A 57,490-nucleotide genomic window follows, 5' to 3' on the forward strand; every position below is an offset into this window, starting at 1 on the left:
CAATCAGCTTCTGCACGTTAATCGTGTCGCGTCGGGCAAAGATACTTAGACGAACACTGTTACCGATCACCAGGAACACCGCCACGATCATCAGCACACCAATCATCGACGCGATTTGCCCCACCAGTCCGGTCAGTGCGGCCAGCCGCGCAAACCAGCTGTCATCCATCCGCACTTCATCCACGCCCTGCACTTTGGTGACCCGATCGCGCAGGCTCTGCATGGTGTCAGAGTTCTGGAAATTGAGTTTCGGCGTAATGATGGCTACCGCAGGCAGCGGATTCTGCTCCAGCATATCCATTGCGCCGCCAAAGCCTGACCAGTTGCGGAACTCATTCAGCGCCTCTTCCCGTGTCAGGTAGTTAACGTTATCCACGCCTTCGACCTGCTTGAGCTGCGCCACGACGTTTTCTGCTGCCGTGTCATCAAGCGTTTTGGAGAGATAAACGGTTAACTGCGGCGCCGGATACCATTGCGTGGCCGCCTGGCTAACGTTTTTCCACACCATGTAGCAGACGCTGGGCAGCGTCAGGGAGATGGCAATAACCATCACCGTCAGCAGCGTGGCCAGCGGCTGACGCCACATGTCTGAGAGCGTACCACGCAGTGCATAGCGCCACTGCTCCTGCCAGCCGCCCTTCAGCGCTTTACTCTTCGATGGCTGCTTCGCTTTCGGTGCAGCCGGACGTTTAATGCGTTTATTGACCATCGTGGCCTCCGTGCAGACGTCCCTGATTCAGCGTCATCATCCGGTAATTACGCCGGGCGATCAGGCCGCTGTCATGCGTTGCCATCAGAACGGTGACGCCAACGCGGTTAAACTCTTCGAACAGGCGCAGAATGTCTTCTGACAGCGCGTCATCAAGGTTACCGGTCGGTTCATCTGCCAGCAGCACGGCTGGCTTGTTCACCACCGCCCGGGCGATGCCCACACGCTGCTGTTCACCACCCGAAAGCTGAATCGGATAACTTTTCGCTTTGTCGAGCAGGCCGACTTTATCCAGCGCCGCCGAGACGCGACGACGGATATCTTCGCCGCTGGCACCGGAAATAATCAGTGGGATGGCCACATTGTCGTAAACAGAGCGATCCATCAGCAGGTGGTGATCCTGGAAGATCATGCCAATCTGACGACGCAGGAAAGGCACCTCACTGTTGCGCAGGCGGGAAATGTCATGGCCGCTGAACCAGATTTTTCCGGCACTCGGGCGCTCAATGCCACAAATCAGCTTCAGCAAGGTACTTTTACCGGCACCGGAGTGGCCGGTCAGAAACGCCATTTCGCCAGGACGCAGACGGAAATCTACTCCCTGTAGCGCCTGACGTCCGCCGAGATATGCCTTACTGACCTCTTCAAAGCGAATCATCCTAATTAGTCCTCTCGGGCAAACAATGCCTCAATAAAATCTTCCGCCTTAAACGGCCGTAAATCTTCAATGCCTTCACCGACGCCGATGTAGCGAATCGGAATACCGAACTGATCGGCCACCGAGAAGATGACGCCGCCTTTAGCGGTGCCATCCAGCTTGGTGAGCGCGATACCGGTCACGCCAACCGCTTCGTTAAACAGTCGGGCCTGGCTGACCGCATTCTGTCCGGTGCTGGCATCCAGCGTCAGCATTACTTCGTGTGGCGCTGAATCATCCAGTTTTTTCATCACGCGGGTGATTTTCTTCAGCTCTTCCATCAGGTGCGATTTGTTCTGCAGACGACCGGCCGTATCAGCAATCAGCACGTCAACGCCGCGCGATTTCGCTGCCTGAATGGCATCGAAGATCACCGACGCCGAATCTGCACCCGTGTGCTGAGCAATCACAGGAATGTTATTACGCTGGCCCCACACCTGCAGCTGCTCAACCGCCGCTGCACGGAAGGTATCACCAGCCGCTAACATCACCGTTTTGCCTTCGGCCTGATACTGGCGCGCCAGCTTACCGATGGTCGTGGTTTTACCCACACCATTGACGCCAACCATCAGGATGACAAACGGCGTTTTGCCTGAGACTTCCAGTGGCGCATCCACTTTTGCCAGAATCGAGGCCATTTCCGCTTTCAGCAGGCCGTAGAGCGCTTCGGCGTCACGTAGCTGCTTGCGGTTTGCCTGCTGAGTAAGATGGGTAATGATGCGGCGCGTGGTATCCACACCGACATCCGCAATCAGCAGCTGCTCTTCCAGCTCATCAAACAGGTCATCATCAATCTTTTTGCCACGGAACAGACTGATAAAACCGGAACCGAGGTTCTGACGGGTTTTGACCAGGCTGCGCTTCAGGCGGGCAAAGAAGCCCTCTTTGCTGGGACGTTCCTGCTCCTGCACGATGAGTGGCGCGGCGGCCAGCGGAAGATCGCTGACGGTGTCGGATAATGTGTCTGCCGGTTCCGCGTCAGTGACGTCGGCTTCGCCCAGTGCCAGCGCGGTCAGCGGTGATTCCGCTTCACTGTGAGAGATTTCAGCGGTGGGTGCGTCATCCCGTGCCAGCGCGGCCAGCCCTTCGTCGTTTAATGGCGCGTCTGCTTCACTGTGTGGCGTTTCAACGATCGGGGCGTCGCCCAGTGCCAGCGCAGTCAGCTCTTCGTCGCTTAATGGCGCGTCTGCTTCACTGTCCGGAATTTCAACGATAGAAGCATCGCCCAGCGCCAGCGCGGTCAGCTCTTCTTCGCTTAACGGCGCGTCTGCTGATGCCTCGTCCGCGATCGGCGTGACCACGTCGTCGGCATCAATAACCGGCGTCGCGTCATGTTCAGGTGCGGAGACGTCCAGTAATGCTTCAGGATCGGCCTCAATTGGCTCAGCCTCATCGAGCACCGCCGGTGCTGATTCGTGCGGCGCTGCCGCGGTGACGTCTGCCTCACGCTGCTGTTCGGCCACCGTTTCGGTGATAGCGACAGTCTCTTCCGCTTGCGCTTCAGCCTGGCTTAATGCCGGCGCTTCCTGTTCAGTCTGCTGTACGGGTTCTGCGACCTCGTGTGTCTGCTCCTCCGCTACAGGTTGTTTCTCTTCCTCTTTGCCAAATCCCAGCCAGGAAAAAAAGCCACGTTTTTTCTCTTTTGCCATTGTGTGACGACACTCCTCGATGGCTTTGTCCCGGTCGCGCGTGGTTTCCAGGGGTAAATCAATGAAAGTCGGTCAGCGCCAGACCGGCGTAAACCGCAGAATAATGCATGACTTCAGCAACTCAGTAGTCTAACACTTTCCAGCCAGCTCACCACAGCACCCTTTTTTAACGTTTCTTCTCACCGATTCGCCCGTTAAACTACGCAACAAATTATGACGAGTTGTGAGCAAGATGAATAAAAACCCCCGCAGTACAGGCGGTGCCGGGCAGATTCGCATCATTGGCGGCCAGTGGCGCGGACGTAAATTGCCGGTGCCGGACAGTGCCGGACTCCGCCCGACCACCGATCGGGTGCGTGAGACACTGTTTAACTGGCTGGCCCCGGTGCTGCCAGAGGCGCGCTGCCTCGACTGCTTTGCCGGTAGCGGCGCATTAGGGCTGGAGGCGCTATCGCGTTACGCGGGTTCGGCTACGCTACTGGAGCTGGAACGGCCTGTGGCACAACAGCTGACAAAAAATCTGCAGACGCTGCGCGCGAGCAATGGCACTGTGATTCAGACCAATGCGTTAAACTGGCTGGCACAGCCGGGTACCCCGTTCGATGTGGTGTTTATTGATCCGCCGTTTCGTCAGGGATTGCTGGAGCAGACGTTGCAGTTGCTGGAACAGAATCACTGGCTGGCCGACCAGGCACTGATTTACGTCGAAAGTGAAGTGGAAAATGGCGCACCGCCGGTGCCGCCCGAGTGGGATCTTTATCGCGAGAAAATAGCCGGACAAGTGGCTTATCGTTTGTATCAACGTCAACAGGAGACGCAGGATGTTACTTAATTTGGGGCGTCTGTTGATGCTATGCGTGTGGGGATTTTTACTGGCTAATCTGGTTCATCCCTACCCGAAACCGCTGACGTATTTTATCAACGTTGCGCTGATTTTCATGATCCTGATGCATGGCCTGCAGCTGGTTTTACTGCGCACCACGCAAACCAAAGATGCGCCGCCAATTGACCGCGTCACCCAGGCCAAAGTGTTTCTGTTCGGGGTGTTCGAACTGGTCGCCTGGCAGAAGAAAAACTTTCCACGCAAGAAATAGTGCCGTGCGGGCGCCATGCCCGCCGGTTACTGCAGGGCCGTGAAGCTGATAAAGCGCGTGCCCTGCATCTTCAACTCGCCTCTCGCGCCTTTATCCAGCTGATGATATTCCGCCTCTTTCAACTGCACTTTGATGTCGCTGGCCCCGTTCAGTGGATGAAACAGCACCTCATACCGCATCTCTTCTCCGGCGACCACCTCACGCTGCCGTGAACGGCGATTGGGAGAAGGAAATTCACGTTTAGTTTTGACCTCGACCTGCAGAGAACGCACCGGTGAGGCATCATTGACCGCCACTTCACGGCGTTGCTTAATGAACTGACGGGTCGCCAGCACGGCGATTATCGCCAGGACAATGATAAAGATTAGCGGCGGTTTGCTCATAGTGCTCTTGTGCCTGCGGGGAAAATTAATCAGGCGGTAAAGCATACAACCAGAGTTGACCGATTGTCACATCTCAGGGGCTTAACCTAAACTGGAAGGGATATTTTGGGATCTTTCACCACTTTGAGTAAAAAAGGGAGAAACAATGCTCTGGTCTTTCCTCGCTGTACTTTTCTCCGGCTGGCTCTATGTCGACGCCACCTATCGCGGCCCTCAGTGGCAACGCTGGCTGTTTAAACCGGTCACACTGCTGCTGCTTGTCGGGCTGGCCTGGCAGGCGCCCGTGCTGCAGACCACGGACTACCTGATTCTGGCCGGTCTGGTCGCGACACTGGTCGGTGATGCGTTAACGCTGCTGCCGCGTCAGCAGATGCTCTATGCCGTCGGGGCTTTCTTCCTGTCGCACCTGCTTTATACGCTCTGCTTCGCCGCCAGCATGACCATGACCTTCTTCTGGCCGATTCCGCTAACGTTGCTCATTATCGGTGCCGCCCTGACTGGCATCATCTGGAGCCGACTGGAAGATCTTCGCTGGCCTGTCTGTACGTTTATCGGCATGACGCTGGTGATGACCTGGATAGCGACCGAGCAGTACTTCTTCCGTCCAACTGATTACAGCTTCTCTATCATGGTCGGTGCCGGCCTGCTGCTGCTGGCAAACGCCGTCTGGTTTATCTCGCACTATCGCCGTCGCTTCACCGCTGACAGCGCGATCGTCGCCGCCTGCTACTTTGCCGGTCATTTTATGATCGTGCGCTCATTGTGGGTCGTCTGAGAAAATAGCCTTGACTCTGGAGTTCACTCCAGAGTGTAGGATAGCGGGATGAGCCGGGTTGCTCATCCCGCTTTTTTTTACACTCTGGAGGTCATATGCATCAACATCACGCCTGTGGCTGCGGCAAACCGCGTGCCAGCCACGCCGCAGCGAAACCGCTGTGCCAGGTTCGTCAGGCCCGTCCCCTCTCCCTTTCTATTCATGCTGCTACACCCGTAACGGCGGATACAGCGGGCTGTTGCTGTGACAGTAACAGCAGCCCTGGCAATGACGCCGACGCCGCTGAGGAAAGTGACCGGCGAGGCTCCTCGCCCTTTAGCTGGCAGGTCAGCGGGATGGATTGCCCGAGCTGCGCCCGCACCATTGAAACCGCCGTCCGTCAGGTAAAAGGCGTGACCGACGCCCGCGTGCTGTTCAGCAGCGAAAAGCTGGTCGTCAACGCCGATCAGGATGTGCAAAACGCCGTTGAACAGGCGGTGAAAAAAGCCGGTTTTCAGCTCGCCATTCCATCAGCCTCGTCACCCGCCACGGCAGCCACTCCGGGCTGGCAACAGAACCGGATGCTGATTTTGCTGGCATTGCTGGTACTCGTCAGCAGCGTCGTCAGCCAGTTCGCGCCCGCCTGGGGCGATCGGCTGTTTGTGCTGACCACGCTGGTCGGCCTGATCCCGGTCGCGCGCGGTGCATGGCAGCGCATTCGCAGCGGATCGCCTTTTACCATTGAGACATTAATGACACTGGCGTCAGCCGGTGCGCTGATTATCGGCGCGCACGCTGAAGCCGCGATGGTGCTGGTGCTGTTTCAACTGGGCGAACAGCTGGAAAGCTATGCCGCTTCCAGGGCGCGCAGCGGCGTCACCAGCCTGATGGCGTTGCGGCCTGAGTCGGCTATTCGCCTTGAACAGGGCAAACGTCGTGAAGTACCGCTGGCAGCGCTGCAACCCGGCAATGTGATTGAAGTGGCGGCGGGCAGCCGCCTGCCGGTCGACGGCCGTTTAATCAGCCCGCTTGCCAGTTTCGATGAGAGCGCGCTGACCGGAGAATCATTACCGGTCACGCGGGCCAGCGGCGAAAAGATTCTCGCCGGCGCCACCAGCGTGGATCGGCAGGTAATGCTGGAAGTGGTGTCGAAGCCGGGTGAAAGCGCGATTGACCGTATCCTGCAGCTGATTGAGGAGGCGGAAACGCACCGTGCGCCGGTAGAACGCTTTATCGATCAGTTCAGTCGCATCTATACGCCACTGGTGATGCTGCTGTCGCTGCTGGTGATGGTGGTGCCGCCCCTGCTTTTCGCAGGCGACTGGCAGCCGTGGATCTACAAAGGTCTGACGCTGCTGCTGATTGGCTGCCCCTGTGCGCTGGTGATCTCCACGCCCGCCGCGATTACCTCCGGGCTGGCGGCGGCGGCGCGACAGGGCGCGCTGATTAAAGGCGGTGCGGCGCTGGAGCGGCTGAGTTCGCTGCGCAGAATGGCGTTTGATAAAACCGGCACGCTGACGCTGGGCAAGCCACAACTGACGCAGATCCTGCGATTTGGCGAGGCCAGCGAATCAGAGATGCTGGCGCTGAGTGCCGCTGCGGAACAGGGTGCGACCCATCCACTGGCCAGCGCTATCGTGGCGGCCGCGCAGGCGCGTGAGCTGGTGATTCCTGACGCGCTGGATCAGCAGGTGCAGGCCGGACGCGGTATCCGTGCGCAGGTCTCAGGCCAGCAGATTCAGCTGCTGACGCCAGGCCATGCTCCCGGTCTGACGCCGCAGCAAAATGCGCAGATAGCGCAACAGGAAGCCGAAGGTGAAACGCTGGTAGTGCTGATGCGCGATGGCGACGCGCTGGGTGCGCTGGCCCTGCGCGATCAGCTGCGCGACGACGCCGTGGAGGCGTTAAAGGCGCTGAAAAAGCTGGGCATTGAGAGCCTGATGCTGACGGGTGACAATCCTCGCGCCGCAGCAACCATTGCCCGTCAGCTCGATATCGATTATCGCGCCAGCCTGCTGCCCGCCGATAAGGTGGCGGCCATCCGTGAACTGAGTCAGCAGCAGCCGCTGGCGATGGTCGGAGATGGTATTAACGACGCCCCGGCGATGAAAGCGGCGACGCTGGGCATTGCCATGGGTAGCGGCACTGATGTCGCGCTGGAAGCGGCCGATGCGGCCCTGACGCGAAATCAGCTCAGCAATCTGGCCCCGATGATTGCGCTGGCACGCCGGACACGGCGCATCATCCGCCAGAATATCGGTATTGCGCTGGGTCTGAAGGCGATTTTCCTGGTCACTACCCTGATGGGCCTGACCGGACTGTGGCTGGCGGTGCTGGCAGATTCCGGTGCGACCGCGCTGGTCACTGCCAACGCCTTGCGGTTACTGCGTCGTCGCGCCTGAGTGTGAGGCTTCTGATCGATGAGTAAAGTTAACGACGGCCCGAACGGCTGTCGTTAACCCGCCATGCCTTTACGAATCAGAAACTGATAAGGCAGCGTGTCGGTCTGCTGCGCCAGCAGGCCATGTTCCATAAAGCGGCAGAAGCCGGGAATGTCGCGCGTCGTCGCCGGATCGTCGGCGATAATCAGCAACGTCTCGCCATCCTGCAGGCCGCGTACGGTTTTGCGCACCATCATCACCGGCTCCGGGCAACGCAGGCCACGGGCATCCAGCTGATGATCGGCAGAGGAAAAAGCATCGCTCATAATCAACTCAGTTCAGCAAAAGGGCGCCTATTCTAGCGCGTGCTGGCGGTGAAGCAAGGCGATAACGATTGCGTTAAAATTAACCATTGCATAAAAAGCACAACGCGGTAAGATGCCGCCGCTTTTTGCTCATAAAACTGCCAGGCGCTGCCCGAACGGCGTCCCGCAATGGGTTCCCTCACCCCAACATTAAAAAGGTTGAATATGCTCGCATTTTCTTCACGTCAGCGCATGCATGCGCTTTTCTGGTTGTCGCTGTTTCACCTGCTGGTGATCACATCAAGTAACTATCTGGTACAGCTGCCAATTTCTGTCTTTGGCTTCCACACCACCTGGGGTGCATTCAGCTTTCCCTTTATCTTCCTGGCGACCGATCTCACCGTGCGTATTTTTGGCGCACCGCTGGCCCGACGCATTATTCTGGCTGTGATGATCCCGGCGCTGTTTATCTCTTACGGCGTTTCGGCACTGTTTTATCAGGGTGAATGGCAGGGCTGGCAGGCACTGGAAGTCATGAATCTCTTTGTTGCCCGTATCGCCTGCGCCAGCTTCATGGCTTACGCGCTGGGTCAGATCCTCGACGTTCATGTATTCAACCGTCTGCGTCGTCTGCCGCAGTGGTGGATAGCACCAGGCTGTGCCATGTTCCTGGGAAATATCAGCGATACGCTGGCCTTCTTCTTCATCGCCTTCTACAAAAGTCCTGATGCCTTTATGGCGCAGCACTGGGTTGAGATTGCACTGGTGGATTACAGCTTCAAAGTGCTTATCTGCATGGTCTTCTTCCTGCCCGCCTACGGCGTACTCCTCAACGCCGCGCTGAAGCGTCTGGCGGAACGCCAGACCGCCCGCCAGGTCAATTTCGGCTGAGCCGGGTTTATCAGACGTTATTGTTGCAGGCAGTCTGGACACGGACAGCGCGGAACAATCCGTAGTACACGTAGTTCGTGAGGATTACTCGCTGCGCTCGCCCCTTCAGGGCCGCCCTGACGGGCGTTCAGGTTGCTAAAGCAGCCTGTGTGAGCACTGCCCAGGTTCAGAATGACAAAAAAATAGTCTGATTGGCCAGGCGCTAAGAGCCCATACCATTTCCGCCATTACCCGCTAAGATCTTCTGACAATCATCAGGTTGCGTTTGCAGCCTGATTCCTGTTGTATTACTGCCTGACTGGAAACTTAAAAAGGGATTCTGATGCGCAATCTGGTGAAATATGTAGGAATGGGTTTACTGGTATTGGGCTTAGCCGCCTGTGACCAGAAGAAAGATGAAGCGGCGAATGACAACGGCGTCAGCGCCAGTCAGTCGGCACAGACTGTCACGCTGATGGATGGCAAACTGAGCTTCTCACTGCCACCAGGCATGTCAGATAAAAGCGGTAAACTGGGTTCGCAGACTACGAACATGCACGTTTACGCAGATGAAACCGGTGCCCGCGCCATTATTGTGATTGCCGGCGACCCGACCAGTGATGGGCTGGATGTGCTGTCGAAGCGCATGGAACAGCAGCAGCGTAACCGCGACCCGCAGCTGCAGGTGGTGTCGAACAAATCTGTGACGCTGAAAGATCAGCCCGCACAGCAGCTGGATACGGTGATTTCTGCCAACAATCAGACCTCATGGTCTTCCGTGGTGCTGGCTAAAGTCGATGGCAAGCTGGTGACACTGCAGATTACGCTGCCAGGCGATAATCAGCAGCAGGCGCAGAGCGATGCAGACAACATTGTGAAAAGCATTACGCTGAAGTAAAACAAAAGGCTGGCTTCCCACGGGGAAGCCAGCCTTTATTCAGAGCAGATTATAAACCTGTATTTTCCCGGATATATTTCCGCGCTTTCACGGCATATTCAAAAGGATTGGCCAGCGCCGGATCCTGCTCCGCTTCCACCACCATCCAGCCTTTGTAGCCGTAATCATCCAGAATTTTAAACACCGGTTTGAAGTCGATCACGCCATCGCCAGGCACGGTAAAGGTGCCCTTTTTCACGCCTTCCAGGAATGAGAGATGATTCTCCCGCACCTCAGCGACCACCTCATCACGCACATCCTTGAGATGAACGTGGAAGATGCGCGGCAGATATTTTTCCAGTACCGCCAGCATCTTCTGCTGAGAGCCTTCGGAGTAGTAAACGTGGCCAGTGTCATAGAGCAAACCCACCTGCTCGTCAGTCATCGCCATAAACCGGTCAATCTCTTCCGTGGTCTGAATGCCAGTGCCCATGTGGTGATGCAGCGTCACGCGCATCCCTTTATCCGCTGCGATGCGGGCGAGTTCGTTGTAGCCTTCTGCCGTTAACTGCCACTCTTCATCGCTGAAAATCGCTTTCTCTTCAAACACCGCAAGCCCGGTGCCCTGAATACTTTTACTCTGCTCAGAACAGCCAATTACCCGTGCGCCCATCGCATGCAGGAAGTTCATGTGCTCGATGAACTGTTCGATGGTTTTCTCTTTGTCACCGTTGGCGAAAAAGGTGCTGAACCAGGCGTTGCAGATCTGGATGCCGCGAATGTCGAGCATCGGTTTCAGAATCGCCGGATCGCGCGGGTATTTGCTGCCCACTTCGCTGCCGGTAAAGCCAGCCAGCGCCATCTCGCTCACGGTCTGCTGGAAAGTATTTTCACTGCCGAGATCCGGCATGTCATCATTGGTCCAGCCGATCGGCGCGATAGCCAGTTTTACGTTCTCTTTGTTCATTTTCTCATTCCCAGGCGGAGAGCGGCCAGGCCGCATAGACAGCTGAATCAGTTATAGAAAGCAGGACGCGGCGGCATCTCTACCGGCTCAATCGCACCACTGTTCTGCGCTTTGATACAGGCATCGGCGGCCACGGAGGCGGCAAAGCCATCCCAGGCAGAAGGTCCGGTTAGCTGGCCCGCTTTGATGTCGTTGATAAACGCCTGCAGCTCAACGTCATACGCTTCGATAAAGCGATCTTTCCAGTCCACCAGAATGGTGTTCGACAGACGCGCATCTTTGCGCAGCTGTACTGATGAAGGCTCCGGCAGACGAGCAATCCCCTCTTCACCGACCACTTCACACTGAATGTCATAGCCGTAAGCGCAGTTAACAAAAATCTCAACGTCGATACGCACCCCTTTGTGGGTTTCGAACAGGACGATCTGCGGATCTTTCAGCTGACCATGCGACTTCGACGTCACGCACGGGAAGATGACCTGCACGGTTTTATAGTCGTCGTTTGTCAGCCAGCGCAGCACATCCAGCTCGTGGATGAGGGTGTTGGTGATCGCCATCGGCGTGGTGTAGTTCTCTGGCACGGTCGGGTTGCGGTGCGCGCAGTGCAGCATCAGCGGCTCACCGATATCGCCATCGGTAATCACTTTTTTCAGGGCGCGATAGCCCGCATCGTAAGGACGCATAAAGCCGACCTGCACCAGGCGTTTACCGGCCTGAATCTCTGCATCCACCACCCGGCGGCAGCCCTCGGCGCTCATCGCCAGCGGCTTCTCACAGAACACCGGTTTACCGGCGGCAATCGCCGCTAAGGTGAACTCTTCATGGGTTGGATCCCATGAGGTGACCAGCACCGCATCAACATTCGGTGACTGAATCACATCGTGGCCATTTTCGAACACCTCCGCCTCAATGTTCAGGCGCTGCAGTGCAGCACGCGCGCCTTCGACATTGATGTCAGAGACGGCAACCACCTGGGCACCCTGCAGCACATGGCTGCAGCGGCGAATATGTTCCTGACCAATTGCACCTGTACCGATGACACCAAGTTTCAAAGTCATAATTACACCTGTGTAGGGTTCGTACGGAGAAGAGGAAAACGGGCCGCAGCACGGCCCGGAAATTAATATTTGCGCGCCTGATCCAGATGGCTGTTGAGCTTGTCCGCCACCGCCTGAGCGCGTTCGGTCTTCGACGCCTGCGCCACACCGACATGCCACCAGCTGAAATATTTGTGGATCATGGTTTTAGGCAGCACTTTGATGTCGATAAGGGTGGAAACCGTCTGGGTGCGGGCATCTTCCAGCGCCGCTTTGAGCTGCTCCAGCGTGGTGACACGATAGGTTTTGCAGCCATAACCGGCAGCAATCGCGGCGAAATCGACCGGGATAAAACCGCCGTCCAGCTTGCCGCCTTCCGGGTTACGGAAGCGGAACTCGGTGGTGAAGCTGTCCATGCCGTGTTCCATCTGCAGGTTATTGATGCAGCCGTTGGTCATGTTATCCAGCAGCACCACGTTAATTTTCGCCCCTTCCTGAATCGAGGTGACCAGCTCTGAGTGCAGCATCATAAAGGAGCCATCACCGACCAGCGCATAGACCTCGCGCTGCGGTTGCGCCAGCTTCACACCCAGCGCGGCATTCACTTCATAGCCCATGCAGGAGTAGCCATATTCAACGTGGTAGGCGTTGTAATCTTTGGTGCGCCAGACGCGCTGCAGGTCACCCGGCAGACTGCCTGCCGCTGCCACGACCACCGCATCTTTTGGCAGTTGCTCGTTCAGCGTGCCGAGTACGCTGCTTTGCGTCAGCAGCGACTGGGTCAGGCGGTTAAATTCAGCGAACACCGCTTCGCGGTCGAGATGGTCAGCAATCTCCGGCACAAAGTCGCCATCGTGATATTCCACCTGGTAGACGCGCTGCGTCTCTTTCAACAGCTGACTCTGCGCCTGCTCAATCTGGTTGCCCCAGTCGTTGCTGTAGTGCTGTGAGGCCAGCGCGGCAGTGAGCGCGGTCAGCCCTTCGCGGGCATCGGCCAGCAGCTGCACGCCATCCAGCTTGTAGCTGTCGAAGTTGCTGACATTGATGTTCAGGAAGCTGACATCGGGATGCTGGAAAATCCATTTCGATGCAGTCGTGAAATCGGTGTAGCGGGTGCCGATGCCGATCACTAAATCGGCCTCTTTTGCCAGCAGGTTAGCGGCCAGACAGCCGGTTTCACCCACGCCGCCGACGTTCAGCGGATGGTCAGAAACCAGCGTGCCTTTGCCCGCCTGCGTCTCGGCAAAGGGAATCTGATAACGCTCAGCAAACTGGCGCAGCGCCTCGCCCGCTTCGGAGTATTTCACACCGCCGCCGCAGATAATCATCGGCTTGCGCTTACGATTAATCAGCGTCAGGGCATCTGCCAGCTGCGCCGCCACCGGCAGACGGCGATCCAGACGGTGCACACGTTTCTGGAAGAAGTAGTCCGGATAATCCCAGGCTTCGCCCTGCACATCCTGCGGAAGAGAGAGCGTGACCGCGCCGGTTTCAGCCGGATCGGTGAGTACGCGCATGGCATTGATACAGGCGGACATCAGTTGCTCCGGGCGGCTGACGCGATCCCAGTATTTGCTGACGGCGCGGAAGGCGTCGTTGGTGCTGATGCTGAGGTCGTAGCTCTGCTCAATCTGTTGCAGTACGGGATCGGGCTGGCGGGTAGCGAAGACGTCGCCGGGCAGCAGCAGCAGCGGAATGCGGTTAGCCGTCGCCGTCGCGGCGGCAGTGATCATATTCGCCGCACCAGGCCCCACGGATGAACTGCAGGCGATAATCTGACGGCGCAGTGACTGGCGGGCAAAGCCGGTGGCAGCATGGGCCATGCCCTGCTCATTACGGCCCTGATAAACCATCAGATCGCCGCTATCCTGTTCCAGCGCCTGGCCCAGCCCCAGCACGTTGCCATGGCCGAAGATCGCGAAGATACCTTTGACGAACTTCGTTTCAACGCCATCGACATCAATGAATTGATTATCCAGAAATTTAACCAGCGCCTGTGCCGTGGTCAGTCTGATAGTGCTCATATTCTTCCTTACATGCTGGTGGACCCCGACTTCCGCGACAGCACGCCAGGCGTTGTCTTGGGCGGAAAAGGCGACCGGAATAACTGAAACGTGAGGCGATTATAAACAAATATTTTTTTCATAAAACACGATTACAGAAGAAACATTTCATTTTGCGAGTGAGATCAAATTTAATGGCGGCTTCAGGTCTGACGGGGGATTGCAGAGGGGAAATCTGGAACGTTTAACAGAGAGTGTCACATGATGAAAAAATTTATTTCAATGCAGCAGCTTGCCTGACTGGCGTGCGGATTCCTGCGATCCCCTTCACAACCCTGACATACCGGACATCGTGCAGACGAAGACTGCGCAGACGGAAGAGAATCAGGAGTTTTACCTGGTTCACAAAATTGCGATGGATATTTCATTTCGTGTTGAATATGGAATTTTTATTCCTCATAATTCTCCCATTGTCAGTCAGACACCCACAGACCCGGATGCAGAGCGAATATAGCGTCGACCTTTTCGCCCGCCAGCCCTGCTAATCACAAGAGGAAACCACAGGTATGAGTACACAACAGAAGCCGCTTGATGTGATTTGTATCGGGCGAATTGCCGTTGATTTTTATGGCCAGCAAATTGGAGCGCGGCTGGAAGATGTCACCTCCTTTGCGAAATATCTGGGCGGTTCCTCAGGCAACGTCGCCTATGGCACCGCGATTCAGGGGCTGAAATCAGCGATGCTGGCGCGGGTGGGAGATGAGCATAATGGTCGCTTTCTGCGTGAAGCGTTGCAGCGCGTCGGCTGTAATACCGATGCGTTGATCACCGATCCGCGGCGTCTGACGGCACTGGTGATCCTGGGCATCAAAGACGAAGAGACTTTTCCGCTGATTTTCTACCGTGATAACTGCGCTGACATGGGGCTGGTGCCGGAAGATATTGATGAAACCTTTATTACCTCTTCCCGCGCGGTAGCGGTAACCGGCACTCACTTATCGCATCCACAAACCCGTGAAGCTGTGCTGAAAGCGCTGGATATCGCCCGCCGCAACGGTCTGCGCACGGCGCTGGATATTGATTACCGCCCGGTATTGTGGGGGCTGACCTCGCTGGGTGACGGTGAAACGCGTTTCATTGAGTCTTCCCAGGTTACGCAGCAGTTGCAGGAAGTGGTGCACTATTTCGATTTGATCGTCGGCACCGAAGAGGAGTTTCACATCGCCGGTGGCAGCACCGACACCCTGACTGCTCTGAAGAACGTTCGCAAGGCGAGCCAGGCAACGCTGGTCTGCAAACGCGGTCCGCTGGGTTGCGTGGTGTTTGAAGGGGATATACCGGATAGCTGGGAAGAGACTCAGCTGCACACCGGCGTGCGCGTTGACGTGCTCAACGTGCTGGGCGCGGGTGATGCCTTTATGTCTGGCCTGCTGCGCGGCTGGCTGAATGATGAAGGCTGGGAGCAGGCGTGCCGTTACGCCAACGCCTGTGGGGCGCTGGTGGTTTCACGCCACGGCTGTGCCCCGGCCATGCCAACCAAAGCGGAACTGGATGATTTCCTGAGCCGCGACAAAGAGGTGAAACGTCCCGATCTCGACAGTCGTCTCAACCACCTGCACCGCGTGACCACCCGCAAGCAGGCGTGGCCGGAGCTGAACGTTTTCGCTTTTGATCATCGCAAACAACTGGCGGACATGGCGGAGGAAGCGGGCGTGGATGAAAGCCGTATTCCACAGCTGAAACTGCTGCTGCTGGAAGCCGCTCAGGAGGCCGCCAGAGAGGCGGGATTAGAGAATAGGAGCGGCATTCTGGCGGATACCACCTATGGTCAGAAAGCGCTGAATGCCATCACCGGGAAGAACTGGTGGATTGGCCGTCCGATTGAGCTGCCGAGCTCACGTCCGCTGCGCCTGGAGCATGGCAACATTGGCTCGCAGCTGATCGACTGGCCCGCCGAGCACGTCGTGAAATGTCTGGTGTTTTATCATCCTCACGACAGTGCTGAACTGCGCAAAGAGCAGGATGACGTGGTGCTCGATGTCTGGAATGGCTGTAATAAAAGCGGGCATGAGCTGCTGCTGGAAGTGATTCTCCCGGAGAGCAACCCGGATAAAAATGAAGCCTATTACCTTGATATGCTGACGCATTTCTACAGTCTGGGCATCCAGCCTGACTGGTGGAAACTGCCACCGCTGTCCGCAGAAAGCTGGCAGGCGATCAGCACGCTGATTGAGCAGCAGGATCCCCACTGTCGCGGCATTCTGTTGCTCGGTCTGGATGCGCCTGAAGAGAAGCTTAAAGCGGGCTTTGCCGCGGCGGCCAACGCGCCCTGGGTGAAAGGCTTTGCGGTGGGTCGCACCATCTTTGGTCAGCCTTCGCGCCAGTGGCTGCAGGGTGAACTGGACGATCAGGCGCTGATTGAGACCGTTAAAGGCAATTATCTGCGGCTGATTGAGTACTGGCGTGCTGCCCGCGCCTGATTTCATGCTCTGCTATAGACTGTCTCAACCGCGATGGCCTCAGACGGCTGACTTACTCAAGGCAGGGTGAAGGTTACAGCAACAAATAAGCTCAACGCGCAGGTAACATGGTCAGAGGAGGAAAGCGTCCCGCCGCCCGGAAAAAAACGCCAGGAGCGTTTTTGAACAACGCGAAGCGTTGGCCCGGTAACGGGCGCACCTCATGGATGAGGTGTGTAATCGGGCGGGCCGAGCGGCCATGGATGGCTTAAGCGACTTTCCGATCTGACCATGTTACCTGAGCCTGCGCGAACTCATAGCAGGCAGAGACAGACTCTTTCATCACGCTATCCCAACCGGGATGGCGTTTTTTACTGGTTACCCTCCCAGCCTGCTGTCATTTCATCCCGGTTTTCACCCTGACATTGCCCGCGAAGAGTCACGCCTCGGGCGCTAAAGCTAATCTGTGAACCATTTCATAAAGCCATGAAATAAACTGCGCCGTTAACGCAAAGAAATGAAATTTTCCATCCATCTGGTAATATAGCGCTCATTATGCAGCCATTATTCTAATTATACGGGCAGAAGTGATGAACAATAATCCCACCCAACTTTCTCTCTTGCAGGACGATATTCGTCGCCGCTACGAAACGCTGAGCAAGCGTCTTAAACAGGTTGCGCGCTACATCCTTGATAACAGTAACAGTATTGCTTTCGATACCGTCGCCTCGATTGCCCAGCAGGCCGATGTGCCGCCGTCGACGCTAATCCGTTTTGCGAATGCGTTTGGCTTCAGCGGTTTCAACGAAATGAAACAGGTTTTTCGTCAGCACCTGATGGAGGAGACGGTCAACTATACCGAGCGCGCTCGCCTGTTTCGTCAGACCTCAACGGACGACAGCGCCAGTGCCCCTGAAAGCCCAGCGGAGATCCTCAACGTCTTTACGATGGTGAACAGCCAGGCGTTGCAGCAACTGGCGATGCAGGTTAATCCTGAGCAGCTGAACAAGGCAGTGAAACTGCTGAATGAGGCTGAGAACATCTATGTCATCGGCCTGCGTCGCTCCTTTAGCGTCGCCTCCTATCTGGTTTACGCGCTGCGTCACCTGGAGCGTCGCGCGTTTCTGATTGATGGCCTGGGCGGGATGTTTACTGAGCAGCTCAGCCTGGTAAACCCGAAAGATGTGGTGATTGCGATCAGCTATTCGCCTTATGCGCGTGAAGCGGTCGAAGTGGTCGAAATGGGTGCTAAACGTGGCGCGCATCAGATTGCTATTACCGACAGTCAGGTTAGCCCGCTGGCCGCCTTTAGTGATGTCTGCTTTGTGGTGCGTGAAGCGCAGGTCGACGGCTTCCGTTCGCAGGTCGCCTCGCTCTGCCTGGCGCAGACGCTGGCGGTGTCACTGGCTTTGAACAACGCCGAGAGTTCCGCTCAGTAACCTGCGTTCCACACAGTAACCTGCGTTCCACACAGTAAAAAGGGCAGCCCAATTGGCTGCCCTTTTTGTGGCTATCCACGCACTATGCACGCCTGATAAAACCGCCGTGATTTACGGGTTGCGCGGATAGCTGTCGCTGTTCACCCAAGCGTGATCTTTCTCCCAGCTGAATTTCCACAACCGCACCGGCCCCGCCATCACGTTAAGATAGTAGTTGTTGTAACCCGCCAGCGTCGCCACCGGATGATAGCCGCGCGGCACCATCACCACGTCGCGATTATAGGGTGCCATGCAGACATCCAGTGAGCGGTCGTCGGTGTAGACGCGTTGCATGGCAAAGCCAGGCTCCGGATCGAAACGGTGATAGTAGGTCTCTTCCAGGTAGGTTTCGTTTTCACTCTCCTCCTGGTCGTGCTTGTGGCTGGGATAAGAGCTGGTATCGCCCTCGTTGGTATAAACCTCAACCACCAGCAGGCTGTCAGCCGGTTCAGTGTCAGGCAGGATATTATGCACCAGGCGCTGATTGCGCCCTTTTCCGCGATGCTCAACACCCACATCCGCTGGTGCAATCAGTCGTGCAGGCAGATTTCCCTGACCGGGCGCGTTACAGACCGCCAGTTCAAGATCGCTGTCTGCATACACTTCCACTTCATCATCATGCGGCACATAAACGGAATAAGGCGGCACGCGTTCGAAAGGCGACATGCGCTTACCGATACCGGGAAACTCAGCATGGCGGGTTTTCACCGAGGCCAGCCCGGCCACCAGCACCAGACACAGCTCTTTATCACCACTGTTGAGGCGCAGGGTTTCCCCTTTCTTCAGCAGATAAGCATCAAACCCTACATAACGCCAGCCAGCACGCTCAGGTGTGACATGCTGAATACGGCCCTGTGCGTCAGGGGCCTGTGCTTTCGACAGTAAAGACATCCCGATCCTCCTCTCTGTCACGATTAACACGGCGAGAGTCACGCGGACGCAATGCCAGCGAACAAAGCGACCGGCAGACTATCCTGCCGGTCGCACACCGTGATCCGTGATCGACGTTGAAATAAATTAGCCTAAGGTTGGCATACTGAATTCAGACACGGTCTGCTGACCGGATGGCCAGCGCACGGTGGCGGTTTTCATGCGCGTATAGAAGCGCACGCCGTCCGGCCCGTGGACATTAAGCGCGCCAAACACGGAACGCTTCCAGCCACCGAAGCTGTGAAATGCCATCGGCACCGGAATCGGCACGTTGACACCCACCATGCCCGCTTCAACGTTCTGCACAAACTCACGCGCGGTGTGACCGTTGCTGGTGAAAATCGCACTGCCGTTGCCAAACTCATGGCTGTTAACCAGTTGCAGTGCGCTGTCGTAATCCGGTGCGCGCATGATGCTCAGCACCGGCCCAAAAATCTCTTCACGCCAGATCACCATCTCAGAGGTGACGTTATCAAACAGCGTGCCGCCAACGTAGTAACCTTCTGCGTGACCCGCAACCTGCACGTTACGGCCATCCACCACCAGCTTCGCACCTTCCTGCTCGCCTTTATCGATGTAACCCAGCACCTTCTTCTGGTGCGCAGCGGAGACCACCGGACCCATCTCATTTTCTTCGGCACCCTGACTCATTCCCGGGCCGATACGCAGTGCTTTCACCAGCGGTGTCAGGCGGGCAATCAACTTGTCAGCGGTGTCGTCACCCACGGCGACAACAACAGGCAGAGCCATACAGCGTTCACCGGCAGAACCAAACGCACCGCCCATGATGGCGTTGACGGTGGCATCCAGATCGGCATCCGGCATAACGATAGCGTGGTTTTTCGCCGCGCCAAATGCCTGTACTCGCTTGCCGTGGGCGCTGGCGGTCTTATAGATATGCTCAGCTACGCCTGAAGAGCCGACAAAGCTCACCGCGGCAATGCGCGGATCCTTATAGAGCTGCTCAGCATCTTCATTAGAGCTGTGCACCACGTTGAATACGCCATCCGGCAGGCCCGCTTCGGTCAGGAGCTCGGCCATACGCACGGCCGCAGACGGATCCAGCGCCGGTGGCTTCAGGACAAAGGTGTTACCGCAGGCCAGTGCGATCGGGAACATCCACAATGGCACCATCGCCGGGAAGTTGAACGGCGTAATGCCCGCCACGACGCCAACCGGCTGCATCAGCGAGAAGCTGTCAACGCCGCCGCCGACGTTCGGGGAATATTCGCCTTTGAGCAAATGAGGGATCCCGCAGGCAAACTCAATCACTTCAATGCCACGCGTCAGTTCACCCAGTGCATCGGACCAGACTTTGCCATGCTCAGAGACAATCAGCGCCGCCAGCTCATCACGATGCTGCTCCATCAGGGCTTTGAAGTTAAACAGAACGCGGGCGCGACGCAGCGGCGAAGTTTTAGACCAGGCTGAAAATGCGTCATGCGCGACACCAATCGCCTGAGCCACTTCATCAGCGGTACTTTGCGTCAGTTCACGAACCACTTTGCCGGTTGCCGGATCGTAAACAGGAATGGTTTCGTTGCTGGCGCTGAACGTGATTTTACCGCCAATAAAGTTACCTATGGTTGTCATGATGTTGCCTCTTAAGATGGTTAAGTTCCCTGCAGACGGGCCCTGTGGCCTGCCACACTGCCTGACCAGGCAAACCTGAAAGCGTGCTATGAAGCTATTACAGTGGAATAAATTTTTCAAATAGTTATTTTTGGAAAATTTGATTTTAGCGGCACAGATCGCATTTTTATTGTCCACTTCTGTCTGACCGCGTGATGAGAGCAGCAGAGCAATATTACCGGTCAGCCTTAGCGTAACAGGGGAATTGCTGCGGCGTGGATCACTTCTGTTTCTGCGAAGTCGATCCGGCGTTGACGCATCAGCGTGAAACGAAATATGAAATTAATGCGAGGCTGATCTAATAAAATACATTTCATAATTCACTAATTATGAAATAAATGTTTTCTTTAATCGCAACATTCTCCTGTTCCGGAGTTAACGCATGGCCATCGACCCAACCCGTTTCTGTATCAATCGCAAAATTGCGCCCCGGCTCTCGCTGGAAGCCTTCTTTCAGCTGGTTCAGCGTCTGGGCCTGAGCAAGGTTGAACTGCGTAATGATATGCCCGGCGGCAGCGTCACTGACGATCTCAGCACCGATCAACTGCGCGCCCTGGCCGACAGATACCACATTGATATCATCAGCATTAATGCGCTCTATCCGTTTAACCATATTGATGACGCGCTGCTGAGCCGGGCCGAGGCGCTGTTACAGACAGCACAACAGATTGGTGCAAAAGCGCTGGTGATGTGTCCGCTGAATGAGGGGATTACCGTGTCGCCTCAGCAGACACAGGCGGCGATGCAGGCACTGGCGCCGCGCTTTGCCCACTATGGCATTCTGGGGCTGGTGGAGCCACTGGGTTTCCCGGTCAGCTCACTGCGTTCGATCGTGCAGGCGCAGGCGTTAATTGCTGCGGCAGGCGTGCCTTTTAAACTGTTGCTGGATACGTTTCATCATCATCTCTATGAGAAGGCTGAACAGGAATTCCCGGTGGGTATCGATATTGACCAGATTGGACTGGTGCACCTTTCAGGCGTGGAAGATCAACGTCCGACCGCCGAACTGACCGACGAAGAACGCATCATGCTGAATGACAATGATGTGCTGAAGAGCGTGGTGCAGGTTAAACGGCTGGAGATGCTTGGCTATAAGGGCGTCTACGCCTTTGAGCCGTTCTCCGGTCAGCTCAACAGCTGGACCCCGGCGGAGATTGAACGCCAGATCCGCCACAGTATTGAACTGCTGCAGGCCTGAATCCTGCTGCATCCCGCATTTATCCGTTTATCTGTGTCTGAAAAGACGTTATGGCCCGCTGCTGGGCCATTTTTTTTATTCTGAAGAACCGTCTGCTGCTGACTGCGATGCCTGACGCTTCAACAGCCGCAGCGTGCAGAAAAACGCGACACAGACCAGCAGCGCCGTAAGCAGATAGACGCGTGAGACATCCGCATAATTCATGATGAATCCGGCCAGTGGCCCGGTTATCCCCAGCGACAGATCCATAAAGGCGGTATAGGTTGCCAGGGCGCTGCCCTGATTCTGCTGCGGCACCACTTTTACCGCCACCACGCCCAGCGCCGGGAACACCAGAGAAAACCCGGCCCCGGTCAGAAAAGCACCCGCGTTTGCCATCCAGGGATTACCCGCGGCGGCGACCAGAAACAGTCCGGCCGCTTCAACCGCCAGACAAACGCTGGCGACCCGCAGACCGCCGTGGCGGTTAATCGCATTGGGAAACAGCAGGCGTGCGCCAACAAAAGCCATGCTGAACAGGGAAAGCGCAAAAGCGGCTCCCTGCCAGCCTTTATCCTGATAGAACAGCGTGATAAAGGTGGCGATAACGCCAAAACCCGCCGATCCCATCGCCAGAATCGCACCAAAACCGGCGATTTTTCCCAGCACAGCCCGAAACGGCAGCGGTCTGGCGCGGCTGGCTTTTACGGCCGGACGCGGCACGGCACAGACGATGCCCACGACACAGATGGCAACAATGACCAGTGACAGCCACAGCAAACCGCCTGCCTGAAAAATCACTACGCCGAGCGGTGCGCCAATGGCCATCGCGCCATAGGTGACGATCCCGTTCCAGGATATTACCCGACCAATGTGCAGTGAACCCACCCTTGCCACTCCCCACAACGAGGTGCCGGTGCCGGTAAAACTCTGGCCCACGCCCAGAATCAACCGGCCCACGCAGAGCAGGATCAGGCTCCACATCGGTGATGCGATCAGGGCCGCCAGCAGAATACACAATCCGCTGATCAGACAGCCTACCAGGCCCGTGACCACCACTTTTTTGGGTCCCCAGAGATCGGCATAGCGCCCAGCATGTGGCCGGCTCAGCAGCGTCGCAACATATTGCAGGCTGATCACCAGGCCGGCCCAGAACGCGCTGAAGCCCAGCTGGTCATGCACCCAGCCTGGCAATACCGCCAGCGGCAGACCAATGGTGAGATAGCTGGCAAAGTTGTAGGCCACAATAGAGAGGATCAGCAGAGAGATATTCAGGTTGCCATGTGGGGTAGTCGGTTCCGCTGCAGGCTGTTCAGGCATGCGTCCTCACGATCGTATTTGGCTGAATGATAAGGTTTATCCCTTAACTATACCCGCTTTCGCCTCCTGCGCATCACAATGGCACGGTTATCTGGCAAACACGACTGCCCAAACGTGCTGCAGATAACCGGATGAAAACAGCCACAAGGGAGAGTGGCTGTTCTGTTGCTATAGCTGAGTGCTGTGGCGCTAATACTCTCGCCACTTTGCCGCCGCGCTTTACCGTTTCTCTGATAAATCAGATTGTTAATTTTCTTTCAGCTACACTTTCAACAGCCAATTTACGTTATGAGAGAGAGAATGAGCGAGCTGCAACGGGAAAAGATCGGACAAAATATTCTGATAAAACTGGCGATGCTGGTCATCATCCTCGCCGGGGTTCGGGCAGCGTCCGATATTCTGGTTCCGCTTTTGCTGGCGGCGTTCTTTGCAATTGTACTCAACCCACTGGTGACGATGCTGATGCGCCGGGGCTTTCGCCGTGGACTGGCCATTGGCCTGGTTATCACGGTGATCTTCTGCGCACTTGTGCTGCTGGGCGCCATCATCGCCAGCTCAATGAGCGAGTTTTCCGACCTCTACCCGCAACTACGTGCCACGATGGAGCAGAAGATGACGGTGCTGCAACATCTGGCGGCAGGCTTTCATATCAATATCTCAACAGATGCGCTGGTACAGCGTTTCGATCCTAACACTATGATGAACCTGGCAAGCGTGGCGCTGAGCGGCTTTTCCGGTGCGATGACCAATACTGTGCTGCTGGTGCTGACCGTGGTCTTTATGCTGTTTGAGGTTCATCACCTGCCCTATAAAATGCGTAACGCGCTGGTGAATCCTAAAATCCGCATCGCCGGGCTGCATAAAGCGTTGAAAGGGGTCACGCACTATCTGGCGCTGAAAACGCTGGTGAGTCTGATTACCGGCATCGCGGTCTGGCTGAGTCTTTATCTGCTGGATGTGAAGTTCGCGCTGCTCTGGGGTGTCGTGGCATTTATCCTCAATTTCATTCCCAATATTGGTCCGATTATCGCCGGTATCCCGCCCTTACTTCAGGCGCTGTTACTGAACAGTCTGTTTGATGCCGCGATGGTGGCGGCGCTGTTTACCGCGATTCACATGGTGTTCGGCAATATGCTGGAACCGCGACTGATGGGTCGCGGTCTGGGCTTATCAACGCTGGTGGTGTTCCTGTCGCTGGTGTTCTGGGGCTGGCTGCTCGGGCCGGTCGGCATGCTGCTCTCGGTGCCGCTGACCAGCATTACCAAAATCCTGATGGAAACTACGCCAGGCGGCAGTCGTCTGGCGATTATGCTGGGCACCGGACGACCTAAGCGGGCGCGGGGATTAACCAAGTAGCTGCTGCTGCACGTGCTGCAGATGGTTCTCCATCGCCTGACGGGCAGCCGCTTCATCGCCCGCCACGATGGCCTCGGCGATCTGCTGATGGTCAGCATTCATCTCGCGTGCGAAGTTATTATCAGCATAATGGCGCTCCAGTCGCTGCACATGCGGACTGTGCCGCCGGTTCCATAACTGCTCCAGCAGGTCGCGTAACACATCATTGCCGCTCATCTCGCTGATGAGCAGGTGAAAGCGTTTGTCCTGCTCCAGGAAAGCCGCATCGTTTGCATTGTACTGCTGCAGTTCAGCGGTCAGCGCCAGCAGTGCCGCGCGCTGAACGGCGGTGCCGTTACGTGCGGCAAATCCCGCCAGCATCCCTTCAAAGGCTTCCCGCGCCTGCAGCAGGTCCTGCAGACTGCAACTCTCCTGCGGAACGGCGGCCTGCGGCAGTGGCTGCGCGACGTAGACGCCGTTGCCCGTGCGGATATCGACCCAGCCGGTCATTTCCAGCGCAATCAATGCTTCACGCACTGACGAGCGGCTGACACCCAGCTGTTTTGCCAGCTCGCGCTCTGGCGGCAGTAAGCCTCCTGCCGCAAAGTCACCGCGCGTAATGCCGGCCATAATGACGTTGGCGATCTGACGATACAGGCGCTCAGTTTTAATAACGGGTAGCGTCATCACCCTCTCCTCTTCGTCCGCTTAAAACCGATCACATCGCTGATGCAGTTTGTGATGCTGCGATCCGGATCACGGCCCTGTTTTGTCCACTATCATACTCTTGGCCCAGCGGCCTGACCACTGGGCCACATCACACTAAGGAGTAATAATGGAACATACATGGCGATGGTACGGCCCAAGCGACCCGGTATCCCTGGATGATGCGCGTCAGGCGGGTGCGACCGGCATTGTAACGGCGCTGCACCATATCCCTAACGGCGAGGTGTGGCCGGTTGAAGAGATTAAAGCACGCCAGGCCCTGCTGGCTGAAAAAGGTCTGGTCTGGTCGGTGGTCGAAAGTATCCCGGTCCATGAGGCGATCAAAACTCAGCGGGGTGACTACCTTCGCTACATTGCCAATTACCAGCAGTCGATACGCAATCTGGCTGCCTGCGGCATTGATACCGTCTGCTACAACTTCATGCCGGTGCTGGACTGGACGCGCACCGACCTCGCCTGGACGCTGCCAGATGGCGCAAAAGCGCTGCGCTTTGACGCTGATGCGTTTGCCGCCTTTGAGCTTTATCTGCTACAGCGCCCGGGCGCGGAGAAGGATTACAGCGCTGCCGAGCAGCAGGCCGCAGCGCAGCGCTTTTCCGCCATGAGCGCAGAAGAGAAAAACACCCTGGTGCGCAATATTATCGCCGGTCTGCCAGGTGCTGAAGAGGGTTACACCCTGGCGCAGTTTCAGGCGCAACTGGCACAGTATGACGGTATTGATAAAGCGAAACTGCGCGAGCATATGGCAGCGTTTCTGCGCGCCATCGTGCCGGTTGCGGAAGAGACGGGCGTTAAACTAGCGGTGCATCCGGACGATCCACCGCGTCCTATTCTGGGTCTGCCACGCATTATCTCCACGCAGGAAGATATGCAGTGGCTGAAAGAAACCGTGGACAGTCTGCACAACGGATTCTGCTTCTGTACCGGCTCTTATGGTGTGCGTGCCGATAATGCGCTGGTTGAGATGGCGGAAACCTATGCCGACCGCATCAACTTTGTCCATCTGCGCGCCACGAAGCGCGAAGCTAATCCCGCCAGCTTCCATGAAGCGGCGCATCTGGCGGGCGATGTCGATATGGTCGGCGTGATCAAAGTCATTCTGGCGGAAGAGCAGCGCCGTCGCCGTGCAGGCAACCTGCGCGCGATACCTATGCGTCCCGATCACGGTCATCAGATGCTGGACGACCTGCATAAACGCACGAATCCGGGTTACTCAGCCATTGGACGTCTTAAAGGTCTTGCTGAACTGCGCGGCGTTGAAGTCGCCTTGAAACAGATCTATTTTGCTCATTAAGTCAACGGCTACCCTGTGCCCGATTCTGACGGGCCAGGGTCTCTGCTGGCCGCAATGAGATGTTTTCCTCCGCGTTACTTATCCCTGCCTGATTTCTGCCGAATTCAAATGAAAGCAAAACAACCCCCTCAATTAAGGCTGTGTCGGGTCGATAATTGACCTGAGTCAGTTCTGTTGCTCGCAAAAACGCTAATCTGCCTGGCCCGGAGAAATGCTATGCTGCGCAACTGTTCAGCCCCTGCATAAAACGAATAATACTCAGAGGATTCAGCGGTGCCGCTACTGAAACGAAAACGCGACTATGCCAGGCTGGTGATTATTTTCTCCGGTGTGCTGCCTCTGCTTATTGGCCTTTTTTTTACTGCTCTGGATGCGCGCCACACCGTCCAGCAGCATCAGGTGAATGCAGCCAATACCCTGCTCTCTCAGGCTGAAAGAATGAGTGACAGCGCCTGGGATATGATTAATACGCTGCGCCAGTTTCAGTATCAGCCCTGCAGTCAGATTCAGAATCAGTTACAGCGCATCGGCTCACTGAATCCCTATTTCCGCGCAATCGGTAAAATTGAAGAAAACAGAATTGGCTGTTCGTCAGCATATGGAACCATGCCGGGTTTACTGAAAGATATGATCATGCGCGATGCGCCGGTCACCGGAAAAGCCTGGTGGAGCCTGTCAATTGCCGGCACCTCCGGTGTGCCGGATCGCCCGGCCGTGATTTTTATGCGTGACCTGCCTGATGGCGTGGGATTCTGGGCAGTGGTTGATGGCCAGTATCTGCTTGATCTGATGCGCGCTATCAGCAGCACTCACCGCTATCATTTCAGCATGGCATTCAGCGACGGCGCCCCCATCTCGTTTGGTGACCCACAAATTGCTGCATCCGGCTGGTTTGAGCCTCTGATTTATGAGGCCCGTTCAAACCGCTACCCGCTCTCTGTCACTCTGATTGCCTCGCCCACTGAGCTGATCTCTGCCTGGCGCCAGGTGATTTTTATTATCATGCCGATGGCGGCGATCTTTTCTGTTCTGCTGATGATGCTGACGGCGAACTGGCTGCGACGGCGTATTTCATGGCGCGATGAGATTCGCCGGGCCATCATCTGCGGCCAGTTCAGGGCGCACTATCAGCCAGTCTATGATAACCGGCTGCAACGCTGTAGCGGTGCAGAGGTGCTTCTGCGCTGGACAACGTCCGACGGTAACGGCGTTCGGCCTGATATTTTTATTGGTGCAGCAGAAGCGGAAGGGATGATTGTGCCGCTGACCCGCCACCTGCTCGATTTGATTGCAGAGGATGTGCAGAGCTGGCAGGTGGATCCCCATTTTCACCTTGCGATTAACGTGGCGGCGGAGCATCTGCAGCATCCTGATTTTGTTCGCGATATGCTGCAATTCGCCGACAAAATAAAAGATAAGCAGTTTGTCATTACGCTTGAGCTGACTGAGCGCAGTCTGATTAAAGAGGGTGAAGCGGTGGCGCGTAAGCTGGAGCAGTTACGCCATGCGGGTATGAAGGTTGCGATTGATGATTTTGGTACCGGCCACTGCTCACTGAGTTACTTACAGACCTTCACGCTGGATTATCTGAAAATCGATCGTGGATTCATTAACGCTATCGAATCGCTGGAAGGCGAAACGCCAGTGCTGGATGCGATCATCAATCTCAGTCACAGTCTGGCGCTGGAGGTGCTGGGTGAAGGTGTGGAAACGGAGCTGCAATTTTGCTATCTCCAACAGCGCGGCGTCGTGTTTATTCAGGGTTTTTATTACGCCCGCCCGATGGATAACACATCGCTGGCAGAGTGGCTGGCGCGTCAGGGGGATCAGCGTGTGCTGGCTGACCCGTGTCACGTTTGAACCTCCGCAGCACATCGAAAACCGGACGACACCGAAACCGGGATTGCCACCCGCGGCTCTTGCGCCAGCCCGTTCACCGACGAATAATGTCCAGCCCCCGACCCTTCGCACTGAACCGTCGGACAGGGATCCCTCCCGTTAAGCGCAAATAAACATCACTTGCGCAGACAATCTGCTGAAAAAAACGGCTGTCGTCACGCAGCGTGATAATTTTTTTGCGGTGCTAAACAGTCATAAAGATTGCCGGAACAGGTCAGCATTAGCTCAAACATGACAGATATCACACAAAAACGGTATACTCTGTCGCTGTTTGCAATAATCACAACAGTAATTATTGTGTTCGCTGGCGCGTAATGAGCGCTTAATTACGGCTATGCTTAAATTTCTCAACGCAGCGGTCTGAACGATTTACCACGGCTCGCGCCGTTGAGGACTTTCGTGTTCCATTACAGGGTAATTCTATGAAATTGCGTAGGAAGCGTGTAAAACCAATTGGGATCAATGATGTCACCATCATTGATGATGCTCGTTTACGTAAAGCCATCACTGCGGCCTCTCTGGGTAACGCGATGGAATGGTTTGACTTCGGTGTGTATGGCTTCGTGGCCTATGCGCTGGGTAAAGTCTTCTTCCCGGACGTGTCACCCGGCATTCAGATGATTGCTGCACTGGCAACCTTCTCTGTGCCCTTCCTGATCCGTCCGCTGGGTGGCCTCTTCTTCGGTATGCTGGGCGACAAATATGGTCGTCAGAAAATCCTCTCCATTACCATTATCATCATGTCGGTCAGTACCTTCTGTATCGGCCTGATACCGTCCTATGCGTCTATCGGCATCTGGGCACCGATTCTGCTGCTGCTTGCGAAGATGGCGCAGGGCTTCTCCGTGGGCGGTGAATATACCGGCGCCTCAATCTTCGTGGCGGAATATTCGCCTGACCGCAAACGCGGCTTTATGGGAAGCTGGCTCGACTTTGGCTCAATTGCGGGCTTTGTACTGGGTGCGGGCCTGGTCGTGCTGATCTCTTCTGTTATCGGAGAAGCACGTTTCCTTGAGTGGGGCTGGCGTCTGCCGTTCTTCGTGGCGCTGCCGCTGGGCATTATCGGCCTTTATCTGCGTCATGCGCTGGAGGAGACCCCGGCATTCCAGCAGCATGTGGACAAACTGGAACAGGGTGATCGCGAAGGCCTGCAGGATGGTCCGAAAGTCTCGTTTAAGGAGATTGCAACCAAACACTGGCGCAGCCTGCTTTCCTGTATCGGTCTGGTTATCGCCACCAACGTCACCTACTACATGTTACTGACGTATATGCCGAGTTACCTGTCGCATAACCTGCACTACAGCGAAGACCATGGTGTGATGATTATCATCGCTATCATGATCGGTATGCTGTTTGTTCAGCCTGTGATCGGCATGATGAGTGACCGCTTTGGCCGTCGTCCCTTTGTTATCATCGGCAGTATTGCTCTGCTGGTCTTCGCCATTCCCGCCTTTATGATGATTAACAGTGGCGTGCTGGGACTGATTTTTGGTGGCCTGCTGCTGATGGCCGTTATTCTTAACTCGTTTACCGGTGTCATGGCCTCGTCGCTGCCTGCGATGTTCCCGACCCATATCCGTTACAGTGCGCTGGCCAGTGCGTTTAACATCTCTGTACTGGTTGCGGGTCTGACGCCAACGCTGGCCGCCTGGCTGGTTGAAACCACCAACAATCTTTACATGCCAGCCTACTACCTGATGGTGGTGGCGATCATTGGTCTGATTACCGGTCTTTCCATGAAAGAGACGGCAAACAAGCCACTGAAAGGTGCAACGCCAGCCGCGTCCGATATGGAAGAAGCGCGCGAAATCCTGCAGGAACATCACGATAACATCGAGAACAAAATCGAAGATATCGATGCAGAGATCGCCCGCCTGGAAGCGAAACGTAAAAACCTGGTGCAGCAGCATCCGGATATCAACGAGTAATCGTTCTGCTCTCCCGCCGCCCGGTGGGAGAGCGCTTTTCCCTCTCTGTTACCGCACACAAACCTTCATCCCTCGCGGTCAAAGGGAGTAAACTGTTGTTACTTTTTTCACCTGCGTAAGAATGAAAATGTCTGATTATTCCCTTATCCAGCGCCCAAGAAGATTGCGCGCCAGCGCCTCAATGCGTGAAATGTTCCAGGAGTCATCCCTGAGCCTGAACGATCTGGCTCTGCCTATTTTTGTTGAAGAAGAAGTCGACGATTACAAAGCGATTCAGGCGATGCCTGGCGTGATGCGAATTCCGGAAAAGCGTCTCGCCTATGAGATTGAGCGCATCGCCAAAGCGGGCATCCGCTCGGTGATGACCTTCGGTATTTCTCACCACACCGACGCCACCGGCAGCGATGCCTGGAACGAAAACGGTCTGGTGGCGCGCATGTCGCGCATCTGCAAAGATACCGTACCGGAAATGATTGTGATGTCTGACACCTGCTTCTGTGAATACACCAGCCACGGCCACTGTGGTGTGCTCTGTGATCACGGCGTCGATAACGATGCAACCCTGGCAAACCTGGGCAAGCAGGCCGTTGTTGCCGCCGCAGCCGGTGCAGACTTTATCGCCCCGTCAGCGGCGATGGATGGTCAGGTTGAGGCGATTCGCCGCGCACTTGATGCGGCAGGCTTCACCCAGACCGCCATCATGTCTTATTCCACCAAATTCGCTTCATCGTTTTACGGCCCGTTCCGTGAAGCGGCCGGAACGGCGCTGAAAGGCGACCGTAAAACCTACCAGATGAACCCGATGAACCGTCGGGAAGCGATCCGTGAATCGTTGCTTGATGCGGCGCAGGGCGCGGATTCATTGATGGTGAAACCGGCAGGCGCTTATCTGGATATTCTGCGCGATATCCGCGAACGCACCGAACTGCCGCTGGCGGCTTATCAGGTGAGTGGCGAATACGCGATGATTAAATTTGCCGCACAGGCCGGTGCCATTGATGAGCGCAATGTGGTGCTGGAAAGCCTCGGTGCGATTAAACGCGCCGGAGCCGACCTCATTTTCAGCTATTTCGCCCTTGATCTCGCCGAACAAAAAGTGCTCTGATCCCCTCCTCATAAAGAGCGTGGTCGCTGTATCACGCTCTTCTTCGCTGTTAGGCACACACCAGAACCTGGCTTCAGCTAAAAACCAAAGGGCTCTGTGATGAAAGCACCTGAAATCGCCGCCGACGAGGCACAACGTTTATCGCAGTTGCGTGCGCTGAACATAATGAATACGCCAGCGGAAGAACGATTTGATCGTTTAACTCGCCTGGCGCGCCGCCTGTATGACGTGCCTATCGCGTTAGTCAGCCTGCTGGAAGAAGATCACCAGTGGTTTAAATCTGCACAGGGTTATGCGCCTACCGGATCGCCACGGAATATCTCGTTTTGCGGCCACGCTATCCTGCAGGATGAAATCATGATCGTTGAAGATGCGTTACAGGATGAACGTTTTCACGATAATCCGCTGGTGACTGGCGAACCACACATTCGCTTTTATGCGGGCTGTCCGCTGCGTGCGCCGGGCGGTGCCAAAATGGGTACGTTCTGTATTATTGGTCGTGGGCCGCGTCAGTTTAATGAAGAGGATCAGGCCACCATGCGCGATCTCGCCGCCATGGCTGAAGCGGAATTGATCGCCTTTCAGACGGCTACCTGTGATGAACTGACGCAGATTACCAATCGCCGCGGTTTTATGACGCTGGGACAGATGGTGCTTAATGAGTGCCAGAGGAAAAACCGTCCCGCCTGTCTGACTTTTCTCGATCTCGATAAGTTTAAGCAGATTAATGACACACTGGGCCATCGCGAAGGCGATCGCGCGCTGATGGACTTTGCCAATGCGATGAAAGTGGCGTTCAAACATTCCGACCTGTTTGCCCGCCTGGGCGGCGATGAGTTTGTGGTGCTGTTTGATGGCCTGCAGCAGCAGCAGAGTGAAGCGCTGCTCATGCAGTTCGACCGTTATCTGCACCAGCAGTCAGTCAGCCTGAACCGACGTTACCGCCTGCAGTTCTCTTCCGGCGTGGTAGAGTTTGACCCGGCCAATCCGCAATCGCTGGAACAGTTACTGCACGACAGCGATAAACAGATGTATCTGACTAAAAATCAGAAACGCATTGCCGTGTAAGGTCAGGCGCCGCAGCGCCTGAGGGGTCAGGGACGGGCCAGATCGTCGAGCAGCGTCTGATTAAACTTAGCCGGATCTTCCATTTGTGGTGCGTGCCCCATGCCAGGAAATTCAATTAAGCGCGCGCCCGGGATACGTTTAGCCGCCTCTTTTCCCAGCACCGCATAATCACCCAACCGGGCTTTCACCTCCGCCGGTGCGATATCACTGCCAATGGCCGTGGTATCTGACGTACCGATTATCAGAGTGGTCGGCACCCTGAGATCGCCGAACTCATAAAACACCGGTTGAGTGAAGATCATGTCGTAGATTAAGGCGGAGTTCCACGCCACCTTCTGATGGCCCGGCCCACTGTTTAGTCCGGCCAGCATATCGACCCACTTATCATATTCGGGTTTCCAGCGCCCGACATAGTAAGTCTGCTGTTCATACTTCTTAATACCCGCCGCGCTGAGTTTGAGTTCGCGCTGATACCACTGATCCACCGAACGCCACGGTGCACCTTTGGCTTTCCAGTCCTCCAGCCCTATCGGGTTAACCAGTACCAGCTTCTGCGTCTGCGCCGGGTACATCAACGCATAACGCGTTGCCAGCATCCCGCCGGTTGAATGACCGACAATGACCGCCTTCTCCACTCCCAGCCGTGCAAGCAGCTGATGGGTGTTCTCTGCCAGTTGCTGAAAACTGTATTGATAGATGGCGGGCTTGGTCGAGCTGCAGAAGCCAATCTGGTCGGGCGCGATAACGCGATATCCCTGCTGACTCAGTGCGCGAATCGTCTCTTCCCAGGTCGCGCCACAGAAGTTTTTACCGTGCATCAGCACCACGGTTTTGCCGTTGGCACGTTGCACCGGTTTGACATCCATAAAGCCCATGCTCAGCGGTTGCTGCTGAGACTGAAAGTCAAAATGCTGCAGAGGATAGGGATATTGAAACCCCTCCAGCTGTTCGCCATATACAGACGCAGCATGGGCAGGTGCATGAGCCAATAAGGCCAGCGAGGTGAGCAAGGCGGCAAGCGGTTTTTTCAGCGCGTATGTCGGGCTCATCCGGGGGTACTCCATGTTAAAGGTGAGTCGTAAGCCTGGCATGTCATTGTGAAAAATCTATTGCCAGGCGGTGCTATCACGTTAATAACACGGCGGCTGCCAGGATTCATCAGGAGGTGGTCAGCGGCATAGCGTCTGATTTAATTTTTATCTGCCAGATATCAATCATCTATATTTCCCAACAGATTTATCACAATTCATCTAATTTAATAAAAAACGGCTGTTCGGATGAATAATATCAGGAGATAAAAACTCAAAACCTGAAAAATGTTTACGCAAAGAATAAGAACATTAAGGTAGATTTTTCACATTCGTGATGAATTTAACCGTGGAGTCGCTATGAGCGAAAATAAATATAATGAAAGCGTAATCATCTCTGTCACTGAATGGATTAATAATAATCCTGGCCAGCGCCTGAGTGTTGATGATATTGCCATAAAGGCAGGTTATTCCAGATGGTATTTACAGAAACTCTTTGCCCGTTACCATAATGAAACACTGGCGCGTTATATTCGTAAGAGAAAACTTAACGCCAGCATTCATGATTTAAAAAACAGCCAGACACCTATTATCACTCTGGCACTGAAATACCATTTTGAAAGCCAGCAATCTTTTACCCGCTCTTTTAAACAGATTATGGGTTGCACGCCGAGCACCTGTCGCAAACGTCAGATGAACCACAAGGCGAAACAGCAGCTGGCTGAGGTAGCGCATCCCTGTACCTTATGCAGCTTTGTGCGTGAGGAAAGTATAAAGCCGGATGCTGGGGTAACAGTCCGGCCTGTTACGCACTTCACGCACGAATATACGCAGGCAGAGCCATTCCGCGACAGGGGTTAATCAGGCTTCATCCGGCTGATAATATTGCACGCCAATCTGAATGCGCTCACGCCCCTGGGCGACGCGATGACGATTGGTGTCGCGCAGTGAATAGACGCAGCCACAATATTCCTGCTGATAAAAACTCTCGCGCTTACTGATTTCAATCATGCGCGAAGACCCACCGCCTTTACGCCAGTTAAAATCCCAGTACATCAGATCCGGATATGCTGACGCGGCGCGGACACCACAGCTGTTAATCTGCTTCATATCTTTCCAGCGTGAGATCCCCAGGCAACTGGTCATCACCGGGAAGCCGTTCTCATGGGCATAGAGTGCCGTACGCTCAAAACGCATATCAAAGCACATGGTGCAGCGCTCACCCCGTTCCGGTGACCACTCCAGCCCGCGCGCGCGCTCAAACCAGTTATCCCGGTCATAGTCCGCATCCACAAACGGCACACCAAATTTTTCGGCAAAGCGAATATTCTCCTCTTTTCGCAGCTCATACTCTTTGAGCGGGTGAATATTCGGGTTGTAAAAATAGATGGTGTATTCAATACCGGATGCCAGCATCGCTTCCATCACTTCACCCGAACAGGGCGCGCAACAGGAGTGCAGCAGGACTTTTTTATGACCGCCCGGCAGCGGCAGCGGCTGGCGCTGGAAAGGTTCAGACATAAGCACCTTCAATCAATGGCTGAAAAGCAGCAGTGTAATGCTGCAAGCAGTCAGTTGCAAAACGGGTCTGATATGCCTCGTTTGGTGTAATCGTGCTTCATCCGCCCTTATTCCCTGTAGTGCCAACCCGCTGATCTTCGATGTTTTCTTTTTAGCGTAATGCTGTGCAGCACGGGTTATAGCCAGAAGTGTGATCGTCACCACACTGGCATCAACTATGTTTACATAACATTAACAATATTGACATTGAATCGCCTCAAGGAGACTCGCATGGTCGCGACAAAAAAATCGGGAAGTCAGCAGAACCGTTTTACGTGGTTCGTCTGTTTTATGGCTGCGCTGTCAGGCCTGCTGTTTGGTCTGGATATCGGTGTCATTGCCGGTGCCTTACCGTTTCTGGCAAAGGATTTGCAGATAACTAACCATCAGCAGGAGTGGGTGGTGAGTTCAATGATGTTCGGCGCGGCGCTGGGTGCGCTGGCGGCGGGCTGGATGTCATCAAAGCTGGGACGCAAGAAAAGTATGCTGGCAGGCGCAACGTTGTTTGTAATTGGCTCGCTGTGGTCAGCGTTCTCCCCGGATGTCGAGTCACTGGTCTGCGCCCGCGTGATGCTGGGTCTGGCGGTGGGCATCGCCTCTTATACCGCACCATTGTACCTGGCAGAGATTGCGCCGGAACGTATTCGTGGTTCGATGATTTCCATGTACCAGCTGATGCTGACCACCGGCATCGTGGTGGCTTATCTCTCTGATACCGCGTTCAGCTACAGCGGCAACTGGCGTGGGATGCTCGGTGTTATCGCCATCCCAGCGGTGATCCTGTTTATCGGCGTGCTGTTCCTGCCTAACAGTCCGCGCTGGCTGGCAGCACATGGGCGTTTTAACGAAGCACAGCGGGTACTGGATCGGCTACGGAACAGCAGTGAACAGGCCCGGGAGGAGCTGGAAGAGATCCGTGAAAGCCTGCAGGTGAAGCAGCGTGGCTGGTCGCTTTTCCGCTCTAACGGTAATTTCCGCCGCGCGGTATGGCTGGGCATGCTGCTGCAGGTGATGCAACAGTTTACCGGCATGAATGTTGTGATGTATTACGCCCCTAAAATCTTCAATATTGCCGGCTTCTCCAGCACCAGTGAGCAGATGTGGGGTACGGTGATTGTCGGGCTGGTCAACATGCTGGCTACGCTGATTGCGATTTTCTTTGTTGATCGCTGGGGCCGCAAGCCGATGCTCACCACCAGTTTTCTGGTGATGGCAGTCGGCATGGGCGTCCTGGGCACGCTGCTGCATATTGGCGTTGAAACAGATTTCCGCAAATACTTTGCTATTGCGATGCTGCTGATGTTTATCGTCGGCTTCGCGATGGCGGCCGGACCGGTCATCTGGCTGCTCTGCTCAGAAATTCAGCCGCTGAAAGGACGTGATTTCGGCATTACCGCCTCCACCACCACGAACTGGGTCGGTAATATGATTGTGGGTGCGACCTTCCTGACCATGCTGGATCAGCTGGGGAATGCCAATACCTTCTGGCTCTACGGCGCGCTTAATCTGGTGTTTATCGTGCTGACGATGATGTTGGTTCCCGAGACCAAACATGTGACGCTGGAGCACATTGAACGCAACCTGATGAAAGGCAAAGCACTACGTGACATCGGGGCGTAACCGCCCCGTATCAACTTACCATTGCAGCTGCTGGCCGGCGTAATCGACATAGTGATGACCACCACGACCGCGCCAGTGGGTCAGTTGCCGGACGATACCGGCCGCACTCTCTTCTGCTGTCAGTGGCGCACTCTCGCCACCCATATCTGTTTTCACCCAGCCGGGGTGCAGCGTCAGCAGCGTCCCGCTCTGCGCGTCAACTGCCGGAGTCAGTGTGCGGCTCAGCATATTCAGGGCCGCTTTGCTGGCCGAATAAATCGGCATCTGCGCCTGCGGGTTTTCATTCAGGCTGCCGAGCTGAGATGAGGTCAGCGCCAGCACACCTTCCGGCTTCAACAGCGGCAGCAAAATCTCTGCACTGCGAACCGGCGCTATCGCGTTGGTCAGGAACAGCTGCGCCAGATCCTGATCGTCACTCTGCAAGACCTTCTGGTGTGAAGGCCCGGAAATCCCGGCGTTAATCAGAATCGCATCGAACGTTTTGCCACTGAGCTGGCTGGCAAGCTGCTGAACCGCCGATGAGTGCGTCATATCCAGCGCATGCCAGTGAATGTCTGGCTTATTACCCTGCTCTGGAATGCCACTGCGATGCGTAGCCGTGACCTGCCAGCCCTCACCCGCAAACGCCTGTGCCACCGCCAGCCCGATACCGCGCGAAGCACCAATAATCAGAACCTCTTTTTGCTGAGCCATATTCACTCCTCGTTGATTGTCTCACTACAAGCTTAACGGGTATTCCGCCAGGACAGCGGCCCGCTGTGCTTTTTAGCGTGGCGACAGCACGGTCGGTAAAAACCTTGCGGCATAACGCTGATGATGGTTTTCCATCATTAAATTGCTTTATCTTTTACTTTTAACCGATTAGAAGAGATAAATAGTCAGGCAGGCAGCAGTTAATCGCCATTTTTCCCGTGGAGTCTGAATGAAAAAGCTCACCTTAGAGGTGGTGGCAAAAATGGCGGGCGTCGGGATTGCGACGGTCGATCGTGTGCTGAATGAACGCGGCGGCGTGTCACTGGAGACCAGCCGTAAAGTCCTGAAAGCTGCGCGCGAAGTGGGATTGAAGCGTCTGCTGCCAGAGGAGTACCAGCATCCCTGGCAAATTGAGGTGTTCCTGAGTAATAACGGCTCCTCCTTTTTTCAGCAGCTTACTACCCATTTCAGCGAAGTCGCCAGCCAGCTTGGCTATCGTCGCCTGAAACTGCATAAAACTCTGGTGGCCGAGGCACAGCCTGAGCAGCTGGCGCAAAGTATTATCGCCCGCAGCAGCACGCGCGACGGCATCATTGTCTTTGCACATGATTCACCGCCCATCTACCGGGCGCTAGCGCTGTGCCGCAGCCGCAATGTGCCGGTGATTACCATCGTTACCGATCTGCCTGATGCCGACCGCTTATGTCATGTCGGCATTGACCAGTATCAGGCCGGACGCACGGCGGGATTACTGATGAGTAAAACGGTGAGTCAGCCCGGCGACATTCTAATGGTCAGTGGCCGCTTCGATTATCGCGCCCACCGTCAGCGCATTGACGGATTCCGGGAGGCCATGGCGCAGCGCGCGCCCCAGCGTCATCTGCGTGAGGTGCTGTCGGGTCAGGATCAGCGGGAGACAATCCGCAGCGTGCTGGCCCGCAACCTGCAACCGTCGCAGATGATTGCAGGGGTCTACAACACTGGCATGGGCAATACTGTTGTCAGCGACACACTACGTGCCCACCAGTTGCTGGGTAAATGCACCTATATCACTCATGAACTTTATGATGTGACACGTAAGCTGCTGCTGAACGATGAAGTGGCCTTTACCCTGGATCAACATGCTCAGCAGCATGCCCGGCTGGCGATTGATTTGATGCTGAGTCATCTGGAAACCGGCTATCAACCGGATATCTATCAGGCGGGTAAAGTGGCGTTCAGACTGTTTACGGCGGAAAATATGGCGTGAGGGGGATCGGTTTCCCCTGAGGATGCCACATCATCAGGGGAAACCGATCGGGCTTTCTTAACCCGCAGCGTCCCGGCTTTTATCATCCGGGCTGTCCGCGTCGTCAGTACCCTGACTCTTCTCCACTTCCTGCGGATGTCCCATTGACAGCGCGGCGGCACTGGCGGGATCGAACAGTGACAGACTCTCAATCTGGTCAACCATGATCACTTTGCGGAACGACATCGCATCTTTGGGTTTCGAGTCGAGCGTGATGTCATGCTCGGCGTACCACTTGCTGTAGTTATGTTCCACCGCCAGCTTCAGTGTCTTGCTGTCGCGGTATCCGCTCAGCATCGGGATCAGTACAATGTTTTTGGTGCTCTCATATTCAAACGTCGAGGCATGAATCATGCCGATGTAAATGCGGCGCGACTTCATCGTAATCCACGCGAGTTCGCCCTCTTCCATGCACTGAAACAGCAGTTGTTCAACGCCGTTGGAGCGTGACAGTTGCTGATAAAGGTCTTTACGGCCCGATACGTTCAGCCGTGCACTGCCCGCCCAGTTTGAGCGATACAGGCAGAGCAGAATGGCAAAAGCGAGCATGATCACAACTGGTGCCTGAATCCCCAGGAAACTCCAGTTCATAAACTCGACCTGCCACTTCAGATGCACGCCGGGGATCATCTGGACGGCATTCGCGATGCCGGAAATACAGAGCAGCAGTAACCAGATGATGCCGGTGGCGAAGACACCCTGCAGAACAAAAATACAGCCGTAGAGCGCCACCAGGAAATAGACATCCCAGCCCGACGAGCGACGGATTTTAAAGCGGCTGTTTAAATCGCGGCTGGTGTACCAGTAACCACTCACCATCAACACCATAAATATTGCGGTACCCACCTTATACTCCCTTTAAGGTATTCACGTGCCGGGCAAAATCTTCGTGGACTTCCTCGCTCAGCGTGTTGACTGAAATATTGCCGTTCTCATCAATAATGATGCGCTCACCTTCAGCAATTGAGTCGTTGATATCCTGACGGGTCATAATCTGCAGAAACTTATCGGGACTGGCAAAGACCGACTTAATAAATTTGAACATAGCGATCCCATTGTTGGCCTGAAAAGTGAAGTATGTGACCGAATCGACACTCTCGCCTGTTTAATTTCGGGTGAAATTTCTTAAAATCAATAAATTAGCGAAGCGGCAATCGCCTGTTTAAAGCCGATTTCCGCAGAAATCTTCAACGTAACCAGCAGCCTGCCGTCAAAAACATCCTGTCCAGACTCGTCTGGTCTGCAATAACGCTGGCTCACCTCACCGGCGGAAAAGGCTAAGCTCAATGGCTAGCCCTTTTCTGTCACCCTGTCTGAAACGCATCGAGGAAGGTTTGCATGAAACAACGAACACTGGGCCGTACCGGTCAGCGCGTCTCTGAAATTGGCTTTGGCGCATGGGCCATTGGCGGAACCTGGGGAGAAGTGAGCATGGAGGATGCCAAAGCCGCGCTGAATGCTGCGCTGGATGCAGGCATCACCTTTATTGATACCGCCGATGTCTATGGCGATGGCCGCTCCGAAAAAATTATTGCAGAGGTGCTGAATCAGCGCGGCGGTGAACGCCCGTTTGTGGCCACCAAGCTGGGGCGTCGCCTGTCACCGCACGTGGCTGAGGGCTACAACGCCGAAAACCTCAACGCCTTTATCGATCGCTCACGGGAAAATCTGCAGACCGACACGCTGGATCTGGTGCAGCTACATTGCCCACCGACGGAGGTTTACTACAACCCGGACGTGTTTGCGGTGATGGATGAGATGGTCGCCGCCGGAAAAATCCGTCACTACGGCGTCTCCGTTGAGAAAGTCGAGGAAGGCCTGAAAGCGCTGGCATTTCCAAACGTCTCGTCGATTCAGCTGATTTACAACATTTTCCGTCAGCGTCCCGCGGAACTGCTGTTGCGTGAAGCGAAACGCCGTGATGTGGCGATCATTGCCCGTGTGCCGCTGGCTTCAGGCCTGCTGACCGGCAAAATGCGCGCCGACAGCGTGTTTGCCGCTGACGACCATCGCGCCTTTAACCGAAATGGTGAAGCGTTTGATAAAGGCGAGACCTTTTCCGGCGTGCCTTATGAGGTAGCGCTGGAGGCGGTTGAGGAGATTCGGCGCTTTGTCACGGGCGATACCACCATGGCGATGTTTGCGCTGCGCTGGATCCTGATGAACGAGGACGTCAGCGTGGTGATTCCTGGCGCGAAAAACCGCGAACAGGCTGAAGCCAATGCCCGCGCCAGCGATGTCGATGCGCTCTCTGCAGATACGATGACGGCGCTGAAAGAGATCTATCAGGAGAAGATCGCGCCTCACGTGCATCAGCGCTGGTAAACGCGCGTTACAACGCCTGGGCGCAAGCCCAGGCGGAACTCCACGCCCACTGGAAGTTATATCCCCCCAGCCAGCCGGTGACATCGGCCACTTCACCAATAAAGTAAAGTCCCGGCACCGCGCGCACCTCCATGGTTTTTGAGGAGAGCTGTGTGGTATCCACGCCGCCCAGCGTCACTTCCGCAGTACGATATCCCTCGGTGCCGTTTGGCTGGATGCGCCAGGCGTGCAGTGACAGCGCCAGTTCAGTTTGCTGTTTGCTGTTGAGCTGCTTCAGGGTGATATCCGGCACCACCTTCAGCGCCTGCAGGACTTCCACCAGACGCTTCGGCAGAATTTTCGCCAGGCTGTTTTTCAGGCTGAGATTCGGATGCGCTTCACGCTGCGCCGTCAGAAACGCCTCAAGCGGCGTAGCGGGTAACAGGTCGATGGTGACAAATTCGCCGGGCAGCCAGTAGCTGGAGATTTGCAGTACCGCAGGTCCGGAGAGCCCACGGTGAGTAAACAGCATCGCCTCTTTAAAGCGGGTACCATCCTGCGCATCGATGGTGGTGTCCAGCGCAACGCCTGAGAGCGTCTGTAATTGTTCCAGCAGTGGCTTATGCAGCGTAAAGGGCACCAGAGCCGCCCGGGTCGGATACACATTCAGACCAAATTGCTCTGCAATTTTGTAGCCAAACGGCGTGGCACCCAGGCCTGGCATCGACAGACCACCACTGGCAATCACCAGCTTCTTCGCCTGAACCGTACTGCCGTTGAGTTGCAGGGTGTAGCCGCTTTCATCGCGCTCAACACTGAGCACTTCACTGCGCAGTCGCAGGGTGACATTGCCCTTGTCACATTCGGCCAGCAGCAGATCGACAATTTGCTGAGCAGAGTCATCACAGAAGAGCTGGCCCAGGGTTTTTTCATGCCAGGCGATACCGTGGCGATTAACCAGATCGATAAAATCCCACTGGGTATAACGCGCCAGCGCGGATTTACAGAAATGAGGATTGTGCGACAGATACGCCGCCGGTTCAGTGTAGAGATTGGTGAAGTTGCAGCGGCCACCGCCCGACATCAGAATCTTGCGGCCTGGCTTTTTGCCGTTATCCAGCAGTAACACGCTCAGTCCGCGCTGCCCGGCCTGGGCGGCACAGAACAGCCCTGCGGCTCCGGCACCAATGATGATAACGTCAAACTGTTCCACTGCATTCACTCACTTAACTGGAAAGGCGCAGATTGTAGTGATCTGCTCACCCGGACGCCAGCGTCAAAAAATTGCCGTAAATGTGTCATATTGTATCTGTCTAATATCTAACCCTTTTTCACTGAGTAACCCATTCGCTCTGCGAAGAAAGGTTAAATTAGCGCTATATTTTCCTTTCCCATACAGCACGTTGTCGCGGATAATGCGCCGCGTTCATGTCCTCCAAAAATGGCGTAACGTTTATGCTACATCTGTTTGCTGGTCTAGACCTCAGTACTAGCCTGTTATTGGTTCTTGCCCTGCTGTTTGTATTGTTTTACGAAGCAATCAACGGTTTCCACGACACGGCCAACGCAGTTGCGACGGTCATCTATACGCGTGCCATGCGTGCCCAGCTTGCTGTGGTCATGGCGGGTGTATTCAACTTCCTTGGCGTACTACTCGGTGGATTGAGTGTTGCCTACGCTATTGTTCATATGCTTCCCACCGATCTGTTGCTGAATGTTGGATCGGCTCACGGTCTCGCCATGGTGTTTTCTATGCTGCTGGCGGCGATTATCTGGAACCTCGGCACCTGGTATCTCGGTCTGCCGGCCTCCAGCTCCCATACACTGATCGGCGCGATTATCGGTATCGGTCTGACCAACGCCCTGATGAGCGGAACCTCGGTGGTTGATGCACTCAACATTCCGAAAGTCCTGAACATCTTCCTTTCTCTGATCCTGTCGCCGATTGTCGGCCTGGTGATGGCGGGCGGGTTAATCTTTATTCTGCGTCGCTACTGGAGTAATACCAAAAAGCGTGCGCGTATTCATATGACGCCTGCTGACCGCGAAAAGATCGACGGCAAGAAAAAGCCGCCGTTCTGGACCCGTATCGCACTGATTGTTTCGGCAATTGGCGTGAGCTATTCGCACGGTGCGAATGACGGTCAGAAGGGCATTGGCCTGATCATGCTGGTCCTGATTGGCGTGGCGCCGGCTGGTTTCGTCGTGAATATGAATGCCTCCGGTTATGACATCACGCGCACCCGCGATGCCGTCAACCATCTGGAACAGTATTACCAGCAGCACAACGCGTCACTGACACATATCATCCAGATGGCCCCGCCTAAGTTGCCAACACCGGAAGAAGTGCCGGCAACCAGCCCGCAGGAGTTTCACTGTGACAGCGCGCGAGCACTGCAGGCAGTGCAGCGTGCGCAGGTGTTGCTGAACAATCTGCAGAGCTACGATCAGCTGACCGTTGATCAGCGTGGTCAGATGCGTCGTCTGCTGCTGTGTATCTCAGACACCGCCGATAAAGCGGCCCGTCTGCAGGAAACCACGCCAGATGACAAACGCTTCCTCAATAAGCTGAAAAGTGACCTGCTTGGCACCATCGAGTACGCGCCTATCTGGATTATTGTGGCCGTGGCGCTGGCGCTGGGCACCGGTACTATGATTGGCTGGCGTCGTGTTGCCACCACCATCGGTGAGAAGATTGGTAAAAAAGGCATGACCTATGCGCAGGGAATGTCAGCCCAGGTGACAGCAGCGCTGTCGATTGGTATTGCCAGCTATACCGGCATGCCCGTCTCTACCACGCATATCCTCTCTTCATCGGTGGCCGGTACCATGCTGGTCGACGGTGGCGGATTGCAGAGCCGGACTATCAAGAACATCGCCATGGCGTGGATCTTCACCCTGCCGGTTTGTATTCTGCTGTCAGGTTCGCTCTACTGGATTGCCTTGAAACTGGTGTGATGCCAGCTGACAAAAGGGCGACGCAAGTCGCCCTTTTTTAATGCCAGATCGCCAGCGCCACCAGACTGATAACCACCAGCCCACACAGCGCACTGGTCAGAACAAACTGTCCCCGCACCCGTTCACAGCGCCGGATAAACTCATCGTCGTGGTGATCAAGATAGCGTTTTGCCCAGATATAAGTGACCAGCCGCACCTGTTTACTCGGCTGACCGTGAGAGGTGAAAAACCCCGCCCCATCGACATACTGATACAGCAGTGGATCACAACCCCGTAATACCGCCAGCAGCGCGCGCAGCGATGAAAAATAGCGCGCCATATTCACGATACACACCACACAAAGAGCCCAGAAAAGCGCAATAGTGCTGATCATATTCCCCCCTCCCAGCTGGAATTGCAGCAACAGACTCAGTGTCTGGCACTGAATCCGCCTGCAGAAAAAACCAGCCACTGAATCTCCGGACTGCGAAAATTTTCGACCCCCTGAGCGGCTGCGAACCGGACCGCCTTTTCTCAGTGTAGGAGAATTCTTTACATTTTTTCCAACGATGATTTTCGTTCAGCGCGAGTAAATCTGGCATAGCCTTGATCTTATTCATAAGCCAGACGGCAACAGCAGCATTTACAATGAGAGAAGGCTATACTCAGACTATAACAACATCATCACCTGCAACGCAGGTTGACACTTTGGTGGCGCTCATCGCCCGCTCGCGCAAGGGACTTCGCTAAGCTGTGACGCGGCAGGAACACCGGATGCCATCCTTAATCTCGTGAAAGGAGTTTTATCATGGCTTATAAACACATCCTGATTGCAGTAGACCTTTCTCCCGAAAGCCAGTTGCTGGTGGATAAGGCTGTCTCGCTGGCGCGTCCCTACGATGCCAGAATTTCCCTGATTCACGTTGATGTGAATTATTCTGACCTCTACACCGGCCTGATTGATGTCAACTTAGGGGATATGCAGAAGCGTATTTCTGAAGAGACGCATGCCGCACTGAAAGGGTTGTCAGATGCGGCGGGCTATCCGATCAGTGAGACACTGAGCGGCAGTGGTGATCTCGGCCAGGTTCTGGTTGATGCCATCAAGAAATATGACGTTGACCTGGTGGTGTGTGGTCATCATCAGGATTTCTGGAGCAAGCTGATGTCCTCAGCCCGTCAGTTGATCAATACCGTGCATATCGACATGCTGATTGTGCCGTTGCGCGATGAAGACGAGGCGTAATTCAGACGCTTGACGAAATGAATAAAGCCGGCGCGACGCCGGCTTTTTTTATACGTTCAGAGCGGGGGATAGATATCAAAGCGATGGCTTTTGGTGACCACAGCCGCCTGTGTCACGACACCCGCCAGCGGCGGTGCATAGTCTGGTCGTTTGACCACAATACGCTTTTTCGCCAGTCGACGAGCCGGTTCCAGTAACGCATCCGCATCTTCATCCGGCCCGACCAGCGACTGAAACACCCGCATCTCCTTTTTCACCAGTGCACTTTTCTGGCGATGGGGATACATCGGATCGAGATAGACCACATCTGGCTGCGGCGTAATATCGCCCAGGGCCTGCGCGCTGGCCGCATGAATCAGCGTCAGACGATCGCGCAGCCAGGGGCCAATTTCCGCATCCTGATAACCGCGCTGAAGACCATCTTCAAGCAGGGCAGCCACTACCGGATGACGTTCCAGCATCCGCACCCGGCAGCCGAGCGCCGCCAGCACAAACGCATCACGCCCCAGTCCTGCCGTCGCATCCACCACATCCGGCAGATAACCGCCTTTAATACCCACCGCTTTGGCGACAGCTTCGCCGCGTCCACCGCCGAAACGACGGCGATGCGCCATTGCGCCGGTGACGAAATCAACAAAAATACCGCCCAGCTTAGGCTCATCACGTTTACGCAGTTCCAGGTGCGTTGATGTCTGCACCAGCGCCAGCAGCGCATCTTCATCGTGCTCCAGCTGCCAGCGCTGCGCTAAACGTGATAAGGCGCCGTCTCCGGCGCCTGATTCATCGAGCAAACAGATTTTCACAAACTGACTTATCCCTGAATGCCGTAATGTTCCAGCATCGCATCGAGTTGCGGTTCACGACCGCGGAAGCGTTTGAACAGCTCCATCGGCTCTTCAGAACCGCCACGCGTCAGGATGTTATCCAGGAAAGACTGACCGGTTTCACGGTTGAAGATGCCCTCTTCTTCGAAGCGGGAGTAAGCATCCGCCGCCAGCACGTCTGCCCACAGATAGCTGTAGTAGCCCGCCGCATAACCACCGGCAAAGATGTGGCTGAAGGCGTGCGGGAAACGGCCCCATTCCGGACTCGGAACGACCGCTACGCGGCTTTTCACTTCACGCAGGGTTTCCAGAATCTGCGCGCCCTTCTCCGGATTAAACTCGGTGTGCAGACGGAAATCGAACAGGCCGAACTCCAGCTGACGCAGGATAAACAGCGCGGCCTGGTAATTCTTCGCCGCCAGCATTTTATCCAGCAGTTCTTTCGGCAGCGGTTCGCCAGTCTCAAAGTGACCCGAGATAAACGCCAGCGCATCCGGTTCCCAGCACCAGTTTTCCATAAACTGGCTTGGCAGTTCGACCGCATCCCATGGCACACCGCTGATACCGGAAACGCCAGGCGCTTCGATGCGGGTCAGCATGTGGTGCAGGCCATGACCAAACTCATGGAACAGAGTAATCACTTCGTCATGGGTGAACAGCGCAGGTTTGCCTTTCACCGGGCGGTTAAAGTTACAGGTCAGGTAAGCGACCGGCTTCTGCAGGCTGCCATCGGCTTTACGCATCTGGCCCACGCAGTCATCCATCCACGCCCCGCCACGTTTGTGCTCGCGGGCGTAGAGGTCGAGATAGAAGCTGCCGCGCAGTTCGCCGGTTTCATCGAACAGATCGAAGAACTTCACGTCCGGATGGTAAACCTCAACGTCGGTACGCTGCTTCGCGCTGATGCCATAAATGCGTTTAACGACTTCAAACAGACCGGCGACCGCACGCTCTTCCGGGAAGTAAGGACGCAGTTGCTCATCGCTGATGGTATAGAGATGCTGCTTCTGCTTTTCGCCGTAATAGGTGAGATCCCACGGATTCAGTTCAGTGACGCCATGCTCTTTTTGAGCGAAAGCGCGCAGTTGCTCCAGCTCTTTTTCACCCTGCGGACGGGCGCGTTCAGCCAGGTCATTCAGGAAGTCGATCACCTGAGACGGGCTTTGCGCCATTTTGGTCGCCAGTGATTTATCGGCGTAGGAGTCGAAGCCCAGCAGCTGTGCCAGCTCGTGACGCAGCGCCAGCTCTTCCGCCATGATAGGTCCGTTATCCCACTTACCGGCATTCGGACCCTGATCGGAGGCGCGCGTTGCATAGGCGCGATACATCTCTTCCCGCAGCGCCGCGTTGTCGCAGTAGGTCATGACCGGCAGATAGCTTGGGATATCCAGCGTCAGCAGCCAGCCGTCCTGCTCTTTGGCTTCAGCCTGGGCTTTCGCTGCCGCCATGGCGCTTTCCGGCATACCGGCCAGCTCACTTTCATCGGTGATCAGCTTGCTCCAGCCCATGGTGGCATCAAGCACATTGTTGCTGTAAGCCGAACCCAGCTCCGAGAGACGCGCGGCGATTTCGCCATAGCGTTGCTGTTTATCTTTTGGCAGGCCAATACCGGAGAGTTCAAAATCACGCAGGGCGTTATCGACCGCTTTCTTCTGCGCCAGATCCAGAGCCGCGTACTGATCACCCTCTTTGAGATTGCGATACGCCTGATAGAGGCCTTCATGCTGACCGACCCAGGTGCTGTATTCAGAGAGCAGCGGCAATGTCTGCTCATAGGCTTCACGCAGTTCCGGGCTGTTTTTTACCGCATTCAGATGGCTGACCGGTGAGAAAATGCGGCTCAGACGATCGTCGGTTTCCGCCAGCGGCTGAACCAGATTATCCCAGGTATAGGGCGCACCCTGCGCCACGACTTTTTCGACTTCTGCGCGGCATTTGCTCAGCACTTCCGTCACGGCAGGAACAACATGTTCAGGCTGGATGGCAGAAAAAGGGGGAAGCGTAAAAGATGTCAGTAGCGGATTGGTCATAGCGCAGTCCTTTAGAGATGTATGGGGCGCAGCGGGTCGCGCAACGCAATCTAAGTAACATGCGGCTTAGTGTAGCGAAAATCAATGGCAGCCAGGATGAGGTGGGGAAGAAACGCGCGGATCATCGCACGGAAAATGCCTGCTTTTGTCTGATGCCTTAAATCCTGGCGGGCGCGCCGGGCAGATTTTGCGGCCGGTTGACCCGCCCGGAAACCACAAACCCAGCTCGTCACCCTGAACCGCACTCTGCAATCCCGATTTGTTATCACGCTTCTGGCCCATCAGCGGGTCATCCCTGATATAATCGCCGATTCTCATGCTTTTCCTGCGTCGGTTGCTGTGCGTCGTTCTGTGGGTAATACGTGGGGTAATAATTGGTATAAATTGATTTTCCATCAATTAAAACCTTATACTTTCAACAGGATAAACAATGCTGAGTTATCGCCATAGCTTCCATGCTGGCAACCACGCCGACGTGCTGAAGCACACCGTTCTGAGCCTGATCATCACGGCGCTGAAAGAGAAAGAGAAACCGTTTTTCTACCTGGATACCCATGCAGGCGCAGGTCGCTACCAGCTGAGCGGCGAGCACGCCGAGCGTACCGGTGAATATCTGGAAGGCATCTCACGTATCTGGCAGCAGCCCGATGCGCCGGAATTGTTGCAGCCCTATTTTGATGCGATTCGTGCGCTGAACCGCAGTGGCACGCTGCGCTACTATCCTGGCTCGCCGCTGATCGCCCGTCATCTGCTGCGTGAAGATGACAAGCTGCAACTCACTGAGCTGCACTCCAGCGACTATCCGCTGCTGCGTAACGAATTCAGCAAAGATAACCGCGCGCGCGTCGATCGTGCCGACGGTTATCAGCAGTTAAAATCGAAACTGCCACCGCCGTCGCGTCGCGGTCTGGTGTTGATTGATCCGCCGTATGAGATGAAAAGCGACTACCAGGCGGTAGTGAAAGGCATTCAGGAAGGCCATAAACGCTTTGGCACCGGCGTCTTTGCACTGTGGTATCCGGTGGTGTTACGCCAGCAGATCAAACACATGCTGCGCGACCTGGAAGCAACCGGCATCCGCAATATTCTGCAGATCGAACTGGCGGCCCGTCCGGACAGCGATCAGCGCGGCATGACGGCCTCTGGCATGATCGTGATTAACCCACCGTGGAAGCTGGCCGATCAGATGAATACCCTGTTGCCGTGGCTGCACCAGAAACTGGTTCCGACCGGAACGGGTCACTATGCGGTAAATCAGATCGTTCCTGAATAAGTCCTCATGTGGATTCTGCTGGCAGGTGCGCTGGGCGCCCTGCAACCCGCCCGGCGGCTGGCGCTACTGCTGTTAGCGCTCGTCGCGCTGCTGGGATTTTATCATCAGGTTCTGACCTGGCCGGTCTTGCCGCTGCTGGGCGGGATCGCCGCACTGGTCGCGCTGCGCCGCTTTGACCCGATCCGTTCCCGCCAGCAAATCCTGAGCGAAGCGCTACTGGTGCTGATTTCGCTGGGCTTGTTTCTCCATCTTTTCCCTGGCTTTAACAATCCCCTCCAGGTCGATGAGGTGCAGACGGGTGCCCGGAGCCTGCCGTTCAGTTTCTCCTTCAACGCCGATAAAGCGCTGATCCCCTTTGTGCTGCTGGCCTGCCTGCCGACGCTGTTCCGCGCTCGTGCCTGCCCGCCGCGTTATCCGTGGATTGCCGCACTGACGTTAATCACCGCCGTGCCGCTGCTGCTGTGTAGTGCCGTGCTGCTGGGTGGTCTGGCATTTGAGCTTCACAATCCACCGTGGCTGCCCGCGTTTATGCTGGCGAATCTGTTCTTTGTCTCGCTGGCCGAAGAGGCGCTGTTCCGGGGCTATCTGCAACAGCGGCTGAGAGAGTCGCTGGGAGCGATGCCCGCGCTGCTGATCTGCTCGCTGCTGTTTGGGCTGGCACATATCCAGGGCGGCATGCTGCTGGTGGTATTCGCCTCCCTGGCCGGGCTGATTTACGGTCTGGCGTGGCACTGGAGCGGCCGGTTATGGCTGGCGACCGCCCTGCACTTTGCCCTTAACCTCACCCATCTGCTTTTCTTTACCTATCCGGCACTGCATCACTAAACAGTGAATACGGCCAGATCCGAGGCCAGCTCAGTGCGGGGAAAAATCGTCTGGCACTCCGCCAGCAGGCGGCTCATGTCCTTTGCCAGATAGCGGGAGCTGAAATGGGTGGCGATCAGCCGCTTTGCCCCGGCACGTTTTGCCACGTCGGCGGCCTGCAGGGTGGTGGAGTGCCCGCGTCCGTTGGCTTTCTCCATCATCGCCGCCTCCAGCGTGGTTTCATGCACCATCAGGTCAACATCCGCCGCCAGTTGCAACGCGACGTCGGTCGGTGCGGTATCGCCAAAAATGGCCAGCTTTTTGCCGGGTGTCGCCGGGCCAAGATAGTCAGCGCCGTTGATTATCCGCCCATCTTCCAGCGTCACACATTCCCCCTGCTTCAGCTGCTGGAACCACGGGCCACGGGGCACGCCTTCCGCTTTCAGCCGCGCGGCATCCAGCAAGCCGGGTTTATCGTGCTGTTCAATGCGATAGCCAAAACACGCCACCGGATGGCTCAGCGGCCAGGCACTGATACGAAACTCACCGTCATCCAGCGTCCAGCCCGCCTCAATCTCAATAAGGCTCAGCGGGTAGTCGGTGTAGGAGCCGCTGATCGACAGCGCCGTCTCAACAAAGGTCTTTAATCCTTTAGGGCCATAGACCGTGATCGGTGAGGTCAGTCCGGCCATCGACCGGCTGGTGAGTAATCCCGGCAGCCCGAAAATATGATCGCCATGCAGATGGGTGATAAAAATCTTGTCCAGCTTGCCCGGTTTCAGGCTCGAGCGCATAAACTGTAATTGCGTGCCTTCCCCGCAGTCAAACAGCCAGGTTTCACCACTCAGTGCGCGGGTAAAAGCAATGGAGGTCACGTTACGTTGCAGGCTGGGAGCACCGCCGCCGGTGCCAAGAAAAGTAAGGTGCATGGTATGCTTCCCTGTAAGCGAGTGAAAAAACAGAACCCTATTACAATCATAGGCGCAAACTTTGCGTCATTTCGACCTCCAGCGTTACACTCAACCCCAATTTTTTATGCAACCGGATGGATACTTCAATGACCCGACATTTCGACTATCTCGCCATTGGCGGCGGCAGCGGCGGCATCGCCTCAATTAACCGTGCAGCTATGTATGGCCAGAAATGTGCCCTGATTGAAGCAAAAGAGCTGGGCGGCACCTGCGTAAACGTGGGTTGCGTGCCGAAAAAAATCATGTGGCACGCTGCACAAATCGCCGAAGCTATCCATCTCTACGGGCCGGATTATGGCTTTGACACCACGGTGAATCGCTTCGACTGGGCCACACTGGTGAAAAACCGCAGCGCCTACATCGACCGCATCCATAACTCTTACGACAACGTGCTGGGTAAGAACAAGGTTGAAGTGATCAAAGGCTTTGCCCGCTTTGTCGATGCGCACAGCGTTGAAGTTAACGGCGAGATTATTACGGCTAACCATATTCTGATCGCCACCGGCGGTCGTCCGGTTCACCCCAATATTCCGGGTGCGGAGTACGGCATTGATTCCGACGGTTTCTTTGAGCTGGATGCCCTGCCAAAACGCACCGCCGTGATCGGCGCGGGCTACATCGCGGTCGAGCTGGCCGGCGTGGTAAATGCGCTGGGCTCAGAAACCCACCTGTTCGTGCGTAAACATGCACCACTGCGCAGCTTCGATCCGCTGCTTACCGAGACGCTGGTCGAAGTGATGAACACGGAAGGCCCGGCGCTGCACACCGAATCCATTCCAAAAGCCGTGATTAAAAACAGCGATGGCAGCCTGACGCTGCAGCTGGAAAACGGCAGTGAATATATTGTCGATTGTCTGGTCTGGGCGATTGGCCGTGAGCCAGCCAACGATAACCTCAACATCGAAGCTGCGGGCGTGGCGCTGAACGACAAAGGCTATATCAATGTCGACAAGTTTCAGAACACCAATGTCTCAGGCATTTATGCTGTGGGTGACAACACCGGTGCGGTTGAGCTGACACCGGTGGCGGTTGCCGCTGGCCGTCGTCTCTCTGAGCGTCTGTTTAACAACAAACCGGACGAGCATCTGGATTACAGCAATATTCCGACCGTTGTATTCAGCCATCCACCGATTGGTACCGTGGGACTGACTGAGCCACAGGCGCGCGAACAGTATGGCGATGACCAGGTGAAGGTCTACAAATCGTCGTTCACCGCTATGTACACCGCGGTCACCCAGCATCGCCAGCCGTGCCGCATGAAGCTGGTCTGTGTGGGTGCCGATGAGAAGATTGTTGGTATTCACGGCATCGGATTCGGCATGGATGAGATGCTGCAGGGCTTCGCCGTGGCACTGAAAATGGGTGCGACCAAGAAAGACTTCGATAACACCGTGGCGATCCACCCGACCGCAGCGGAAGAGTTTGTGACAATGCGCTAGTAACTCACCTCATGCGCATCCGTTACCCGCTGAAACGTTGTTCTGCGGGTAACGGCCTTAATTAAAATAGGTTTCCCGCAACGGCGTCAGTGCCGCGCCCAGTGCCGAACTGTCTCCCTCAATGGCGCTTAGCAGAATATCCGGATATTCCGCAGAAATGTCCCAGCGTTTACCCGAACACGTCCGCGGCATGGCTAAGAACATTTCGCCCAGCTTACGGGGAATTTCGCCTCCTAATATAATGGCCGCGGGATCGATCACCGCATTCATGGCATCCATTGCCCGATGCAGGTTTGGCGTTACCTCTTCTACCCACTGTTGCGCAATCGGCCAGGCCGGATCGAATTTATGATTGAGATCGCGAATATCTTTAATTTCAATACCGCCGTGACGTAACCGATCGATCAGGATCCCCAGAGCCGGCCGCAGCTTGCCCTCTTCCGGCGTAAAAATACGGCTGATCTCCCCCGCATTACCAAATGCACCCTGGAACGGTTTACCGTTAATCACGATGCCACCGCCGAATCCATAATTAAAAGAGAGATAACCAAACGTATCGTATTTCAGCCCGGCGCCTAAAAAGGCTTCAGCGTGCGCCGCCGTCGTGGCGTTATTTTCAATCCATACCGGCCGATCAAATAACATGGTAATTTCACGACGCAGATCGATCCCCATCCAGTTTTTTAAAGGTTCAGGCGGATTGAAATACTTTCGGGAATCATAAAGAAAGCCCGCCATGCTGTATCCCACACCACAGACTTTTTCTGGCGAAATACCGTATTGTTTTAAGGTATCCAGATAGTGATGTTTGATATTGAGTAAGGTACGGGCAGGGTCGCGCGGATGCGTGTCCAGTACGCAGTATTCTGTAATACCGCCCCGGAAATTAATCAGGCTGGCGGCAACACTGTCTGAGTTAATAGAGATACCGTAACCATAACGTGCATTCGCATTCAGTGATAACGACGGGCTGGGCTTGCCTCTTCCCTGGGACGGCGATTCCCCCAGGCTGAGAAAGCCATTTTCGGTCAGCGTATCAACAATACGGTGAACAGATGACTGATTCAAAATGGTTTGCGAAACCAGTGAGGAGCGGGAAATGCCATCGTTACGGCGGACAAGCTCCAGAATGAGTTTTTCACTGCGATTAAGTTCGACATCATGACCAGCGGAATATCCATGAACCACAGCGTTGTCCTCACCATATTTAATAATGGGTTCTGTTAATACCCTAGCATGCTTTTATGCATGACGAATAGTAAAGGGCCCTGCCTTTATGTTTTCGTAAAATGTGCTGATTTTCAGCCTCTCCTGCCCTGCTTATCGCGATCATAAAAGCATCATAATAGTGAAACATAGCAGAGAGACACTCTAATATCATGCAGTGAGCATTATATTAAAAGCGAGCCTGATGTCCGGATGGGTATTTTCGCTGTGCACTGGGTTTTGCCTCCATACACACGCTTCTTTTTATGCATCAGGTAAACAATGGAAACGCGCTTAAAGGTTGCTGAACGTATCGCACAAGAGGCTTCACTTTTGGCTCTGGACTATTTCAGACAGCTGAGTGAATTAGAGGTCTGCGAAAAAAGGCCGCAGGATGTCTTCAGTGAAGCCGATCGGGAAGTGGAAAATCTGATCCGGCAGCGTCTGGGAGATCATTTCCCACAGGATCCTGTTATCGGTGAAGAGTATGGCGGTGAGCTCAGCGCCAGCTACTGGTCTGTTGATCCTATTGATGGGACCAGTAACTTCCTGCGCGGCTCGTCATTGTGGGGGATTTCTGTTGGCTATGTGCAGGATGGCGAGCCGGTTATGGGCGTGATCGTCCATCCCGTTTTAAACCTCATGCTGAGCGGCGGCAAAGAGAGAGGTGTTTATCTGAATGGTGAACCCTTTGAACGGCCTGTGATCGCCGGGGGGCTTAAAACCGTGGCGATTGGCGACAGTCCATCATGGGATTTCACCCATCAGCTCTGTATTGAAAAGGCCTATCGGGACGACGGCTGGAATGTTGTGCGCTATCGCTGTGCCACCGTCGGTTTAACCTTTAGCGTGCTGGGTTACGTCGACGGTTATCAGGAATGTTTTAGCAGCATGTGGGACGTTTCTGCGGGCTATGCCCTCTGTAAAGCGGCGGGACTGGATGCGCATCTTGCCGGCACACAGGAAAAAAGCAGCACACATGTGAGTGTCGGCACGCCCGAAATGAACCGCCTTTCTGCCCGGTTTATCCCTTATCCTCGATTTACGCCTGCCTGACCACGCATTGCCCCGGACTTACCTTATCACTGCATTTCAGGACAGCGTCTCCCCGCTGCCCTGCCCGCTGTGTGCGCTCTGCCAGAGCATCTTAACCCTCTGAACTTAATATTAATCATAATGCATTAAAATAATTAGCGCGTTAAACATACGATTTCAAATAAACCTTACATTAACCTGTTAAATATAGGTTTTAAAAACTTAATAAATTCTTAACCTCTCTGAAATTGCTTAAATTCACTACGCCTGATTATTATGCGAATCGCATTAATTGAGAAATCCCTGGCATTTTATGACGGAGCAGACCACGTGAACACGCTAGAAATCCACAATGCCATGCTGACATTTGACGATTTTGTCGCGCTGAACGGCATTTCACTGCAGGCCAAAAAAGGGCAATTTGTTTCCCTGCTTGGCCCCTCTGGCTGTGGCAAAACCACGCTGCTTAAAGTCATTGCCGGCTTTTACAGTCTTGATAGTGGCGAAGTACTGATCCACCAGCAGGACATGCATCATGTCAAACCTGAACATCGCGACACGGCGATGTGCTTTCAGTCCTATGCGCTTTTTCCTCACCTTTCCGTTGCTGAAAATATCGGTTTTGGCCTCAGGCAGATGAAGATGGCAAAAACGGATATTCACGATCGCGTAGCGCAGACCGCTGCTCAGGTATCACTCAATGCGCATTTGCCTAAACTGCCGGCGCAGTTATCCGGCGGTCAGCAGCAGCGCGTGGCGCTTGCCAGAGCGCTGGCCGTGCGTCCGGAAATCGTGTTGTTTGATGAGCCGCTGTCAAATCTGGATGCCAAATTACGGGACAAGGTACGACTGGAGATCAGACAGCTTCAGCGCTCCCATGGATTTACCGCCATTTATGTTACCCATGACCGTGCAGAAGCCCTGTCGATGTCTGACGTTGTGGTGGTCATGAATGCCGGAAAGATCGAACAAATCGGTACGCCGGATGAGATCTATTATTCCCCGATAAACCGCTTTGTCGCCGGTTTTGTCGGTCAGGCTAACGTGATGGAAGCCCGCGTACTGGACGGAGATAGCAGCAGCGGTATTTATCGTATTGCGTGTGTCATGGGCGAAATGGAAATACACAGTCACCAGCCGCCCGTCTCGGACAAGGTCTATACCTTCTGGCGTCCTGAGGATGCCCTGCTGAGCGAACAGGATACGGGGAAAAACACCCGGGCTTTTGAGATCGGTGCCGTGAGTTTTCTTGGCAATATTTCTGAACTCCAGGTTCATCCGATTGGGCATGAAGAAACAGACTATCAGTGGTGTATCCAGTTAGTCGGCAAAAACACCATACAGGAAGGTGATCGGGTTAACTTCTCCATTGCGCCAGACAGAATCCGTTTTTTACAGGAAAGCTGTTCATGAAAATGCGCAACCGCAACAGGCTTAGCTGGCTGCTGGTTTTGCCTGCCGTCGCGCCGGTCGTGCTGACGCTGGTGCTGATTGTCATCATGGCGCTGGCGCAGTCCGTTGGTCTGTTTAATTTTGGCGCGCCGGCGCATTTCACACTTCAGTACTGGCAAACCATCCTGAACGACAGTCAGCTTTGGCGCGCGACAGGCTATTCACTCAAAATTGGCGTCATCAGTGCCGTTCTGTCCGTCGCGCTGGCGCTCCCGCTGGCACTGTGGCTGAGAAAACCCTTTCCCGGCTCAATGCTGATGGGCGGTTTGCTTAAAGCCCCGCTGATGGTGCACGGACTGGTTGCCGCGCTGCTGTTTATCAATCTGATTTCCTGGCAGGGTTTTATTAACCTGGGCTTGCTCAAGCTGGGGATCATCTCTCACCCCATCAGGATGCAAAATGACCGCTGGGGAACGGGCGTGATTATTTTGCAGGTCTGGAAACAGCTTCCCTATGCGCTGCTGATTATTACCGGCAGCCTGCGCGTGATTGGTGACGAAATTTTTAATGCCGCGCGGGATTTGGGTGCCGGCAGAGCTGCCCGGCTGTTACAGATCATTCTGCCTTTATCTATCAAGTCCGTTCAGGTGTCGCTGGTGCTGATTTTCATCGGTGCATTAGGTGACTTTTCATTCCAGGTCGTTGCGGGGCCGACCAGCGTGTTCTCTCTTTCGCAATACATGCTGCGCTTCCCCGAAATCAGCGCCCAGGGCTGGAATCTTGCCGCGGTTGTCGCCGTGATTTTAATGCTGGCGGCTTTTGTCGGTGCAGTCGTGCTTGCCGCCCTGGCGAAGTGGCTACAACAAGCCGGAGAACAGCGATCATGAAAGCCAGAGAGACCTTATCCCCGCTGCGAATCGTCATGATGATCATTATCACCGCCCTGTTTATGCTGTGGCTGGTCATTCCCTTTATGTTGACCGTCCTGTGGTCACTGGTCGATAAAACCCATCCGTGGGCATGGCCAGATGCGCTGCCGCCGGTTGTCTCACTGGGCCGTTGGGTGGAAGTCTGGACCACGACCGCGTTACCGCAGGCGCTCAGGAACAGCTATTTACTGGCGGCAACCGTCTCCGTCTGCACGCTGATGCTGTCTCTGCCTGCCGCGTGGGCGTTTGGCAGAATGTCGTTTACGGGCAAACATTTTTTACAGAATGCGATCTTATTGCCGCTTATCGTTCCGGGCTTTGTCGTGGCACTGTTTTTTTCCATGTTGCTTAACGTGGCGGGCATTCACAGCCGGTTTGGCGGCATTTTGCTGGGGCATATTATTATCCTGATGCCTTATGCCGTGCGCATTCTCACCCTGTCGTTTTCGCAGATACGCCAGGACACGCTTGATGCGGCACGGGATATGGGCGCTTCGGTGATAAACCGTTTTTTAGTCGCCTGCCTGCCCACCATCAGGCCGGGAATATTTGCCGCACTAATTATTGTTTTTACGTTATCAATAGAAGAGTTCGCCATAAGTTTTATTGTTGGCTCACCCGATTTTATTACCGTCCCGGCCATTCTCTATTCTTATCTGGGTTATAACTTTATTCGACCCAATGCGGCGGTCATTTCTTTAATGCTGGTTGTGCCAAATGTCATTTTAATGCTGATTGCAGAAAAATTACTGACAAGAAATCCTGTCGCCGCCTTTGCAGGAAAAGGCTGACAGTCTTTAATTCGCGTTATTGGGGAAACATATGTTCAGATTC

The 57,490-nt window shown here is 55.2% G+C and carries 52 protein-coding genes (2 of these 52 cut by a window edge); 29 read left to right on the top strand and 23 right to left on the bottom strand.

The window, feature by feature from the left end:
* The 3 genes in view from ftsX to ftsY are tightly spaced (at most 5 nt apart) and all read right to left on the bottom strand, a layout consistent with a single transcriptional unit that may run on beyond the window.
* Positions 1–709, bottom strand: the 5' portion of a protein-coding gene (gene ftsX, locus H7K52_RS17055) for a permease-like cell division protein FtsX (RefSeq protein ID WP_003852199.1). Its footprint begins 275 nt before the window's first position; 709 of the gene's 984 nt are visible here — the first part of the coding sequence; its start codon is at positions 707–709; the stop codon falls past the left edge of the window.
* Positions 699–1,367, bottom strand: coding sequence for a cell division ATP-binding protein FtsE (gene ftsE, locus H7K52_RS17060; protein WP_003852197.1), 669 nt, complete (start codon positions 1,365–1,367; stop codon positions 699–701). Before ftsE ends, ftsX begins: the two co-directional genes overlap by 11 nt.
* A gap of 5 nt (positions 1,368–1,372) precedes the next feature.
* The gene (gene ftsY / locus H7K52_RS17065; RefSeq protein WP_182630249.1) at positions 1,373–3,055 is read right to left on the bottom strand and encodes a signal recognition particle-docking protein FtsY; all 1,683 of its coding nucleotides are present in this window, start codon (positions 3,053–3,055) and stop codon (positions 1,373–1,375) included.
* A 232-nt stretch (positions 3,056–3,287) separates the two neighbouring features.
* On the opposite strand from ftsY, the gene rsmD reads away from it, so the two are divergent.
* Both rsmD and H7K52_RS17075 read left to right on the top strand, forming a co-directional pair.
* The gene (gene rsmD, locus H7K52_RS17070; RefSeq protein ID WP_003852194.1) at positions 3,288–3,887 is read left to right on the top strand and encodes a 16S rRNA (guanine(966)-N(2))-methyltransferase; all 600 of its coding nucleotides are present in this window, start codon (positions 3,288–3,290) and stop codon (positions 3,885–3,887) included.
* Entirely contained in the window at positions 3,877–4,149 is a 273-nt protein-coding gene (locus tag H7K52_RS17075; RefSeq protein WP_003852192.1) for a DUF1145 family protein, read from the top strand. The genes rsmD and H7K52_RS17075 overlap by 11 nt, the downstream gene beginning before the upstream one ends.
* Positions 4,150–4,175: 26 nt before the next feature.
* Here the strand turns inward: H7K52_RS17075 and H7K52_RS17080 are convergent, their stop codons facing one another.
* Positions 4,176–4,532 carry a DUF2500 domain-containing protein gene (locus tag H7K52_RS17080; RefSeq protein ID WP_182630250.1) on the bottom strand — a complete coding sequence of 119 codons (357 nt, stop codon included), beginning with the start codon at positions 4,530–4,532 and terminating at the stop codon, positions 4,176–4,178.
* Between the two features lie 145 nt (positions 4,533–4,677).
* Here H7K52_RS17080 and H7K52_RS17085 point away from each other — a divergent pair, with 145 nt between their 5' ends.
* Both H7K52_RS17085 and H7K52_RS17090 read left to right on the top strand, forming a co-directional pair.
* Positions 4,678–5,307, top strand: coding sequence for a lysoplasmalogenase (locus H7K52_RS17085; RefSeq protein WP_003852187.1), 630 nt, complete (start codon positions 4,678–4,680; stop codon positions 5,305–5,307).
* Positions 5,308–5,402: 95 nt separating this feature from the next.
* The gene (locus H7K52_RS17090) at positions 5,403–7,688 is read left to right on the top strand and encodes a zinc/cadmium/mercury/lead-transporting ATPase (RefSeq protein ID WP_182630251.1); all 2,286 of its coding nucleotides are present in this window, start codon (positions 5,403–5,405) and stop codon (positions 7,686–7,688) included.
* 53 nt (positions 7,689–7,741) lie between these two features.
* Here H7K52_RS17090 and tusA read toward each other — a convergent pair whose 3' ends face one another.
* Positions 7,742–7,993 carry a sulfurtransferase TusA gene (tusA, locus tag H7K52_RS17095; RefSeq protein WP_003852184.1) on the bottom strand — a complete coding sequence of 84 codons (252 nt, stop codon included), beginning with the start codon at positions 7,991–7,993 and terminating at the stop codon, positions 7,742–7,744.
* Between the two features lie 204 nt (positions 7,994–8,197).
* Here tusA and H7K52_RS17100 point away from each other — a divergent pair, with 204 nt between their 5' ends.
* Together H7K52_RS17100 and H7K52_RS17105 are read left to right on the top strand one after the other, a co-directional pair.
* Positions 8,198–8,863 (top strand): 7-cyano-7-deazaguanine/7-aminomethyl-7-deazaguanine transporter, encoded by a 666-nt coding sequence (locus tag H7K52_RS17100; protein WP_003852182.1) that lies wholly within the window; start codon positions 8,198–8,200, stop codon positions 8,861–8,863.
* 322 nt (positions 8,864–9,185) lie between these two features.
* Complete coding sequence (locus tag H7K52_RS17105) at positions 9,186–9,740, top strand: DcrB family lipoprotein (RefSeq protein ID WP_003852180.1); 555 nt, start codon at positions 9,186–9,188, stop codon at positions 9,738–9,740.
* A gap of 49 nt (positions 9,741–9,789) precedes the next feature.
* On the opposite strand, the gene iolE is transcribed toward H7K52_RS17105, so the two are convergent.
* The 3 genes from iolE to iolD all read right to left on the bottom strand — a co-directional run bounded on the left by iolE (position 9,790) and on the right by iolD (position 13,747).
* Positions 9,790–10,686 carry a myo-inosose-2 dehydratase gene (iolE, locus tag H7K52_RS17110; RefSeq protein ID WP_003852179.1) on the bottom strand — a complete coding sequence of 299 codons (897 nt, stop codon included), beginning with the start codon at positions 10,684–10,686 and terminating at the stop codon, positions 9,790–9,792.
* Between the two features lie 47 nt (positions 10,687–10,733).
* Positions 10,734–11,744: a bifunctional inositol 2-dehydrogenase/D-chiro-inositol 1-dehydrogenase gene (iolG, locus tag H7K52_RS17115; RefSeq protein ID WP_140034150.1), complete on the bottom strand. Its 1,011-nt coding sequence runs from the start codon at positions 11,742–11,744 to the stop codon at positions 10,734–10,736.
* A 62-nt stretch (positions 11,745–11,806) separates the two neighbouring features.
* Entirely contained in the window at positions 11,807–13,747 is a 1,941-nt protein-coding gene (iolD, locus tag H7K52_RS17120; protein ID WP_008926298.1) for a 3D-(3,5/4)-trihydroxycyclohexane-1,2-dione acylhydrolase (decyclizing), read from the bottom strand.
* Between the two features lie 545 nt (positions 13,748–14,292).
* Between iolD and H7K52_RS17125 the strand changes: the two genes are divergently transcribed.
* Both H7K52_RS17125 and H7K52_RS17130 read left to right on the top strand, forming a co-directional pair.
* Positions 14,293–16,206, top strand: a complete 1,914-nt coding sequence (locus H7K52_RS17125; protein ID WP_008926300.1) for a bifunctional 5-dehydro-2-deoxygluconokinase/5-dehydro-2-deoxyphosphogluconate aldolase — start codon at positions 14,293–14,295, stop codon at positions 16,204–16,206.
* 569 nt (positions 16,207–16,775) lie between these two features.
* Complete coding sequence (locus tag H7K52_RS17130; RefSeq protein WP_003852174.1) at positions 16,776–17,624, top strand: MurR/RpiR family transcriptional regulator; 849 nt, start codon at positions 16,776–16,778, stop codon at positions 17,622–17,624.
* A gap of 111 nt (positions 17,625–17,735) precedes the next feature.
* On the opposite strand, the gene iolB is transcribed toward H7K52_RS17130, so the two are convergent.
* Complete coding sequence (iolB, locus tag H7K52_RS17135; protein WP_182630252.1) at positions 17,736–18,554, bottom strand: 5-deoxy-glucuronate isomerase; 819 nt, start codon at positions 18,552–18,554, stop codon at positions 17,736–17,738.
* Positions 18,555–18,680: 126 nt separating this feature from the next.
* A complete protein-coding gene (locus H7K52_RS17140) occupies positions 18,681–20,186 on the bottom strand; it encodes a CoA-acylating methylmalonate-semialdehyde dehydrogenase (protein WP_182630253.1) in 1,506 nt (501 codons plus the stop codon).
* A 421-nt stretch (positions 20,187–20,607) separates the two neighbouring features.
* Between H7K52_RS17140 and H7K52_RS17145 the strand changes: the two genes are divergently transcribed.
* Positions 20,608–21,423 (top strand): TIM barrel protein, encoded by an 816-nt coding sequence (locus H7K52_RS17145; RefSeq protein WP_003852169.1) that lies wholly within the window; start codon positions 20,608–20,610, stop codon positions 21,421–21,423.
* 75 nt (positions 21,424–21,498) lie between these two features.
* On the opposite strand, the gene H7K52_RS17150 is transcribed toward H7K52_RS17145, so the two are convergent.
* Positions 21,499–22,722 carry an MFS transporter gene (locus tag H7K52_RS17150; RefSeq protein WP_110410945.1) on the bottom strand — a complete coding sequence of 408 codons (1,224 nt, stop codon included), beginning with the start codon at positions 22,720–22,722 and terminating at the stop codon, positions 21,499–21,501.
* A gap of 300 nt (positions 22,723–23,022) precedes the next feature.
* Here H7K52_RS17150 and H7K52_RS17155 point away from each other — a divergent pair, with 300 nt between their 5' ends.
* On the top strand, positions 23,023–24,078 hold the full coding sequence (locus H7K52_RS17155; RefSeq protein WP_003852166.1) for an AI-2E family transporter: 1,056 nt from the start codon (positions 23,023–23,025) through the stop codon (positions 24,076–24,078).
* Here H7K52_RS17155 and H7K52_RS17160 read toward each other — a convergent pair.
* Positions 24,067–24,744: a FadR/GntR family transcriptional regulator gene (locus H7K52_RS17160; RefSeq protein ID WP_078805116.1), complete on the bottom strand. Its 678-nt coding sequence runs from the start codon at positions 24,742–24,744 to the stop codon at positions 24,067–24,069. The genes H7K52_RS17155 and H7K52_RS17160 overlap by 12 nt on opposite strands.
* 148 nt (positions 24,745–24,892) lie before the next feature.
* Here H7K52_RS17160 and uxuA point away from each other — a divergent pair, with 148 nt between their 5' ends.
* From uxuA to H7K52_RS17185, 5 genes are all read left to right on the top strand, one after another.
* Positions 24,893–26,077, top strand: a complete 1,185-nt coding sequence (gene uxuA / locus H7K52_RS17165) for a mannonate dehydratase (protein WP_182630254.1) — start codon at positions 24,893–24,895, stop codon at positions 26,075–26,077.
* A gap of 273 nt (positions 26,078–26,350) precedes the next feature.
* On the top strand, positions 26,351–27,937 hold the full coding sequence (locus tag H7K52_RS17170) for an EAL domain-containing protein (RefSeq protein WP_008926305.1): 1,587 nt from the start codon (positions 26,351–26,353) through the stop codon (positions 27,935–27,937).
* A 461-nt stretch (positions 27,938–28,398) separates the two neighbouring features.
* Entirely contained in the window at positions 28,399–29,904 is a 1,506-nt protein-coding gene (proP, locus tag H7K52_RS17175; RefSeq protein ID WP_003852158.1) for a glycine betaine/L-proline transporter ProP, read from the top strand.
* A 127-nt stretch (positions 29,905–30,031) separates the two neighbouring features.
* On the top strand, positions 30,032–31,009 hold the full coding sequence (gene hemB, locus H7K52_RS17180; RefSeq protein WP_033734324.1) for a porphobilinogen synthase: 978 nt from the start codon (positions 30,032–30,034) through the stop codon (positions 31,007–31,009).
* A gap of 99 nt (positions 31,010–31,108) precedes the next feature.
* Positions 31,109–32,077, top strand: coding sequence for a GGDEF domain-containing protein (locus tag H7K52_RS17185; protein WP_182630255.1), 969 nt, complete (start codon positions 31,109–31,111; stop codon positions 32,075–32,077).
* 26 nt (positions 32,078–32,103) lie between these two features.
* On the opposite strand, the gene H7K52_RS17190 is transcribed toward H7K52_RS17185, so the two are convergent.
* Complete coding sequence (locus tag H7K52_RS17190) at positions 32,104–33,126, bottom strand: alpha/beta fold hydrolase (RefSeq protein WP_182630256.1); 1,023 nt, start codon at positions 33,124–33,126, stop codon at positions 32,104–32,106.
* Positions 33,127–33,465: 339 nt separating this feature from the next.
* On the opposite strand from H7K52_RS17190, the gene H7K52_RS17195 reads away from it, so the two are divergent.
* Entirely contained in the window at positions 33,466–33,966 is a 501-nt protein-coding gene (locus tag H7K52_RS17195) for a helix-turn-helix domain-containing protein (protein ID WP_008926307.1), read from the top strand.
* Here H7K52_RS17195 and H7K52_RS17200 read toward each other — a convergent pair whose 3' ends face one another.
* Positions 33,967–34,626 (bottom strand): epoxyqueuosine reductase QueH, encoded by a 660-nt coding sequence (locus H7K52_RS17200; RefSeq protein WP_003852147.1) that lies wholly within the window; start codon positions 34,624–34,626, stop codon positions 33,967–33,969.
* 270 nt (positions 34,627–34,896) lie between these two features.
* Between H7K52_RS17200 and H7K52_RS17205 the strand changes: the two genes are divergently transcribed.
* Entirely contained in the window at positions 34,897–36,285 is a 1,389-nt protein-coding gene (locus H7K52_RS17205; RefSeq protein WP_003852145.1) for a sugar porter family MFS transporter, read from the top strand.
* Positions 36,286–36,300: 15 nt separating this feature from the next.
* On the opposite strand, the gene H7K52_RS17210 is transcribed toward H7K52_RS17205, so the two are convergent.
* Positions 36,301–36,978, bottom strand: coding sequence for an SDR family oxidoreductase (locus tag H7K52_RS17210; protein ID WP_039660857.1), 678 nt, complete (start codon positions 36,976–36,978; stop codon positions 36,301–36,303).
* Between the two features lie 229 nt (positions 36,979–37,207).
* Between H7K52_RS17210 and H7K52_RS17215 the strand changes: the two genes are divergently transcribed.
* A complete protein-coding gene (locus tag H7K52_RS17215) occupies positions 37,208–38,227 on the top strand; it encodes a LacI family DNA-binding transcriptional regulator (protein WP_182630257.1) in 1,020 nt (339 codons plus the stop codon).
* 57 nt (positions 38,228–38,284) lie between these two features.
* Here H7K52_RS17215 and H7K52_RS17220 read toward each other — a convergent pair whose 3' ends face one another.
* The gene (locus tag H7K52_RS17220; RefSeq protein ID WP_182630258.1) at positions 38,285–39,112 is read right to left on the bottom strand and encodes a hypothetical protein; all 828 of its coding nucleotides are present in this window, start codon (positions 39,110–39,112) and stop codon (positions 38,285–38,287) included.
* 1 nt (position 39,113) lies between these two features.
* Positions 39,114–39,311 carry a hypothetical protein gene (locus tag H7K52_RS17225; RefSeq protein ID WP_003852137.1) on the bottom strand — a complete coding sequence of 66 codons (198 nt, stop codon included), beginning with the start codon at positions 39,309–39,311 and terminating at the stop codon, positions 39,114–39,116.
* Between the two features lie 293 nt (positions 39,312–39,604).
* Between H7K52_RS17225 and H7K52_RS17230 the strand changes: the two genes are divergently transcribed.
* Positions 39,605–40,591, top strand: a complete 987-nt coding sequence (locus H7K52_RS17230) for an aldo/keto reductase (protein ID WP_182630259.1) — start codon at positions 39,605–39,607, stop codon at positions 40,589–40,591.
* 7 nt (positions 40,592–40,598) lie between these two features.
* Here the strand turns inward: H7K52_RS17230 and H7K52_RS17235 are convergent, their stop codons facing one another.
* A complete protein-coding gene (locus H7K52_RS17235; RefSeq protein WP_182630260.1) occupies positions 40,599–41,783 on the bottom strand; it encodes a BaiN/RdsA family NAD(P)/FAD-dependent oxidoreductase in 1,185 nt (394 codons plus the stop codon).
* A 242-nt stretch (positions 41,784–42,025) separates the two neighbouring features.
* On the opposite strand from H7K52_RS17235, the gene pitA reads away from it, so the two are divergent.
* Entirely contained in the window at positions 42,026–43,528 is a 1,503-nt protein-coding gene (pitA, locus tag H7K52_RS17240) for an inorganic phosphate transporter PitA (protein WP_139364727.1), read from the top strand.
* Between the two features lie 37 nt (positions 43,529–43,565).
* On the opposite strand, the gene uspB is transcribed toward pitA, so the two are convergent.
* A complete protein-coding gene (gene uspB / locus H7K52_RS17245) occupies positions 43,566–43,901 on the bottom strand; it encodes a universal stress protein UspB (RefSeq protein ID WP_003852126.1) in 336 nt (111 codons plus the stop codon).
* Positions 43,902–44,315: 414 nt separating this feature from the next.
* On the opposite strand from uspB, the gene uspA reads away from it, so the two are divergent.
* Complete coding sequence (gene uspA / locus H7K52_RS17250) at positions 44,316–44,753, top strand: universal stress protein UspA (protein ID WP_003852123.1); 438 nt, start codon at positions 44,316–44,318, stop codon at positions 44,751–44,753.
* Between the two features lie 56 nt (positions 44,754–44,809).
* On the opposite strand, the gene rsmJ is transcribed toward uspA, so the two are convergent.
* Both rsmJ and prlC read right to left on the bottom strand, forming a co-directional pair.
* The gene (gene rsmJ / locus H7K52_RS17255; protein ID WP_003852121.1) at positions 44,810–45,556 is read right to left on the bottom strand and encodes a 16S rRNA (guanine(1516)-N(2))-methyltransferase RsmJ; all 747 of its coding nucleotides are present in this window, start codon (positions 45,554–45,556) and stop codon (positions 44,810–44,812) included.
* An 8-nt stretch (positions 45,557–45,564) separates the two neighbouring features.
* On the bottom strand, positions 45,565–47,607 hold the full coding sequence (prlC, locus tag H7K52_RS17260) for an oligopeptidase A (protein WP_008926313.1): 2,043 nt from the start codon (positions 47,605–47,607) through the stop codon (positions 45,565–45,567).
* Between the two features lie 430 nt (positions 47,608–48,037).
* Between prlC and H7K52_RS17265 the strand changes: the two genes are divergently transcribed.
* Together H7K52_RS17265 and H7K52_RS17270 are read left to right on the top strand one after the other, a co-directional pair.
* Positions 48,038–48,880 (top strand): 23S rRNA (adenine(2030)-N(6))-methyltransferase RlmJ, encoded by an 843-nt coding sequence (locus H7K52_RS17265; protein ID WP_078805112.1) that lies wholly within the window; start codon positions 48,038–48,040, stop codon positions 48,878–48,880.
* A 6-nt stretch (positions 48,881–48,886) separates the two neighbouring features.
* Positions 48,887–49,705 carry a CPBP family intramembrane glutamic endopeptidase gene (locus H7K52_RS17270; protein ID WP_182630261.1) on the top strand — a complete coding sequence of 273 codons (819 nt, stop codon included), beginning with the start codon at positions 48,887–48,889 and terminating at the stop codon, positions 49,703–49,705.
* Here the strand turns inward: H7K52_RS17270 and rnz are convergent.
* Complete coding sequence (rnz, locus tag H7K52_RS17275) at positions 49,702–50,613, bottom strand: ribonuclease Z (protein WP_182630262.1); 912 nt, start codon at positions 50,611–50,613, stop codon at positions 49,702–49,704. The genes H7K52_RS17270 and rnz overlap by 4 nt on opposite strands.
* A 128-nt stretch (positions 50,614–50,741) precedes the next feature.
* Here rnz and gorA point away from each other — a divergent pair, with 128 nt between their 5' ends.
* Positions 50,742–52,094 carry a glutathione-disulfide reductase gene (gorA, locus tag H7K52_RS17280; protein WP_008926318.1) on the top strand — a complete coding sequence of 451 codons (1,353 nt, stop codon included), beginning with the start codon at positions 50,742–50,744 and terminating at the stop codon, positions 52,092–52,094.
* 57 nt (positions 52,095–52,151) lie between these two features.
* Here the strand turns inward: gorA and H7K52_RS17285 are convergent, their stop codons facing one another.
* Complete coding sequence (locus tag H7K52_RS17285) at positions 52,152–53,282, bottom strand: ROK family transcriptional regulator (RefSeq protein ID WP_003852110.1); 1,131 nt, start codon at positions 53,280–53,282, stop codon at positions 52,152–52,154.
* A gap of 300 nt (positions 53,283–53,582) precedes the next feature.
* Here H7K52_RS17285 and H7K52_RS17290 point away from each other — a divergent pair, with 300 nt between their 5' ends.
* From H7K52_RS17290 to H7K52_RS17310, 5 genes are all read left to right on the top strand, one after another.
* On the top strand, positions 53,583–54,356 hold the full coding sequence (locus H7K52_RS17290) for an inositol monophosphatase family protein (protein WP_008926320.1): 774 nt from the start codon (positions 53,583–53,585) through the stop codon (positions 54,354–54,356).
* A 255-nt stretch (positions 54,357–54,611) separates the two neighbouring features.
* Complete coding sequence (locus H7K52_RS17295; RefSeq protein WP_154926875.1) at positions 54,612–55,748, top strand: ABC transporter ATP-binding protein; 1,137 nt, start codon at positions 54,612–54,614, stop codon at positions 55,746–55,748.
* Positions 55,745–56,614, top strand: coding sequence for an ABC transporter permease (locus tag H7K52_RS17300; protein WP_182630263.1), 870 nt, complete (start codon positions 55,745–55,747; stop codon positions 56,612–56,614). Before H7K52_RS17295 ends, H7K52_RS17300 begins: the two co-directional genes overlap by 4 nt.
* Positions 56,611–57,447, top strand: coding sequence for an ABC transporter permease (locus tag H7K52_RS17305; protein ID WP_182630264.1), 837 nt, complete (start codon positions 56,611–56,613; stop codon positions 57,445–57,447). The genes H7K52_RS17300 and H7K52_RS17305 overlap by 4 nt, the downstream gene beginning before the upstream one ends.
* A gap of 31 nt (positions 57,448–57,478) precedes the next feature.
* Positions 57,479–57,490, top strand: partial view of an extracellular solute-binding protein gene (locus H7K52_RS17310; protein ID WP_033743318.1) — the start only. The gene runs 1,092 nt beyond the window's last position; 12 of the gene's 1,104 nt are visible here — the first part of the coding sequence; it begins with the start codon at positions 57,479–57,481; the stop codon falls past the right edge of the window.

It is taken from the genome of Pantoea hericii (genome assembly GCF_014155795.1).
Lineage (GTDB): Bacteria > Pseudomonadota > Gammaproteobacteria > Enterobacterales > Enterobacteriaceae > Pantoea > Pantoea eucalypti.

Bases quoted from the DNA above. Each gene is read 5' to 3' on its own strand.
- ftsE (WP_003852197.1), bottom strand. From the start codon at position 1,367: ATGATTCGCTTTGAAGAGGTCAGTAAGGCATATCTCGGCGGACGTCAG.
- ftsY (WP_182630249.1), bottom strand. From the start codon at position 3,055: ATGGCAAAAGAGAAAAAACGTGGCTTTTTTTCCTGGCTGGGATTTGGC.
- rsmD (WP_003852194.1), top strand. From the start codon at position 3,288: ATGAATAAAAACCCCCGCAGTACAGGCGGTGCCGGGCAGATTCGCATC.
- H7K52_RS17075 (WP_003852192.1), top strand. From the start codon at position 3,877: ATGTTACTTAATTTGGGGCGTCTGTTGATGCTATGCGTGTGGGGATTT.
- H7K52_RS17080 (WP_182630250.1), bottom strand. From the start codon at position 4,532: ATGAGCAAACCGCCGCTAATCTTTATCATTGTCCTGGCGATAATCGCC.
- H7K52_RS17085 (WP_003852187.1), top strand. From the start codon at position 4,678: ATGCTCTGGTCTTTCCTCGCTGTACTTTTCTCCGGCTGGCTCTATGTC.
- H7K52_RS17090 (WP_182630251.1), top strand. From the start codon at position 5,403: ATGCATCAACATCACGCCTGTGGCTGCGGCAAACCGCGTGCCAGCCAC.
- tusA (WP_003852184.1), bottom strand. From the start codon at position 7,993: ATGAGCGATGCTTTTTCCTCTGCCGATCATCAGCTGGATGCCCGTGGC.
- H7K52_RS17100 (WP_003852182.1), top strand. From the start codon at position 8,198: ATGCTCGCATTTTCTTCACGTCAGCGCATGCATGCGCTTTTCTGGTTG.
- H7K52_RS17105 (WP_003852180.1), top strand. From the start codon at position 9,186: ATGCGCAATCTGGTGAAATATGTAGGAATGGGTTTACTGGTATTGGGC.
- iolE (WP_003852179.1), bottom strand. From the start codon at position 10,686: ATGAACAAAGAGAACGTAAAACTGGCTATCGCGCCGATCGGCTGGACC.
- iolG (WP_140034150.1), bottom strand. From the start codon at position 11,744: ATGACTTTGAAACTTGGTGTCATCGGTACAGGTGCAATTGGTCAGGAA.
- iolD (WP_008926298.1), bottom strand. From the start codon at position 13,747: ATGAGCACTATCAGACTGACCACGGCACAGGCGCTGGTTAAATTTCTG.
- H7K52_RS17125 (WP_008926300.1), top strand. From the start codon at position 14,293: ATGAGTACACAACAGAAGCCGCTTGATGTGATTTGTATCGGGCGAATT.
- H7K52_RS17130 (WP_003852174.1), top strand. From the start codon at position 16,776: ATGAACAATAATCCCACCCAACTTTCTCTCTTGCAGGACGATATTCGT.
- iolB (WP_182630252.1), bottom strand. From the start codon at position 18,554: ATGTCTTTACTGTCGAAAGCACAGGCCCCTGACGCACAGGGCCGTATT.
- H7K52_RS17140 (WP_182630253.1), bottom strand. From the start codon at position 20,186: ATGACAACCATAGGTAACTTTATTGGCGGTAAAATCACGTTCAGCGCC.
- H7K52_RS17145 (WP_003852169.1), top strand. From the start codon at position 20,608: ATGGCCATCGACCCAACCCGTTTCTGTATCAATCGCAAAATTGCGCCC.
- H7K52_RS17150 (WP_110410945.1), bottom strand. From the start codon at position 22,722: ATGCCTGAACAGCCTGCAGCGGAACCGACTACCCCACATGGCAACCTG.
- H7K52_RS17155 (WP_003852166.1), top strand. From the start codon at position 23,023: ATGAGCGAGCTGCAACGGGAAAAGATCGGACAAAATATTCTGATAAAA.
- H7K52_RS17160 (WP_078805116.1), bottom strand. From the start codon at position 24,744: ATGACGCTACCCGTTATTAAAACTGAGCGCCTGTATCGTCAGATCGCC.
- uxuA (WP_182630254.1), top strand. From the start codon at position 24,893: ATGGAACATACATGGCGATGGTACGGCCCAAGCGACCCGGTATCCCTG.
- proP (WP_003852158.1), top strand. From the start codon at position 28,399: ATGAAATTGCGTAGGAAGCGTGTAAAACCAATTGGGATCAATGATGTC.
- hemB (WP_033734324.1), top strand. From the start codon at position 30,032: ATGTCTGATTATTCCCTTATCCAGCGCCCAAGAAGATTGCGCGCCAGC.
- H7K52_RS17185 (WP_182630255.1), top strand. From the start codon at position 31,109: ATGAAAGCACCTGAAATCGCCGCCGACGAGGCACAACGTTTATCGCAG.
- H7K52_RS17190 (WP_182630256.1), bottom strand. From the start codon at position 33,126: ATGAGCCCGACATACGCGCTGAAAAAACCGCTTGCCGCCTTGCTCACC.
- H7K52_RS17195 (WP_008926307.1), top strand. From the start codon at position 33,466: ATGAGCGAAAATAAATATAATGAAAGCGTAATCATCTCTGTCACTGAA.
- H7K52_RS17200 (WP_003852147.1), bottom strand. From the start codon at position 34,626: ATGTCTGAACCTTTCCAGCGCCAGCCGCTGCCGCTGCCGGGCGGTCAT.
- H7K52_RS17205 (WP_003852145.1), top strand. From the start codon at position 34,897: ATGGTCGCGACAAAAAAATCGGGAAGTCAGCAGAACCGTTTTACGTGG.
- H7K52_RS17210 (WP_039660857.1), bottom strand. From the start codon at position 36,978: ATGGCTCAGCAAAAAGAGGTTCTGATTATTGGTGCTTCGCGCGGTATC.
- H7K52_RS17215 (WP_182630257.1), top strand. From the start codon at position 37,208: ATGAAAAAGCTCACCTTAGAGGTGGTGGCAAAAATGGCGGGCGTCGGG.
- H7K52_RS17225 (WP_003852137.1), bottom strand. From the start codon at position 39,311: ATGTTCAAATTTATTAAGTCGGTCTTTGCCAGTCCCGATAAGTTTCTG.
- H7K52_RS17230 (WP_182630259.1), top strand. From the start codon at position 39,605: ATGAAACAACGAACACTGGGCCGTACCGGTCAGCGCGTCTCTGAAATT.
- pitA (WP_139364727.1), top strand. From the start codon at position 42,026: ATGCTACATCTGTTTGCTGGTCTAGACCTCAGTACTAGCCTGTTATTG.
- uspB (WP_003852126.1), bottom strand. From the start codon at position 43,901: ATGATCAGCACTATTGCGCTTTTCTGGGCTCTTTGTGTGGTGTGTATC.
- uspA (WP_003852123.1), top strand. From the start codon at position 44,316: ATGGCTTATAAACACATCCTGATTGCAGTAGACCTTTCTCCCGAAAGC.
- prlC (WP_008926313.1), bottom strand. From the start codon at position 47,607: ATGACCAATCCGCTACTGACATCTTTTACGCTTCCCCCTTTTTCTGCC.
- H7K52_RS17265 (WP_078805112.1), top strand. From the start codon at position 48,038: ATGCTGAGTTATCGCCATAGCTTCCATGCTGGCAACCACGCCGACGTG.
- H7K52_RS17270 (WP_182630261.1), top strand. From the start codon at position 48,887: ATGTGGATTCTGCTGGCAGGTGCGCTGGGCGCCCTGCAACCCGCCCGG.
- rnz (WP_182630262.1), bottom strand. From the start codon at position 50,613: ATGCACCTTACTTTTCTTGGCACCGGCGGCGGTGCTCCCAGCCTGCAA.
- gorA (WP_008926318.1), top strand. From the start codon at position 50,742: ATGACCCGACATTTCGACTATCTCGCCATTGGCGGCGGCAGCGGCGGC.
- H7K52_RS17290 (WP_008926320.1), top strand. From the start codon at position 53,583: ATGGAAACGCGCTTAAAGGTTGCTGAACGTATCGCACAAGAGGCTTCA.
- H7K52_RS17295 (WP_154926875.1), top strand. From the start codon at position 54,612: ATGCGAATCGCATTAATTGAGAAATCCCTGGCATTTTATGACGGAGCA.
- H7K52_RS17300 (WP_182630263.1), top strand. From the start codon at position 55,745: ATGAAAATGCGCAACCGCAACAGGCTTAGCTGGCTGCTGGTTTTGCCT.
- H7K52_RS17305 (WP_182630264.1), top strand. From the start codon at position 56,611: ATGAAAGCCAGAGAGACCTTATCCCCGCTGCGAATCGTCATGATGATC.